Source organism: Streptomyces sp. NPDC004539, from assembly GCF_040610055.1.
Lineage (GTDB): Bacteria > Actinomycetota > Actinomycetes > Streptomycetales > Streptomycetaceae > Streptomyces.
Genome location: NZ_JBEXLS010000001.1, coordinates 697,877 through 754,211 on the forward strand (window position 1 = coordinate 697,877; position 56,335 = coordinate 754,211).

53 protein-coding genes (2 of these 53 cut by a window edge) are annotated in these 56,335 nt (G+C 70.7%); 22 read left to right on the top strand and 31 right to left on the bottom strand.

Features of this window, described 5'->3' with window-relative positions; translation table 11 throughout:
- From ABZX85_RS03055 to ABZX85_RS03065, 3 genes are all read left to right on the top strand, one after another.
- Positions 1-53, top strand: the end of a protein-coding gene (locus ABZX85_RS03055; RefSeq protein ID WP_355862011.1) for a heavy metal transporter. Its footprint begins 904 nt before the window's first position; only the last 53 of its 957 coding nucleotides appear in the window; its start codon lies beyond the left edge, outside the window; its stop codon occupies positions 51-53.
- Between the two features lie 272 nt (positions 54-325).
- On the top strand, positions 326-766 hold the full coding sequence (locus ABZX85_RS03060; protein WP_355862013.1) for an ATP-binding protein: 441 nt from the start codon (positions 326-328) through the stop codon (positions 764-766).
- Between the two features lie 86 nt (positions 767-852).
- Positions 853-1,230, top strand: a complete 378-nt coding sequence (locus ABZX85_RS03065) for a nuclear transport factor 2 family protein (RefSeq protein ID WP_355862015.1) — start codon at positions 853-855, stop codon at positions 1,228-1,230.
- An 18-nt stretch (positions 1,231-1,248) separates the two neighbouring features.
- Here ABZX85_RS03065 and ABZX85_RS03070 read toward each other — a convergent pair whose 3' ends face one another.
- Complete coding sequence (locus ABZX85_RS03070; protein ID WP_355862016.1) at positions 1,249-2,346, bottom strand: bifunctional succinyldiaminopimelate transaminase/glutamate-prephenate aminotransferase; 1,098 nt, start codon at positions 2,344-2,346, stop codon at positions 1,249-1,251.
- An 83-nt stretch (positions 2,347-2,429) separates the two neighbouring features.
- On the bottom strand, positions 2,430-2,747 hold the full coding sequence (fdxA, locus tag ABZX85_RS03075) for a ferredoxin (RefSeq protein ID WP_355862018.1): 318 nt from the start codon (positions 2,745-2,747) through the stop codon (positions 2,430-2,432).
- A gap of 141 nt (positions 2,748-2,888) precedes the next feature.
- Between fdxA and ABZX85_RS03080 the strand changes: the two genes are divergently transcribed.
- Together ABZX85_RS03080 and ABZX85_RS03085 are read left to right on the top strand one after the other, a co-directional pair.
- Positions 2,889-3,884 (top strand): GNAT family N-acetyltransferase, encoded by a 996-nt coding sequence (locus ABZX85_RS03080; protein ID WP_355862329.1) that lies wholly within the window; start codon positions 2,889-2,891, stop codon positions 3,882-3,884.
- Positions 3,881-4,684 carry a transglutaminase-like domain-containing protein gene (locus tag ABZX85_RS03085; protein ID WP_355862019.1) on the top strand — a complete coding sequence of 268 codons (804 nt, stop codon included), beginning with the start codon at positions 3,881-3,883 and terminating at the stop codon, positions 4,682-4,684. Before ABZX85_RS03080 ends, ABZX85_RS03085 begins: the two co-directional genes overlap by 4 nt.
- Before the next feature lie 109 nt (positions 4,685-4,793).
- Here the strand turns inward: ABZX85_RS03085 and ABZX85_RS03090 are convergent, their stop codons facing one another.
- Positions 4,794-5,699 carry a LysR family transcriptional regulator gene (locus tag ABZX85_RS03090; RefSeq protein ID WP_355862330.1) on the bottom strand — a complete coding sequence of 302 codons (906 nt, stop codon included), beginning with the start codon at positions 5,697-5,699 and terminating at the stop codon, positions 4,794-4,796.
- 83 nt (positions 5,700-5,782) lie between these two features.
- Here ABZX85_RS03090 and ABZX85_RS03095 point away from each other — a divergent pair, with 83 nt between their 5' ends.
- Both ABZX85_RS03095 and ABZX85_RS03100 read left to right on the top strand, forming a co-directional pair.
- Positions 5,783-7,009 carry a M20/M25/M40 family metallo-hydrolase gene (locus tag ABZX85_RS03095; RefSeq protein WP_355862021.1) on the top strand — a complete coding sequence of 409 codons (1,227 nt, stop codon included), beginning with the start codon at positions 5,783-5,785 and terminating at the stop codon, positions 7,007-7,009.
- A gap of 81 nt (positions 7,010-7,090) precedes the next feature.
- The gene (locus ABZX85_RS03100) at positions 7,091-7,591 is read left to right on the top strand and encodes a hypothetical protein (RefSeq protein WP_355862023.1); all 501 of its coding nucleotides are present in this window, start codon (positions 7,091-7,093) and stop codon (positions 7,589-7,591) included.
- 30 nt (positions 7,592-7,621) lie between these two features.
- Here the strand turns inward: ABZX85_RS03100 and ABZX85_RS03105 are convergent, their stop codons facing one another.
- The 8 genes from ABZX85_RS03105 to ABZX85_RS03140 all read right to left on the bottom strand — a co-directional run bounded on the left by ABZX85_RS03105 (position 7,622) and on the right by ABZX85_RS03140 (position 14,984).
- The gene (locus tag ABZX85_RS03105; protein WP_355862025.1) at positions 7,622-8,239 is read right to left on the bottom strand and encodes a response regulator transcription factor; all 618 of its coding nucleotides are present in this window, start codon (positions 8,237-8,239) and stop codon (positions 7,622-7,624) included.
- Positions 8,236-9,378, bottom strand: coding sequence for a sensor histidine kinase (locus ABZX85_RS03110; RefSeq protein WP_355862027.1), 1,143 nt, complete (start codon positions 9,376-9,378; stop codon positions 8,236-8,238). The genes ABZX85_RS03105 and ABZX85_RS03110 overlap by 4 nt, the downstream gene beginning before the upstream one ends.
- Complete coding sequence (locus ABZX85_RS03115) at positions 9,375-10,115, bottom strand: ABC transporter permease (RefSeq protein ID WP_355862029.1); 741 nt, start codon at positions 10,113-10,115, stop codon at positions 9,375-9,377. Before ABZX85_RS03115 ends, ABZX85_RS03110 begins: the two co-directional genes overlap by 4 nt.
- Positions 10,112-11,020 carry an ABC transporter ATP-binding protein gene (locus ABZX85_RS03120; protein WP_355862031.1) on the bottom strand — a complete coding sequence of 303 codons (909 nt, stop codon included), beginning with the start codon at positions 11,018-11,020 and terminating at the stop codon, positions 10,112-10,114. The genes ABZX85_RS03115 and ABZX85_RS03120 overlap by 4 nt, the downstream gene beginning before the upstream one ends.
- Positions 11,021-11,111: 91 nt before the next feature.
- Positions 11,112-13,202 carry a hypothetical protein gene (locus tag ABZX85_RS03125; RefSeq protein WP_355862033.1) on the bottom strand — a complete coding sequence of 697 codons (2,091 nt, stop codon included), beginning with the start codon at positions 13,200-13,202 and terminating at the stop codon, positions 11,112-11,114.
- Between the two features lie 155 nt (positions 13,203-13,357).
- Positions 13,358-13,759: a DUF6113 family protein gene (locus ABZX85_RS03130; protein ID WP_355862035.1), complete on the bottom strand. Its 402-nt coding sequence runs from the start codon at positions 13,757-13,759 to the stop codon at positions 13,358-13,360.
- On the bottom strand, positions 13,759-14,673 hold the full coding sequence (gene mshB / locus ABZX85_RS03135; RefSeq protein WP_355862037.1) for an N-acetyl-1-D-myo-inositol-2-amino-2-deoxy-alpha-D-glucopyranoside deacetylase: 915 nt from the start codon (positions 14,671-14,673) through the stop codon (positions 13,759-13,761). The genes ABZX85_RS03130 and mshB overlap by 1 nt, the downstream gene beginning before the upstream one ends.
- 116 nt (positions 14,674-14,789) lie before the next feature.
- Positions 14,790-14,984: a hypothetical protein gene (locus tag ABZX85_RS03140; RefSeq protein ID WP_355862039.1), complete on the bottom strand. Its 195-nt coding sequence runs from the start codon at positions 14,982-14,984 to the stop codon at positions 14,790-14,792.
- A 184-nt stretch (positions 14,985-15,168) separates the two neighbouring features.
- On the opposite strand from ABZX85_RS03140, the gene ABZX85_RS03145 reads away from it, so the two are divergent.
- Positions 15,169-17,307 (top strand): prolyl oligopeptidase family serine peptidase, encoded by a 2,139-nt coding sequence (locus tag ABZX85_RS03145; protein WP_355862041.1) that lies wholly within the window; start codon positions 15,169-15,171, stop codon positions 17,305-17,307.
- 155 nt (positions 17,308-17,462) lie between these two features.
- On the opposite strand, the gene ABZX85_RS03150 is transcribed toward ABZX85_RS03145, so the two are convergent.
- From ABZX85_RS03150 to ABZX85_RS03175, 6 genes are all read right to left on the bottom strand, one after another.
- Positions 17,463-18,527, bottom strand: a complete 1,065-nt coding sequence (locus ABZX85_RS03150; protein WP_355862043.1) for a dipeptide ABC transporter ATP-binding protein — start codon at positions 18,525-18,527, stop codon at positions 17,463-17,465.
- A complete protein-coding gene (locus tag ABZX85_RS03155) occupies positions 18,520-19,494 on the bottom strand; it encodes an ABC transporter ATP-binding protein (protein ID WP_355862045.1) in 975 nt (324 codons plus the stop codon). The genes ABZX85_RS03150 and ABZX85_RS03155 overlap by 8 nt, the downstream gene beginning before the upstream one ends.
- Before the next feature lie 95 nt (positions 19,495-19,589).
- A complete protein-coding gene (locus tag ABZX85_RS03160) occupies positions 19,590-20,573 on the bottom strand; it encodes an ABC transporter permease (protein ID WP_355862047.1) in 984 nt (327 codons plus the stop codon).
- Positions 20,566-21,489 (bottom strand): ABC transporter permease, encoded by a 924-nt coding sequence (locus ABZX85_RS03165; protein ID WP_355862049.1) that lies wholly within the window; start codon positions 21,487-21,489, stop codon positions 20,566-20,568. The genes ABZX85_RS03160 and ABZX85_RS03165 overlap by 8 nt, the downstream gene beginning before the upstream one ends.
- Positions 21,490-21,495: 6 nt before the next feature.
- Complete coding sequence (locus ABZX85_RS03170; protein ID WP_355862051.1) at positions 21,496-23,133, bottom strand: ABC transporter substrate-binding protein; 1,638 nt, start codon at positions 23,131-23,133, stop codon at positions 21,496-21,498.
- Between the two features lie 83 nt (positions 23,134-23,216).
- Positions 23,217-23,567 carry a helix-turn-helix transcriptional regulator gene (locus tag ABZX85_RS03175; RefSeq protein WP_355862053.1) on the bottom strand — a complete coding sequence of 117 codons (351 nt, stop codon included), beginning with the start codon at positions 23,565-23,567 and terminating at the stop codon, positions 23,217-23,219.
- Between the two features lie 395 nt (positions 23,568-23,962).
- Between ABZX85_RS03175 and ABZX85_RS03180 the strand changes: the two genes are divergently transcribed.
- The 6 genes from ABZX85_RS03180 (at position 23,963) to ABZX85_RS03205 (ending at position 30,443) form a co-directional block, all read left to right on the top strand.
- Positions 23,963-24,502, top strand: a complete 540-nt coding sequence (locus ABZX85_RS03180; protein ID WP_355862055.1) for a hypothetical protein — start codon at positions 23,963-23,965, stop codon at positions 24,500-24,502.
- A 231-nt stretch (positions 24,503-24,733) separates the two neighbouring features.
- On the top strand, positions 24,734-26,533 hold the full coding sequence (locus ABZX85_RS03185; RefSeq protein ID WP_355862057.1) for an ABC transporter substrate-binding protein: 1,800 nt from the start codon (positions 24,734-24,736) through the stop codon (positions 26,531-26,533).
- Positions 26,530-27,570, top strand: coding sequence for an ABC transporter permease (locus ABZX85_RS03190; RefSeq protein ID WP_355862059.1), 1,041 nt, complete (start codon positions 26,530-26,532; stop codon positions 27,568-27,570). The genes ABZX85_RS03185 and ABZX85_RS03190 overlap by 4 nt, the downstream gene beginning before the upstream one ends.
- Entirely contained in the window at positions 27,567-28,451 is an 885-nt protein-coding gene (locus tag ABZX85_RS03195; RefSeq protein ID WP_355862061.1) for an ABC transporter permease, read from the top strand. Before ABZX85_RS03190 ends, ABZX85_RS03195 begins: the two co-directional genes overlap by 4 nt.
- Positions 28,448-29,404 carry an ABC transporter ATP-binding protein gene (locus ABZX85_RS03200; protein ID WP_355862063.1) on the top strand — a complete coding sequence of 319 codons (957 nt, stop codon included), beginning with the start codon at positions 28,448-28,450 and terminating at the stop codon, positions 29,402-29,404. The genes ABZX85_RS03195 and ABZX85_RS03200 overlap by 4 nt, the downstream gene beginning before the upstream one ends.
- Positions 29,405-29,459: 55 nt before the next feature.
- Positions 29,460-30,443, top strand: a complete 984-nt coding sequence (locus ABZX85_RS03205; protein ID WP_355862065.1) for an ABC transporter ATP-binding protein — start codon at positions 29,460-29,462, stop codon at positions 30,441-30,443.
- 31 nt (positions 30,444-30,474) lie between these two features.
- On the opposite strand, the gene ABZX85_RS03210 is transcribed toward ABZX85_RS03205, so the two are convergent.
- The 5 genes from ABZX85_RS03210 to ABZX85_RS03230 all read right to left on the bottom strand — a co-directional run bounded on the left by ABZX85_RS03210 (position 30,475) and on the right by ABZX85_RS03230 (position 36,268).
- Positions 30,475-31,584 carry a dipeptide ABC transporter ATP-binding protein gene (locus ABZX85_RS03210; RefSeq protein WP_355862067.1) on the bottom strand — a complete coding sequence of 370 codons (1,110 nt, stop codon included), beginning with the start codon at positions 31,582-31,584 and terminating at the stop codon, positions 30,475-30,477.
- Positions 31,577-32,629 (bottom strand): ABC transporter ATP-binding protein, encoded by a 1,053-nt coding sequence (locus ABZX85_RS03215; RefSeq protein ID WP_355862069.1) that lies wholly within the window; start codon positions 32,627-32,629, stop codon positions 31,577-31,579. The genes ABZX85_RS03210 and ABZX85_RS03215 overlap by 8 nt, the downstream gene beginning before the upstream one ends.
- A 10-nt stretch (positions 32,630-32,639) precedes the next feature.
- Entirely contained in the window at positions 32,640-33,581 is a 942-nt protein-coding gene (locus ABZX85_RS03220) for an ABC transporter permease (RefSeq protein WP_355862071.1), read from the bottom strand.
- Complete coding sequence (locus ABZX85_RS03225) at positions 33,574-34,500, bottom strand: ABC transporter permease (protein ID WP_355862073.1); 927 nt, start codon at positions 34,498-34,500, stop codon at positions 33,574-33,576. Before ABZX85_RS03225 ends, ABZX85_RS03220 begins: the two co-directional genes overlap by 8 nt.
- A 151-nt stretch (positions 34,501-34,651) precedes the next feature.
- The gene (locus ABZX85_RS03230) at positions 34,652-36,268 is read right to left on the bottom strand and encodes an ABC transporter substrate-binding protein (RefSeq protein WP_355862075.1); all 1,617 of its coding nucleotides are present in this window, start codon (positions 36,266-36,268) and stop codon (positions 34,652-34,654) included.
- Between the two features lie 763 nt (positions 36,269-37,031).
- Here ABZX85_RS03230 and typA point away from each other — a divergent pair.
- The gene (gene typA / locus ABZX85_RS03235) at positions 37,032-38,939 is read left to right on the top strand and encodes a translational GTPase TypA (RefSeq protein WP_355862077.1); all 1,908 of its coding nucleotides are present in this window, start codon (positions 37,032-37,034) and stop codon (positions 38,937-38,939) included.
- 67 nt (positions 38,940-39,006) lie between these two features.
- On the opposite strand, the gene ABZX85_RS03240 is transcribed toward typA, so the two are convergent.
- Positions 39,007-41,184, bottom strand: coding sequence for an ABC transporter family substrate-binding protein (locus ABZX85_RS03240; protein ID WP_355862079.1), 2,178 nt, complete (start codon positions 41,182-41,184; stop codon positions 39,007-39,009).
- Between the two features lie 314 nt (positions 41,185-41,498).
- Between ABZX85_RS03240 and ABZX85_RS03245 the strand changes: the two genes are divergently transcribed.
- Genes ABZX85_RS03245 through ABZX85_RS03260 form a run of 4 tightly spaced genes read left to right on the top strand, consistent with a single transcriptional unit; the run spans position 41,499 to position 45,363 of the window.
- Entirely contained in the window at positions 41,499-41,780 is a 282-nt protein-coding gene (locus ABZX85_RS03245) for a hypothetical protein (protein ID WP_355862081.1), read from the top strand.
- 19 nt (positions 41,781-41,799) lie between these two features.
- Complete coding sequence (locus tag ABZX85_RS03250) at positions 41,800-42,645, top strand: hypothetical protein (RefSeq protein ID WP_355862083.1); 846 nt, start codon at positions 41,800-41,802, stop codon at positions 42,643-42,645.
- A 16-nt stretch (positions 42,646-42,661) separates the two neighbouring features.
- Positions 42,662-44,596 carry a fumarate reductase/succinate dehydrogenase flavoprotein subunit gene (locus ABZX85_RS03255; protein ID WP_355862085.1) on the top strand — a complete coding sequence of 645 codons (1,935 nt, stop codon included), beginning with the start codon at positions 42,662-42,664 and terminating at the stop codon, positions 44,594-44,596.
- Positions 44,593-45,363, top strand: a complete 771-nt coding sequence (locus ABZX85_RS03260; protein ID WP_355862087.1) for a succinate dehydrogenase/fumarate reductase iron-sulfur subunit — start codon at positions 44,593-44,595, stop codon at positions 45,361-45,363. The genes ABZX85_RS03255 and ABZX85_RS03260 overlap by 4 nt, the downstream gene beginning before the upstream one ends.
- Here ABZX85_RS03260 and ABZX85_RS03265 read toward each other — a convergent pair.
- The 8 genes from ABZX85_RS03265 to ABZX85_RS03300 all read right to left on the bottom strand — a co-directional run bounded on the left by ABZX85_RS03265 (position 45,360) and on the right by ABZX85_RS03300 (position 53,965).
- Positions 45,360-46,292, bottom strand: a complete 933-nt coding sequence (locus tag ABZX85_RS03265) for a class I SAM-dependent methyltransferase (protein ID WP_355862089.1) — start codon at positions 46,290-46,292, stop codon at positions 45,360-45,362. The two genes, ABZX85_RS03260 and ABZX85_RS03265, sit on opposite strands and share 4 nt — an antisense overlap.
- 128 nt (positions 46,293-46,420) lie before the next feature.
- Positions 46,421-47,392: an aminoglycoside phosphotransferase family protein gene (locus tag ABZX85_RS03270; RefSeq protein WP_355862091.1), complete on the bottom strand. Its 972-nt coding sequence runs from the start codon at positions 47,390-47,392 to the stop codon at positions 46,421-46,423.
- A 76-nt stretch (positions 47,393-47,468) separates the two neighbouring features.
- Positions 47,469-50,234: a SpoIIE family protein phosphatase gene (locus ABZX85_RS03275; protein ID WP_355862093.1), complete on the bottom strand. Its 2,766-nt coding sequence runs from the start codon at positions 50,232-50,234 to the stop codon at positions 47,469-47,471.
- A gap of 258 nt (positions 50,235-50,492) precedes the next feature.
- Positions 50,493-50,900 carry an ATP-binding protein gene (locus tag ABZX85_RS03280; protein ID WP_355862095.1) on the bottom strand — a complete coding sequence of 136 codons (408 nt, stop codon included), beginning with the start codon at positions 50,898-50,900 and terminating at the stop codon, positions 50,493-50,495.
- Between the two features lie 157 nt (positions 50,901-51,057).
- Positions 51,058-51,468: a (deoxy)nucleoside triphosphate pyrophosphohydrolase gene (locus ABZX85_RS03285; protein ID WP_355862097.1), complete on the bottom strand. Its 411-nt coding sequence runs from the start codon at positions 51,466-51,468 to the stop codon at positions 51,058-51,060.
- A 29-nt stretch (positions 51,469-51,497) separates the two neighbouring features.
- Positions 51,498-51,692 (bottom strand): SPOR domain-containing protein, encoded by a 195-nt coding sequence (locus tag ABZX85_RS03290; RefSeq protein ID WP_355862099.1) that lies wholly within the window; start codon positions 51,690-51,692, stop codon positions 51,498-51,500.
- 190 nt (positions 51,693-51,882) lie between these two features.
- Positions 51,883-52,635: a GntR family transcriptional regulator gene (locus ABZX85_RS03295; protein ID WP_355862101.1), complete on the bottom strand. Its 753-nt coding sequence runs from the start codon at positions 52,633-52,635 to the stop codon at positions 51,883-51,885.
- Between the two features lie 154 nt (positions 52,636-52,789).
- Complete coding sequence (locus ABZX85_RS03300) at positions 52,790-53,965, bottom strand: DUF4190 domain-containing protein (RefSeq protein ID WP_355862103.1); 1,176 nt, start codon at positions 53,963-53,965, stop codon at positions 52,790-52,792.
- 103 nt (positions 53,966-54,068) lie between these two features.
- On the opposite strand from ABZX85_RS03300, the gene ABZX85_RS03305 reads away from it, so the two are divergent.
- The 3 genes from ABZX85_RS03305 to ABZX85_RS03315 all read left to right on the top strand — a co-directional run.
- Positions 54,069-55,304 carry a serpin family protein gene (locus tag ABZX85_RS03305; protein ID WP_355862105.1) on the top strand — a complete coding sequence of 412 codons (1,236 nt, stop codon included), beginning with the start codon at positions 54,069-54,071 and terminating at the stop codon, positions 55,302-55,304.
- An 89-nt stretch (positions 55,305-55,393) separates the two neighbouring features.
- Positions 55,394-56,035, top strand: a complete 642-nt coding sequence (locus ABZX85_RS03310) for a TetR/AcrR family transcriptional regulator (protein ID WP_355862107.1) — start codon at positions 55,394-55,396, stop codon at positions 56,033-56,035.
- Positions 56,036-56,171: 136 nt separating this feature from the next.
- Positions 56,172-56,335, top strand: partial view of a CPCC family cysteine-rich protein gene (locus ABZX85_RS03315; RefSeq protein WP_355862109.1) — the start only. 223 nt of this gene lie beyond the right edge of the window; the window shows 164 of its 387 coding nt (coding positions 1-164); it begins with the start codon at positions 56,172-56,174; the stop codon falls past the right edge of the window.

The window sequence follows — 56,335 nt, forward strand, 5'->3', positions numbered from 1 at the left end:
GTACGAGCCGGGCGGACGGCGAGGAGTCCGTGCGGATCACGACCGATCAGTAGTACGAGGGGTCAGCCTTCCGGGGTACGCGCGGTGATGTGGGGCGGCGGGATCTCGCCCCTCAGGGGGCCTCGTCGTCGTACCCCTCGAATTCCTTGGGAACACAGGGGTTCGGTGGGGTCGTGGGGTTTCGCGGACGACGGTCTTTGCCCGTTTTTATCCACAGCCGATAATGCGACGCATTACCAAGTCTTTACGTTCGGGGTTCGCAACCTTCCTGGGGCGTCGGGCTGTTCTCACGGCGTCAGAGTCCGAACCAGCTTGTAGGAGCGACATGTCCTCCCTTCCCCTGACCCGTCGGATCGCCCGTGCCGCGCTGCTCGTCGCCGCGGGGGCTGCCGCCGGGGTCGGGGCTGCCGGCTCCGCCAGTGCGGCGCCGTCTGCTCCCGTGCCGAGTCTCGGCGGGTTGACCTCGCTCGACACGGCCAGTGTCTCCAACACGCTCGACACGACCGCCGAGGGCGCGACCCAGACCGTGGGCCAGAACGGTGGCAAGGTCGCCGAGCAGGCGGTCCCCGGGGTCGGCAAGAGCGGCGGACAGGCCGTGAAGAAGGTGACGCCCCCGGCGTCGAAGACCGCGGGGGCCACCGCCGGGGCCTCCGGCGACCTCGTGGGCGAGACCGCCAAGGGGGCGACGAAGGGCGGCCTGCCGACGGACTCGCTCACCAAGGGCGCCCAGACGCTGCCGCTGAAGGGGCTGCCGCTCGGCGGCTGACGCCCGGTGAGAACCGCGGGGTCCGAGGGGGGGTTCCCCTTCGGACCCCGTTGCCGTTCCGGGACGGTTCACCGTATTACTGGGGCATGCAGGAAGAGACAGCGCGCTCCGCGATCGACACGTTCATCTCCGCGTTCAACGCCTCGGACGACGGCTATGTGACCGCCCTCCTCTCCCAGGCCCTGACCTCGGACGTGGTCTTCTGGGGGCCGTTGGGCCGCAGCGAGGGGATCGAGGCGGTCGAGCGGTTCGTGCTGGACATCCGGCGCCACCCGGCGGGGACCGGCACGATGGTGCGCTGCTCGACGGTGGACATGCCGGACGAGTGGGCCCGCTACCAGTGGGTCTTCACCACACCGGACGGAGGCCCCAGGCTCGCGGGAACGGACGTCGTCCATCTGCGGCGGAGCCTCATCGACCAGGTCATCGTCTTCGCCGGGGAGATCGAGCCGACCGCCGCTTGAGCCTCCGTCGCGGTCCCGCTACGCCAGCCGTTCGACCGCCGCCCGGACGCGTTCGTCCGTCGCGGTCAGCGCGACCCTGACGAACCTCTCCCCCGCCTCCCCGTAGAAGTCGCCGGGCGCCACCAGAATGCCCAGTTCGGCGAGGTGCGCCACGGTGTCCCAGCAGGACTCGTCCCTCGTCGCCCACAGGTAGAGGCTCGCCTCGCTGTGCTCGATGCGGAAGCCGTGGGCCAGCAGGGCTTCGCGCAGGGCCGTTCGGCGGGCCGCGTAGCGTTCGCGCTGCTCGTGTACGTGCTTGTCGTCGCCCAGGGCCGCGACGACCGCCGCTTGGGTGGGGGCCGACGTCATCATGCCGCCGTGCTTGCGGATCTCCAGGAGGGGGCCCAGGACCCGCGGGTCGCCGGCGAGGAAGGCGGCGCGGTAGCCGGCCAGGTTGGAGCGCTTGGAGAGGGAGTGGACGGAGACGATGCCGTCGTAGGAGCCGCCGTTCACGTCGGGGTGCAGGACCGAGACGGGGTCGGCCTCCCAGCCCAGTTCCAGGTAGCACTCGTCCGAGAAGACCAGGACGCCGTGCTCGCGGGCCCAGGCGACCGTCCCCGCCAGCTCTTCCTTCGTGAGGACCCTGCCGGTGGGGTTGGAGGGGGAGTTGAGCCAGAGGAGCTTGAGGTTCGTGGGGTCGAGGGCCGTGGGGTCGTCGTAGACCACGTGGTCCGCGCGGGCCAGGCGGGCACCCACCTCGTAGGTCGGGTAGGCGAGGCGCGGGTAGGCCACCCGGTCGCCGGGGCCGAGGCCGAGGTGGGTGGGGAGCCAGGCGACGAGTTCCTTGGAGCCGACGATCGGCAGGACGTGGTGGTGGGTGACGTCGCGGGCGCCCAGGCGGTGGCCGAGCCAGGCCGTGATGGCGTCGCGCAGCGCGGGAGTGCCCCAGACCGTGGGGTAGCCGGGCGAGTCGGCGGCGGCGATCAGGGCCTGCTGGACCAGGTCCGGGACCGGGTCGACCGGGGTGCCCACCGAGAGGTCGACGATGCCGTCGGGGTGCGCGGCGGCCGTCTGCTTGTACGGGGCCAGCTTGTCCCAGGGGAAGGTGGGCAGCAGACCGGAGAGTGGGGTGGTCACGGGGCGCTCGCTTTCTGGTACGGCAAACGCCTCGGCCCCTGTGGAGGGACCGAGGCGGCGGTGCATGGGCGCAGGCCCTGGGATCAGGTCTGCGGCGGCAGAGCGGCGACGAACGGGTGGTCCCGCTCGATCAGGCCCAGCTTGCTGGCGCCGCCCGGGGAGCCCAGCTCGTCGAAGAACTCGACGTTCGCCTTGTAGTAGTCCTTCCACTCCTCGGGAGTGTCGTCCTCGTAGAAGATCGCCTCGACCGGGCAGACCGGCTCACAGGCACCGCAGTCGACGCATTCGTCCGGGTGGATGTACAAGGACCGCTGGCCCTCGTAGATGCAGTCGACCGGGCATTCCTCGATGCACGCCTTGTCCTTCACGTCGACACAAGGCTGCGCGATGACGTAGGTCACGCTGTCGTTCCTCCTCGATAGGGCGCTGGCGGGCCTGCCTCAGGCTCCGCCGCCTGGCGCGCGGGAGCGCGGCGTCGTCGATGCCCGCCCCTAGTATCTCCGTTCTTGGGCATGATCCGAACAGGAGGGGTGGACGGACTCGTGGAAATCCGGGGCGCAGGACGGCTCGAAGTCCGCATTACCGCCGCTGACGTGGGCAAACGCGTCTCCGTACGACGGTTTTCCGCACCTGGCGTGACGGAGGGGAAATTCACCGACACGGTGGGTGTTCTCACATCATGGGACGACGATGTGGTCGTGATCACTCGGCGGGACGGGGAGGCCGTCCGGATTCCGGTGACGTCCCTCGCGGCCGGCAAGGTCGTCCCGCCCGCCCCCGCCCGCCGCCGCGGGCCCGCCACCTCGTACGAGGAACTCTCCCGGGTCGCTGCGCGCTCCTGGCTGCCGGTCGAGAGCGCCACGCTCGGAGGGTGGGAGCTGCGGGCCGCCGGGGGGTTCACCCGGCGGGCCAACTCGGTGCTGCCGCTGGGGGACCCGGGGATGCCGCTGGACGAGGCGCTGGCGGCCGTGCGCGCCTGGTACGGGGAGCGGGGGCTGCCCGCGTACGTCCAGGTCGGGGACGGGGAGGCGCTGTGCGGGGAGTTGGAGGCGCGGGGGTGGGTGCGGGAGGTGACGGCCCGGGTGATGGTCGGGGCGCCGGCGCGGGTCGCGGACCGGGAGGCGGGGGTGGGGGTGTCGCTGGCCCGGGAGGCGGACGCGGGGTGGCTCGGGCGGTATCAGCGCAAGGGGGTGGGTGAGGTGGCGCTGCGGGTGCTGGGGAGCGGGGCCTCGGTGTGGTTCGCGACGGTGCCCGGGGCCGACGGGAGCGGGGCCGAGGGGAGCGGGCCCGCCGCCATCGGGCGGTGCGTCGTCGACGGGCGGTGGGCCGGGTTCTCGGCCGTGGAGGTGGACCCGGGGCGGCGGCGGGAGGGGCTGGCGACGGAGGTGATGGCCGCGCTCGCCCGGCAGGCGCTGACGGAGGGGGCCTCGGCGGCGTGGCTCCAGGTGGAGGCCGACAACGAGGGCGCTCTCGCGCTGTACGACCGGCTCGGGTTCACCGTCCATCACTCCTACCACCACTACCGGGGGCCGGCGTGAGCGAGGCGTACCCGGCCGGTGAGGTGCGCCGGCTCTTCGCGGAGGAGGCGCGGGCCGAGCGGCCCGACCTCGCGACGCTGTGCTTCCTGATCGGCGCGGAGGCGGACCCGTCCCTCGGACCGGCCGACCTGGACGCCCTCCAGATCGAACTCGACCGGCTCGCCGGGGAGTTGCCCTACCGTCCCGGCGGGGCCCGCGAGTGGGCCGAGGCCGTGCGCGAACTCCTCGGCGTGCGGTACGGGTTCGGGGGCGACGCCGCCGACTACCAGCGCCTCGACTCCTCCCTGCTGCCTCAGGTCCTGGAGCGGCGGCGGGGGTTGCCGATCCTGCTGTCCGTCGTCTGGATCGAGGTCGCCCGGCGGGCGGGGGCTCCGGTGTACGGGATCGCCGCGCCCGGCCATTTCGTCGTGGGGTTCGGGAGCCGGGCCGAGCGGGTCGTCGCCGATCCCTTCGACGGGGGCCGGGTCGTCGAGGGCGGGCCCCGGTCGGCCGCGCAGGAGGTGGGCGCCGCCGATCCGCTGGCCGTCGTGGCACGCGTCCTCAACAACATCCGGGCCTGGGCGGCGGGCCGACTGGACCGCAGCGGGGCCGCGTTGTGGGCGGTGGAGCTGGGGTTGCTGCTGCCTTCGCATCCGGCGCAACTGCGGTACGAGCGGGGGCGGTTGCTGGTCCAGCGGGGGGATTATCTGGGCGGGGCGGCCGAGTTGGAGGGGTACGCGGAGGTCGTGGAGTCGGTGGACGAGGGGGCGGCGGAGAAGGTGCGGGGGGAGGCGTTGGGGGCTCGGGCGTTGTTGAACTGAGGGGGTGGGGTGGGGGGTTGAGGGGTTGTCGAACCGAGAGGACGGGATGTGAGGTTGAGGGGCTGCTGAACTGAGGCGACGGGATGGGGAGTTGTCGCCCAGAGCCCCCTCACGCGCCTCGCGCCGGCCGCCCCAGGTCCGTCTCCCTCAGCAGCTCCCCCAGCTTCAGCGCCGCGGGCAGCGGTGTCGCCGGTAGGGCCACGTGGACCGTCCGGCGCAGGGTGCGGTCCGTGAGGGGGCGCAAGAGGAGTTCGGCGGGGACCGCCCGGGCCGCGAGGGACGGGACCAGGGCGACGCCGAGGCCGGCGGCGACGTAGCCGAACTTGCCGGTCCACTCCGCGATGCGGATCACCTTCCGGGGGCTGAACCCGGCCCGCGCGCAGGCGTCCGCGAGCATCGTGGGGCGGTCGCCGTACGCGCTCTGGACCCATGCCTCGTCGCGGAGTTCACGCAGGTCGACGGTGGGCTCGGGGGCGAGGCGGTGGTCCGGCGGGAGGGCGACGAGGAGTTGGTCGTCGAACAGGGGGGTCGTCGTGACGCCGTCCGCCGAGGGCAGACCGTACGGGTAGTCGCTGACGACGGCGAGGTCGAGCGTGCCGTCCGCGAGGCTCCGCACGAGCGTGCCGGTCGGGCCCTCGACCGCGACGAACTCCACGTCGGGGCGGGCCAGTTGGAGGGCCCGCAGCGCCGACGGGAGCAGGGAGATGTTGGCGGTGGCGAACGCGCCGACGTGCAGCAGGCCGCCCTGTCCCGCGTTCAGCACGGCCAACTCCCGTTCCGCGCGGGCGAGTCGGCCGAGGACCTCGACGGCGTGCCGGTGCAGGGAGCGGCCGGCCGGGGTGAGCCGTACGCCTCTCGGGAGCCGTTCGAAGAGCGGGCCGCCCGCCTGTCGTTCCAGCGTGGCGATCCGCCGGGAGACGGCGGACTGCGTGTAGTCGAGCCGGGCCGCCGCCCCGGTGAACGAGCCGGTCTCGGCGACGGCGACCAGCAGCCTCAGCGCGTCGGTCTCGAACACGGCCGTATCCATTCCTCGGGCTCATCGGTGCCATGCAATGTAGTCGCTGGTGGAATGCCTCGGGCGGTTCTAGCGTCGTCGGTATGCCGCCCAACTCCCTTGGGGGAACCGTGCTGTTGCCTTCGATGCTCGCCGATCTGCGGGACCTCGTGCGCTGCGAGTCCTTCTCCACCGACCATGCCGCCGTGGCCCGCAGCGCGGAGGTGGTCGGCGCGTTGGGGGCACGGCTGCTGGGGTGCGCGCCCGAGGTCGTCGTGGTCGGTGGGGTGAGTCATCTGCGGTGGCGGTTCGGGAAGCCTCGCGTGCTTGTTCTCGGGCATCACGACACGGTGTGGCCGGCCGGGTCGCTGCGGACGCGGCCCTGGTCGGTGGCCGGCGGGGTCGCCCGGGGGCCCGGGGTGCTCGACATGAAGGCCTGGCTGGTCCAGATGTTCCACGCGCTGGCCTCTCTGCCGTCCCTGGACGGGGTGTGCGTGCTGGTCAACGGGGACGAGGAGGTCGGTTCGCCCACCTCCCGGGGGCTGATCGAGGAGGCTGCGCGGGGGGCCATCGCCGCGTTCGTGCTGGAGGCGGCGGGGGACGGGGGTGCGCTGAAGGTCGCCCGGAAGGGGGCGGTGCGGTACGAGATCGTCGTGCGGGGGCGGGCGGCGCATGCGGGGCTTGAGCCGGGGAGGGGGGTGAACGCGGCGGTCGAGGCGGCGCATCAGGTGCTGGCTGTCTCGGAGTTGGGGGGTGGCGAGGTGGGGGTTGAGGGAGCCGCAGGGGATGCCTCGGCGGGCGGTACGACCGTGACGCCGACCCTCCTGTCGTGCGGTACCTCCCGCAACACCGTCCCCGCGCTGGCCCGGATCTCCGTGGACGTCCGGGTGCCGACCGCCGCCGAACAGGACCGTGTCGACAGGCACTTGCGCGGGCTCACCGCCCGCACGCCCGGCGCCCGCCTCGAAGTGCTCGACCAGGGCGGGCGGCCCCCGATGCGAGCCTCCGCCGAACTCTTCGCGCTGGCCGCCCTCGCCGCCGCCGGCCTCGGCCAGGAGCCGCCGCCCGGCATCGCTGTCGGCGGTGTCTCCGACGCCAACTACACGGCCGCCGTGGGCTGTCCGACCCTGGACGGTCTCGGCGCGGTGGGAGGCGGGGCCCATTCTGACGACGAGTACGTCGAGGTGGCCTGGATGGTGCCGCGCGCCCGGCTGCTGGCGGAACTGGTGGCGCGGACACTGCGGGCACCGGGGGTTCGGCCGGCCCCTCGGCATCCGCGGGCTTCGGAATCACGACCGGGCTCACAGCACCGGCGGCCCCCAGAGCCGTAGCCCGGCCTCACCGCACCCGCCCTCGTGACCCACTCCAGGCACCGCGCCTCCCGCGCGCGGGCCGCTCCCCCGGAGGCACACATGCACGTACGACAGGACATCGACCGGCTCGGCCTCGGCAACCGGTGCGGGGACCACCCCGTGGCCGGGGTGACGGGCGCGGTCCTCCAGATGTTCCGGCGGCTCGGGGTGGGGCTCGCCGCGCTGGTCGTCGTCATGCTGTTCGTCAACAGGCCGGAGAACGCGCTGACCAAGGGGGCGATCACGGTGGGTGCGGTGCTCGGCGTGTACGTCCTGCGGCTGGCATGGCGTCGGCTGTCGGCCCGGTTCGGGCTCAGCCGGTGCTACCTGTACACCGGCGGCCTCGTCGTCACCGGTCTGCTCGGCGGCATACGAGGGGCGGTGCCCTGGAGCGACGTGACCTCACTGAACCGTTCGGCCGGGATGGTCGCCGTAGGAACGTTCAACCGCTTCGTGATCTCCCGCACCCGCGCCACTCCCCTGACATTCCTGTCCCTGGGCCTGAACCCGGCACTGGCCACGGAGTTGACGGACCGCGCCGCCCGCAACGGCATCATTTGACCGACAACTCCCACCCCACGACCTCAGCCCCTACAACCACCCCTTCTCCCGAGCGATCCGCACCGCCTCTCCCCGATTCCGCGCCGTCAGCTTCTGGATCGCCGTGGAGAGATAGTTCCGCACGGTCCCCTGCGACAACCCCAACCCCGCCGCCAGTTCCGCGTTGGTCGAGCCGTCGGACGCGGCCCGCAGCACCTCGCGTTCGCGGTCGGTGAGGGGGTTGGCGCCGTCGGCGAGGGCGGCTGCCGCGAGGGTGGGGTCGATGACGCGTTCGCCGGTGAGGACCTTGCGGATGGCCTGGGCGAGCTGCGCGGCGGGCGCGTCCTTGACGAGGAAGGCGTCGGCGCCGGCCTCCATGGCGCTGCGGAGGTAGCCGGGGCGGCCGAAGGTCGTGAGGATGACCAGCTTCAACGCCGGGAACTCCGCGTGGAGTTGGGCCGCCGCCTCGATGCCCGTCGCGCCCGGCATCTCGATGTCGAGGAGGGCGACGTCGAGACCGGGGTGGGCGCGGGCCGCCGTCAGCACCTCGTCGCCCCGCGCCGCCTGCGCGATCACCTCGATGTCGTCCTCCAGACCGAGGAGCGCGGCGAGGGCCTCGCGGACCATCGACTGGTCCTCGGCGAGGAGAACCTTGATCGTTCGGCTCATGAGGCGGAGCCTACGGGAACGCGGGCGACGAGCCGGAAGCCGTGTTTCGTGCCGGTCGCCTCCAGAGTCCCGCCCGCTTTCTCCAGGCGTTCGGCCAGCCCCGTCAGCCCGTTCCCGGGAGCCTCGCCCGCGCCGCCGGACCCGTTGTCCTCGACGCAGAGTTCGAGCACCGGCCCGTCGAGGGTCTGCCGCCGGACCAGCTCGACAACACACCGGCTCGCCCCACTGTGCCGGACGACATTGGTGACCGCCTCGCGCAGCGCCCACGCGAGGGCCGACTCGCTCTCCTCGGGCACCCCGTCGAGCGGGACGTCCTCCGGAAACCGCGCCGTCACCCCCGCCGCCGTCAACGCGACCTGCGTACCCGCGAGTTCGGCGGCCAGCCGGGGTCTGCGGTAGCCGGTGACGGCCTCGCGGACGTCGACGAGGGCCTGCCGGCTGACCCGCTCGATGTCGGCGACCTGCTGGGCCGCCTTCTCGGGCTGCCCGGGCAGCATCCGCCCGGCCAGCTCGCTCTTGAGGGTGATCAGGGAGAGGGAGTGGCCCAGCAGGTCGTGCAGATCGCGGGCGAGCCGCAACCGCTCCTCGTTCGCGGCGAGTTGGGCCACGGTCGCCCGCGCCTGGCGCAGTTCGACGGTCGTCCGGATCAATTGCCGTACGCCGGTCATCGAGAACCCGCCGAGCAGGGCCGGGAAGAGCAGCCCGGCGAGGTAGGCGTGCCCGCCGGGGAGCATGAGGGCGACGCCGGTCAGGAGCGCGGAGGCCGCCGGGATCGTCCAGCGGGCCAGCCGGAAGGGGAGCGCGGCGCCGGAGGAGATCGAGACGTACACGAACAGGACGAGCCACTCCCGGCCCAGCGTGAGCGCGAGGACCGCCGACTGGGCGGCCAGGACCGCCAGCGAGCCGAGGACCAGCGCGTTGGTCTCGCCCCGGCCGGTGCGGAAGATCAGGGCGAAGTACCAGGAGACGAAGGCGAGCAGGCCGATCGCGCCGAGGACCCGGACGCCGGGGCTGTGGCCGCCGTGCAGGAGGTCGCTGATCGGCGCGCTCAGGTAGGCGAGCCAGATGCCCATCCAGAGGAGCTTGACGGCCTTCTGTCGCCTGGTCTGCGGGCGCTGCCCGATGCCGACGCTGCTCACGCCTTCAGCGTGTCCTTCCGGTACAGCCAGGCCGCGCCGCCCGTGAAGAGGGCGAAGAAGACGGCGAGGGTGACGACGTCCGACATGTGCGGTGCCTCGCTCTGCTCGATGGCGCGGCCGAGGGCGGCGTACGCGTGCGTGGGGACCCACTTCGCGATGTCCTGGAGCCAGCCGGGGAACGTCGTCGTCGGCATCCACAGGCCGCCCAGGATGGAGAGGCCGAAGTAGGTGATCATCGTGATCGGGCGGACCGCGTCCCCGGTGGCGAGATAGCCGAGGGCGACGCCGAGCGCGGCGAAGACGAGGCTGCCCGCCCAGATCGCGGCGGTGAGGACGATCCACTGCCAGGCGTCCAGCCGGACGTCCTTCACGAGGGCCGCGACGGCGAAGACGACGACGATCGACGGCAGGCTCACCACCGCCGCGCTGGCGGTCTTCGCGAGGACGTAGCCCCGGCCGGGGAGCGTGGTCAGCCTCAGCTGTCTCGTCCAGCCGCTCTCCCGTTCCTTCGCGATGCGCTCGCTGTTGCCCATGAGGGCGGCGGTGAGGGCGCCGAAGGAGGCCATGGAGACCATCATGTAGGTCGGGAGGGTGAGGCCCGTTCCGTCGACCTTGTCCTTGGTGTTCGCGCTGCCCGCGATCAGGAGGAACAGGGCGGCCGGGTAGATCACCGAGAAGAACAGGAACTTGCGGTTGCGCAGGGCTCGGGAGAGTTCGAGCCGGATGAGGCTGTTCATGCCTGCTTCGCCTCCTCGGCGGTGGTGATCGCCACGAACGCCTGCTCCAGGCCGAGGCCGGTGACTTCGAGGTTCCTGGGGTAGAGGCCGGTGCCGTACAGGGCGTGGACGGTCGCGTCGGCGTCGGTGGACTGGATGCGGACCGTGCGGCCCGAGACGTCCAGCGAGGTGAGGAAGGGCAGGTCGCGCAGGGTGGGCGGGATCTCGCCCTCCAGGTCGAAGGAGATCCGGCGCGCTCCCGCCTTGGCCTTGATCTCGGCGGCGGTGCCGTCGGCGAGGAGGCGGCCCCGGTGCAGGACGAGGACGCGGTCGGCGATCGCGTCCGCCTCCTCCAGGTAGTGGGTGGCGAAGAGGACCGTACGGCCCTGGTCGGCCTGTTCGCGCATGGTCGCCCAGAAGCCCTGGCGGGTCGTGACGTCCATCCCGGTCGTCGGTTCGTCCAGGACGATCAGGTCGCTGTCGCCGGCCGTGGCGAAGGCGAAGCGGACGCGCTGGGCCTGGCCGCCGGAGAGCTTGTTCACCTTGCGGTCGGCGATGGGGGTGATGCCCGCGCGGGCCATCACGTCCGACGGGCGGTAGGGCCTCGGATGCAGGTCGCAGGCGAGGCGGACGAGCTCGGCGACCGTCACCTCGTCCATCAGGCCGCCGCTCTGGAGCATCGCGCCGACCTTGCCAGCGACGATCGCCTCCCGCGGCGTCCCCCCGAACAGGCGCACGCTGCCCGTGTCCGGGGTCTTGAGACCGAGGAGCAGGTCCAGCGTCGTGGACTTCCCGGCGCCGTTCGGCCCGAGCAGCGCCACGGTCTCCCCCGGGCGCAGGGTCAGCGTCAGCGCGTCCACGGCGCGGACCTCGCCGTACGCCTTGCCGACCTGGTCGAACGCGACCACCGCAGCTGTCGTTGTCATACGTCCATGGTCACGTCCAGGCCCTGGTCACGCACAGTGCCGAACGTACGGAATGCCGCATGACTTCTGTCATGCGGCATCCCGTGACAGATCAACTGGGGTTGGTCTCGATCTCCACGGTGCGCTCCGCCGTCGTCTTGCCGACGAGGGCCTTGCGCAGGGCGTTGACCACGTCCTGCGGGAGGATGTCGCGCGTACCGGTGGCGGTCTTGATCTTGACCCCGTCGAAGGTCTGGCCGTACGTCTCCTTGAGGACTTCGAGGTTGTACGTGTCCACGAGCTTGCCGTCGACGGCCTTGAAACTGATGATCTTCGGCAGGGACTTCGCGCCGAACGGGAGGCTCTGTCCGCCGGGCGCCGAGATCGTGACCTTCTCGGACATCGCCGGTTCGGCGAACTCCTTCATCATCCGGTCGACCTCCGCGTTCGAGATCGTCGGCTGCTTGGTCGTCGTCGGCACGGAGACGGCCGCCGCCGCGCCCGTCTCTACCTGCTTGCGGTACGCCTCCTCGACGGCGGGGAGGGCCTTGGCGGTGTCGATGCCCGCGCCGGGCTTGCCGTAGACGGCGACGGCCTTGCCGTCCTCGAACTTGATCGTGCCGTCGGAGGACGAGGCACCGCCGGCGGCGCTCTCCAGGGCCGCCTGGAGCTTCTCCTCGTCGACGGGCATCTCGGGTTCGACGACCCGCTGCTGGCCGAAGAGGGCGCCGACCACGGAGACCGGGTTGTAGTCGCTCTTGGCGACGGAGTCCACGGTGGCCGGGATGTCGAACTGGAGTCCGGCCTGGTCGGGCTGGAGCGTGACCTGCTTGCCGCCGACGGTCAGCTTGAGCTTGGTGTTCAGCGCGCGCGTGCCGAACGCGTCGTCCAGCTTCTTGACGGCCTGGTCGCGCGTGGAGCCGCCGATGTCGATGCCGAGGACGGTGGTGCCCTTGGGGACGTCGGAGTGGTTCATCAGCAGGCCGGCGCCGTAGACGCCCGCGCCCGCGACGACGACGAGGCCGGCGAGGAGGGGCAGCTTGCTGCGGCGCTTCTTCTGCTTCTTGCCCTTCGCGGGAGCCGTCTGCTTCGGCGGAGCGCTCTGGCCGGCCGGCGGGACGGCGGGGATGCCGCTGGTGAGCGTCTGACCGGCGGGGTTCTCGGGGCCCGCGCCCGCCGGGCGGAAACCGCCGGGGCCGGGCTTCGGGGCGAGCTTCTGCGGCGTCAGGATCGCGGTGTCGTCGCTGAGTCCGCCGCCGGGCAGCCGTCCGGTGCCGTTCTGGCTCAGGCCGTTGGTGAGGCCGGGGCCGCCCGGTCCGGGGGCCGTGCCGGGGGCGCCGAGGCCCGCCTTGGGGACGCCGCCGGTCGCGGGGCCCGTGGTGGGGCCGCTCGGACGGCCGGGGACGCCCTGCGCCGGGTCGGGGTAACCGGCGTTCGGCGCGGCGAAGTTGTGCTGGTCGGAGAAGTCGTGCTGGGCCGTCGTACTGCTCTCGGGCTCGGAGAAGTACGGCAGTTCGTCGCGGGTCGGCTCCGGGGCGGCGGGGCGTGTGGTGGCCGCGAGGACCTCGGTCACGTCGAAGGAGCCGGTGCCGCCGCCGTGTCCGGGGGCGACGGGGCCGCCGGTCGCGCCGCCGGGCAGGCCCGCGCCGTTGGTGCCGCCGGGCGGACGCTTGCCCGGGGCGGCCATCGAACCGACCACGCCGCCGGGGCGGGAGCCGCCTATGGCACCCCCCGCCGGTCGTGCGCCGGCCGTACCGGGAGCCGTACCCGGGGCGGACGGCTGTCCGCCGTTCGTACCGGACGAAGCGCCGGGCAGGCCCGCGCCGTTGGTCTTCGGACCGCCCCCTCTGCGGGGCGCGAACCAGTCGTTCTTCTCGGCGGCGGGCTCGGCGGCGGGCACCTCGGGGGCCGGCGCGGGCGCGGCGGACTGCGGCTCGGCGGCCGTGTCGTCGCCCTCGCCCTCGCCGACGGGCTTGCGCACGACGACCGGGGGGATGGGCCGGGACCCGGGGATGTTGATACGAATCCGGGTCGTCACCGTGGTCTCGGTCTTGCGTTCCTCCGGCTGGGCGGCCGAACGGCCCGCGTCCGCACCGCCGTCGGACACCATCGGTGTCCCGTAGGGCGGGGTGCCCGACGGGTACGCGGCTCCCCCGCGCCCGTTGGTGGGCCCGGAGGACGGAGTGTCAGTTTCACGACTCAAGGCAGGCTTCTCCAGGTTGGCTCCGCCGCCCGCCACGACCTCACGGGCAGCTCGGCGGCGCGCACCACCATACTGGCCACTTCTGCCCCCCATCCCACGAGCGCCGGGGAAACCCACACGGGATACGCACGCTCACGCCACGGCGAAGTGGTACGTCACTTCCCAAGTCGGGCGTCGGCGCCGATCGGTTGCCTCCCGACGCCAAGGGTGGCGCAGATCACAGCCGTTGCCATGCCGCCGAGCAGGAACAGGTACGAGCCGCCGCCCGCCGCGAACAGGAAGTCGCCCTCGGGCCGGCCGGCGGTCAACAGCACGACGGCGACCATCCACCCGACGGCGGGTGCGACGGCCCCCGCGCGCGTGCCGACGGCCCGCGAGCCGCCCAGGAAGAGGCCGACGGCACCGGCGAGCGCGAGCAGGAGTCCGCCGGGGAACCAGCCCGCCTGGACGAGCGATCCGGCGACTCCGGTGGCCGCGCCGAGCAGCAGGAGGCCGGCGTAGGCCGCCACACGGGCCGCGGAGGGGGGTTTGAGGGGCTGGGAGAGGTCGAGGGACATCAGTCGGCCTCCAGTCCCGCGAAGAGGTCGTACTCGCGCCCCTGGACGCCGTCACGGCCCTCGCCGTGCCCGCCGGTCCCCCCGCCCGCACCGCTTTCTCCGCTTTCTCCGCGCGCCAGTTGGTAGTACTCCGTCGTGAACAGCGGCTGGGCGAGGTAGTTCGAGAGGATGAAGTAGCGGTTCCCGGGGGCCACTTCGAGCTGTGTCGCGTGCGCGCGCATGGCGGTCGCCTTTGCGTCCGCGTACGGTCCGCCGTCGATCACCGTGGTGATCAGCCCGTCGTCGACGACACCCGGGACGTCGCCGATCTCGCCCGCCTTGTCGAACGGCAGCCCCGGGAGGTCCTGTTCCAGCCGCGCGAAGGCGTCCTCGGCGACCGCGCGCGGGACGCGGTTCCAGTAGACCTTCGGGACGGGTACGCCCTCGGCGTCGGCGAGTTCGGCCGCGCGCATGCTGACGCGGTGGGCCTGGATGTGGTCGGGATGGCCGTAGCCGCCGTTCTCGTCGTACGTGACGAGGACCTGGGGCCGTACCTCGCGGATGACGTCGAGGAGCTGCCGTGCGGCCGTGTCGACGTCCGCCCGCCAGAAGCAGCCCGGGTCGTCGTTGTCGGCGGTGCCCATCATCCCGGAGTCGCCGTAGCGCCCGGCGCCGCCGAGCAGCCGGACGTCGTCCACCCCGAGGGTGCGCATGGCCTCGGCCAGCTCCTCGCGGCGGTGCGCGCCGAGGGCGGGGCCGGACAGGTGCGCGAGCTCCGGGGGGATGACCTCGCCGCGCTCCCCGAGCGTGCAGGTGACCAGGGTCACCCGCACACCGTCGGCCGCGTACCTGGCCATGGTCGCGCCGTTGTTGATCGACTCGTCGTCCGGGTGCGCGTGCACCAGGAGGAGCCGCCGGGAGGGGAGATCCGTCATGGGGCCAGCCTACAAAGCGCTCCCGGCGAACCAGGACTGATCGGCCCCGACGGGGGAAGGCGGACATGGATGAGCGGCCCCGGACATGGCTGGACCGGAGCCTGGGTGGAAGGACGTCAGAACTTGATGCTGCCGATCATGCTCGCCACGCTCGTCGTCAGATCGCTGATCGTCGGGGCGATGGTGGAGGACGCCAGGTAGAAGCCGAGCAGGACACAGACGACGGCATGGCCGCCTTTCAGACCCGACTTCTTGATCAGCAAGAAGACGACGATCGCCAGCAGCACCACCGCCGATATCGAGAGTGCCACGGCGGCTCACCTCCAAGGACCCGGGTACCAGGGGAACAGAGCGGGAGAACGTGTAAATCCATACAACAGCCAGCAGGTTCATACCCACACAGCGGTAGTGATCATAGCTACGGATATGCGCGCATCCTTCGGCGCACGGACGCGCAAGGGGGCGCGCGGCCAACATGCCTCGTAGGGTCGGGACATGACCATCGAGAACGGTTCTCCCGCCGGCTCCTTCCCCCGCCGACACGCCCGCACCCAGCGATTCACCCTCGGCGCGCCGCGTTCGTTCACCGTCGCGCCGGGCGGAGAGCGTGTCGCGTTCCTGCGCTCGCCCTCCGGCACGGACCGGGCGAACGCCCTGTGGGTCCTCGACCCGGCGGACGGCTCCGAGCGTCTCGCGGCCAATCCCGGCGCCCTCCTCGGGGGTGCCGGGGAGGATCTCCCGCCGGAGGAGCGGGCCCGCCGCGAGCGCTCCCGCGAGGGCGGCGCGGGCATCGTCGGATACGCCACCGACGCGGCCGTGGAGCTGGCCTCTTTCGCCTTGTCAGGGCGGCTTTTCACGGCCGAGCTGCGGGTCGGCACGGCACGTGAACTCCCGGTCCGGGGACCGGTGATCGACCCCCGCCCGGCACCCGACGGACGGCATGTCGCGTACGTCGCCGGGGGTGCTCTGCGGGTCGTCGGCGCGGAGGGGGAGGGCGACCGGGCGCTCGCCGAACCCGAATCGGCGTCCATTACTTACGGATTGGCCGAATTCATCGCGGCCGAGGAGATGGACCGGCACCGGGGTTTCTGGTGGTCACCGGAGTCGGACCGGCTGCTCGTCGCCCAGGTGGACGACACGCCGGTGAAGCGGTGGTGGATCTCCGACCCGGCCCGTCCGGAACGTGAGCCACAGCACATTCCGTACGCCCAGGCGGGCACCGAGAACGCGATCGTACGCCTGTTCGCGCTGGGTCTCGACGGGTCCCGCACGGAGGTCGTCTGGGACCGTGCGCGCTTCCCGTACCTGGCGCGTGTGCACTGGTCAGCGGCGGGTGCGCCGCTGCTTCTCGTACAGGCGCGCGACCAGCGCAGCCAGCTGTACCTGGCGGTGGACACCGCCTCCGGGACGACCCGGATGGTGCACGCGGACGAAGATCGGATTTGGCTGGATCTTTTCCCCGGCGTGCCCTGCTGGAGCCCTTCCGGACAGCTCGTACGGATCGCCGACGAGGGCGGCGCGCGGGTTCTCGCGGTCGGGGAACGTCCGCTGACGACGGCCCAGTTGCATGTGCGAGCGGTGCTGGACGTCTCCGGTGACGACGTCCTGGTGTCGGCCTCCGCCGGGGAGGAGGCGGCCGATCCCGAGACCGGCGAGGTGCACGTCTACCGCGTCAACGAGCTGGGCGTGGAGCGGCTCTCCGAGGGGCCCGGCGTCCACTCGGCGGTGCGCTCCGGGGACGTCACCGTCCTCGTGTCGGCGACCCTGGACCGCCCCGGGTCGCTCGCCCGGGTCCTGCGGGAGGGGAAGCGGGTCGCGACCGTCGCCTCGTACGCCGAAGATCCCGGTCTGTCCCCGCGCGTCCAGCTCACCCAGGGGGGCGCACGCCGGATTCCGTGCGCCGTGCTCATGCCCCGGGACTACGACGGTGGCACTCCCCTGCCGGTCCTCCTCGACCCCTACGGCGGGCCGCACGGGCAGCGGGTCGTCTCCGCGCACAACGCCCACCTCACCTCGCAGTGGTTCGCCGACCAGGGGTTCGCGGTGGTCGTCGCCGACGGGCGCGGGACGCCGGGCCGGTCGCCGGCCTGGGAGAAGTCGGTGCGCGACGAACTCGCCGCCGTCGTCCTGGAGGACCAGGTCGACGCGCTCCAGGCGCTCGCCGCCGACTTCCCCCTCGACCTCACGCGGGTCGCGATCCGGGGCTGGTCCTTCGGCGGCTACCTCGCCGCCCTCGCGGTCCTGCGCCGCCCCGACGTCTTCCACGCGGCCGTCGTCGGCGCCCCCGTCACGGACCTGCGCCTGTACGACACCCACTACCAGGAGCGCTACCTCGGCCACCCCGCCGAACAGCCCGACGTCTACCGCCGCAACTCCCTCGTGGACGACGCGGGGCTGGTCGACGCGGCGGACACCCACCGCCCGATGATGATCATCCACGGCCTCGCGGACGACAACGTCGTGGTCGCCCACTCCCTGCGCCTGTCCTCGGCCCTCCTCGCCGCCGGCCGCCCGCACGAGGTGCTGCCGCTGTCGGGCGTGACACACATGACACCGCAGGAGGAGGTCGCGGAGAACCTGCTGCGACTCCAGCTGGACTTCCTGCGACGGTCGCTGGGGTTGTCCCAGGGCTGAGGCGGGTACGGCAACGGGCCGGAGCGACATGGCGCGCTCCGGCCCGTTTACGGCACCCGCACGGCCGTACGCTGTTCAGCTTGGAGCGTCCGTATATCGGAACCGGGTCGGGGAAGTTGCCTGCGTGTTAACGCGGTTACTGTGCGTTTGGGTGGCTATGGACCCGCGTTTCCTTGATCGTCACCTGCCGGGACGACCCGCTTCTCCTCCGCGAAATGGCACGCCGAGTCATGCGCCGCAGGCCCGCTCACGTCCCTGAACTCCGCCGGGACCGCCAGCAGCGGAACCTCCAGTTCGCATCTCTCCCGGGCCTTCCAGCAGCGCGTGCGGAAGCGGCAGCCGGAGGGGACGTTCGTCGGGGAGGGGACGTCGCCGGAGAGGATGATGCGGTCCCGGTGCTCGCGCGCCTCCGGGTCGGGCACCGGGACCGCCGACAGCAGCGCCTGCGTGTACGGGTGCGTCGGGTGGTCGTAGATCTCCGCGTCCTTGCCGATCTCCACGATCCGGCCCAGGTACATGACGCCGACGCGGTCCGAGATGTGCCGGACGATCGACAGGTCGTGCGCGATGAACACGTACGACAGGTCGAACTCGCTCTGGAGGCGCTCCAGCAGGTTGATCACCTGAGCCTGCACCGAGACGTCCAGCGCGGAGACCGGTTCGTCGGCGACGATCACCTCGGGGCGCAGGGCGAGCCCCCGCGCGATACCGATGCGCTGGCGCTGGCCGCCGGAGAACTGGTGGGGGTAGCGGTTGATGTACTCGGGGTTCAGGCCGACGACGTCCAGGAGCTCCTGGACGCGGCGGCGCCGGTCGCCCTTGGGGGCCACCTCGGGGTGGATCTCGTACGGTTCGCCGATGATGTCGCCGACGGTCATACGGGGGTTGAGGGAGGTGTAGGGGTCCTGGAACACCATCTGGATGTTCCGGCGGACCGACTTGAGCGCCTTGCCGGAGAGCTTGGTGATGTCCTCGCCCTTGTACTTGATCGACCCTTCGGTGGGGCGCTCAAGATTGACCAGCATCTTGGCGACCGTTGACTTGCCGCAGCCCGATTCCCCGACGATCCCGAGGGTCTCTCCACTGTTGACGGCGAAATCAACACCATCAACCGCTCTGACCGCGCCGACCTGTTTCCTGAACAGGATGCCTTGAGTGAGCGGGTAGTGCTTGACCAGTCCACTCACTTCCAGGATCGGCTCAACCGTTGAATCAACCATTGAGGCACTCCCTCCAGAAGTGGCAGGCGCTGGTGCGGTGTTCGCCGGCGTCGTTGAGCGGCGGTACATCCGTCCGGCAGACGTCCTGAGCCATCGGGCAGCGAGGGTTGAACGCGCAACCCGTAGGGATGTTCATCAAGTTCGGCGGCAACCCCTTGATCGCGTACAGCTCCTGCCCCTTCTGATCAAGACGGGGGATGGAATCAAGCAGTCCGCGCGTGTAGGGGTGGGCGGGCGCCTTGTAGATGTCGTGCACGGGCGCCTGCTCGACAATCCGGCCCGCGTACATGACGGCGATCCGGTCGGCGACGTCCGCGACGACCCCGAGGTCGTGGGTGATCAGGATCAGCCCCATGTTGTACTCGCGCTGCAACTCCGCGAGCAGGTCCATGACTTGAGCCTGGACGGTGACGTCGAGGGCCGTGGTCGGCTCATCCGCGATGATCAGGGCCGGCTCCAGCGCCAGCGCCATGGCGATCATGATGCGCTGGCGCATACCGCCGGAGAACTGGTGGGGGTACTGCCGGACGCGTTCCTTGGCGGCGGGGATACGGACCCGGTCCATCAGCTCGACGGCCTTGACGCGGGCGTCCTTGCGGGACATCCCCCGGTGCACCTCGAACATCTCCCCCAGCTGGTCCCCCACGCTCAGCACGGGGTTCAGCGAGGACAGCGCGTCCTGGAAGATCATCGCCATCTGCGCCCCCCGGATCTTGCGCCGCTCCTCCTCCTTGAGCTTCAGCAGATCCTGCCCCTGGAAGAGGATCTCGCCCCCGCCGATCCGCCCCGGAGGCGTGTCGAGAATCCCCATGATCGCCTGCGCGGTGACGGACTTCCCCGACCCCGACTCCCCCAGCACGGCCAGCGTCTCCCCGGCCTCCACGCCGTACGACACCCCGTTAACCGCCTTGGCCACCCCGTCCCGCGTACGGAACTCCACATGCAGATCACGCACTTCGAGCAGCATGACGCCGGCTCACCTCACTCCCGGACGGGACGGACACACGGACACGGCACTTCGCCCCACCACACCCAGCACCCCCACCACCCCCGGCACCCCCGTCACCCCCTCAGCTTCGGGTCGAGGGCGTCGCGGACCGCGTCGCCGAGCATGATGAAGGCGAGGACGGTGACGGCGAGGGCGCCGGAGGGCCACAGGAGGGCGTGGGGGGCGTTGCGGATGTAGGGGGAGGCGGCGGAGATGTCGATGCCCCAGGAGACGCTGGGGGGTTTGAGACCGACGCCGAGGTAGGAGAGGGTCGCTTCGAGGGCGATGTACGTGCCGAGGGCGATCGTCGCGACGACGATCACCGGGGCGACCGCGTTCGGGGCGATATGGCGTAGCAGCATGCGGGAGTTGGAGGCGCCGAGGGCGCGGGCCGCCTGGACGTAGTCGTTCTGTTTGGCGGTGATCACGGAGCCCCGGGCGATCCGGGAGATCTGGGGCCAGCCGAGCAGGACCATGAAGCCGATCACCGGCCAGATGGTGTTGCTGGTGACGACCGAGAGCAGGACGAGTCCGCCGAGCACCACCGGGATCGCGAAGAAGATGTCGGTGATGCGGGAGAGGACCGAGTCCCAGACGCCGCCGAAGAACCCGGCGAGTCCGCCGAGGACGCTGCCGAGGACGGCGACGCCGAGGGTCGCGAGGACGCCCACCGCCACCGACGTCCGCGCGCCGTACACCGTACGCGTGTAGACGTCGCACCCCTGCCCGTCGTACCCGAAGGGGTGCCCGGCGGAGGAGCCCTGCTGGGCCTTGGCGAGGTCGCACTTCAGCGGGGAGCCGGAGGCGATCGCCGAGGGCCACAGGGAGATGAAGACCAGGAAGAGGATGACGAGGGCGGAGACGATGAAGACGGGGTTGCGGCGCAGGTCGAGCCAGGCGTCGGACCACAGCGAGCGGGGTTTCCCGGCGGGCCCGCCGGACGGTCCCCCCTCCGGGCCGGCCCCCTCCAGGCTGGCCCCTTCGCTCACCGCGAGGTCCATCGCCCCGCCCATCCCGGTGGCGGCGATCACGCCCTCGGGCTCCTGGGGTTCAGGCATAGCGAATCCTCGGGTCGAGTACGGCGTACAGGAGGTCGACGAGCAGGTTCGCCACCAGGAACACGAGCACCAGCACGGTCACGAAGCCGACGACGGTCTGCGTGTTCTGGCGCAGGATGCCCTGGTAGAGCTGGTATCCGACGCCGTGGATGTTGAAGATCCGCTCGGTGACGATCGCGCCGCCCATGAGCGCGCCGACGTCGGTGCCGATGAACGTGACGACGGGGATGAGGGAGTTGCGCAGGAGGTGCCGGGTGACGACCCGGCGCCGGGGCAGCCCCTTGGCGATCGCCGTACGGACGTAGTCGGCCCGCCGGTTCTCGGCGATGGACGTCCGGGTGAGCCGGGTGACGTAGGCGAGTGACACGGACGCCAGGACGAGCCCGGGGACGAAGAGTTCGCCGAACTCGGCGTCCGTGGAGACGGACGGTTTGATCCAGCCCCACTCGACACCGAGCAGCAGCTGGAGCAGCAGGCCGGTGACGAAGGTGGGGACGGAGATGACGACGAGGGTGACGAGGAGGACGGCGGTGTCGATCGGCTTGCCGCGCCGAAGGCCGGTGACGACGCCCAGGGTGATGCCGACGACGATCTCGATGAGGATCGCGACGATCGTCAGGCGGATCGTGACGGGGAACGCCGTCGACATCAGCTCGGTGACCTTCTGGCCGTTGAACGCCGTACCGAAGTCTCCGGTGAAGACGTTCCCCATGTAGGTCAGGTACTGCTGCCAGACCGGCTTGTCGAGGCCGAACTCCTTCTTGAGCTGGGCCGCGGTCGCGGGGTCGCACTGCCGGTCGCCGCACAGGCCGGCGATGGGGTCGCCCATCACGTTGACCATGAGGAAGATCAGCAGGGTGGCGCCCACGAAGACGGGGATCATCTGGAGCAGGCGCCGGACGACGTAGCGTCCCATGGCGGGTCAGCCGACCTTGATCTCGTTGTAGACCGGGACGGAGAACGGGTTGAGCTTGACGTTCGAGAGGCGCTCCGAGTAGCCGGCGCTGCCGTTCTGGTACCAGAGGGGGATGGCGCCCATGTTGTCGCGCAGGACCTCCTCCGCCTTCTGGAAGTCCTCGACGGCCTTGCCGGTGTCGGTCTCGGCGTTCGCCTGGTCGACGAGCTTGTCGAAGTCCTTGTTGGACCACAGGCCGTCGTTGGAGGAGGCGTTGGTGTAGTACAGCGGCTGGAGGAAGTTCTGGATGAGCGGGTAGTCCATCTGCCAGCCGGCGCGGAAGGGGCCGCTCATCTTGTGCTGGGTGATCTGGCTGCGGAAGTCGGCGAAGGTGCCGACGGGGTTGCCGACGCACGCCTTGTCGTTGCCGAGGGCGTTGTTGATGGAGTTGCAGACGGCGTCGACCCACTGCTTGTGGGAGCCGGTGTCGGCGTTGTAGCTGATCTTGACCTGGCCGCCGGGGATGCCGCCGCCCTCCTGGATCAGCTTCTTCGCCTCGGCGGGGTCGTACTTGCAGGAGTCGCCGCACAGGCCGGCCTTGTAGCCGCCGTCCGCGCCGAGGACCGGGGAGGTCCAGTCGGTGGCGGGGGTGCGGGTCTTCTGGAAGATCGTGTCGGTGATCTGCTCGCGGTTGATGGCCATGGAGAGGCCCTGGCGGACCTTCTCGGAGCCCGCCTTGTTCCAGTTCTTGTCGTAGAACGGGAAGGCGAGGGTCTGGATGATCCCGGCGGGGGTGTTGAGGTAGCGGTCGCCGAGGTCGCTCTTGACGTTCTTGAGCTGCGAGGCGGGGACGTCGTCGACGAGGTCGAGGTTGCCGGCCATCAGGTCGGTGTACGCCGTGTTGTTGTCGGTGTAGACCTTGAGGGTGACGCCGGCGTTCTCGGCCTTGTCGGAGCCGGGGTAGGCGTCCCACTTCTTCAGGCTCATCTGGGAGCCCTTGGTGTACGAGTCGATGGTGTACGGACCGTTGCCGACGGGCTTCTTCAGCCAGCCGGCGTGGTCGGTGTAGAAGGTCTGCGGGAGCGGGACGAACGCGTTGTAGCCGAGGGTGTCGGGGAACGTGGAGAACTTCTGCGACAGCCTGACGGTGAAGGTCAGCGGGCCGGTGACCTTGAGCCCGGAGAGGGTGTCGGCGGTCTGGGCGCTGCCGTCCTCGGGGTGGGTCTTGGTGAAGCCGTCGATGTAGGAGAAGAAGTAGGCGTTCTTCTGGTTGTTCTTCAGGCTCGCCGCGTAGTTCCAGGCGTCCACGAAGGACTTGGCGGTGACCTTCTCGCCGTTGCTGAACGTCCAGCCGTCCTTGACGGTGACGGTGAAGTTCTGCGAGTCGGTGGTGTCGATCTTGTCGGCGAGCATGTCGTTCGCCTTGCCGGTCTCGGGGTCGTACCGCTTGAGCCCGCGGAAGGTCATGTCGAGGACCTTGCCGCCCTGCACCTCGTTGGTGTTGGCGGGCTCCAGCGGGTTCTGCGGGTCGCCCCAGGACGCGGTGAGCACCCCGCTGCCGCCGCCGCTCCCGCCGCTGCCGCTGTCGCCGCCGCCACATCCGGTGGCGACCAGAGCGACCGCTGCCGCCCCTACGACCCACTTGGCGTGCGTGGCTCCACGCATGGATGCCTCCCTCATGTACCGCACCTGTCCGTTATGGGCCACTATCGCCACATATCAGACGTACGGCACATTCGGGCCGCCCGTTAGGAGGACACCCTGCTCACCGGCGCCGCGCGGCGCATCTGGACGCCCGGGACCCGGAAGGCCACCTGGACCGAGCCGGTCGGAGAGAGGGCGATGAGGAGGTTGGCGGTCATGGCCGCGGCGAGCCGCTCCAGAAGGGGCAGCGTCGGCACGGCCTTGCCTCTTTCGAGGCGGGAGAGGGCGCCCTGGCTCATTCCGGCCTGGGCGGCGAGGCGTTCCTGGGTGAGGCCGAGTTCGACGCGGCGGGCGCGGACCGCGGCGCCGAGGGGGGTGCCGAGGCAGTCCCAGCCGTTGTTCGGGCGAGGGGTGTGCGGGATTCGTGGTTCGGTCTGCACGACCATGTTCTTCATCTCCCCGTGGTGACGGCGCGAACGAAAGCGCCGATGCCCAGGGGACACCAGGAATGCGGGTGACGGTTCCCCATTTGGGCAACATTTGAGGTTGCCGACAGGGCCTTATACCGAGGAATGCATACACCTCTCAGATGTGATCCAGGTCACATTATGCGGCTTGAACATAGGGGCATTTCACCCACCCCGCAGCCAATTCCGGCACCCCCGACGGCGCTATGGGCGTTTTGCCGACCACCCCTGACGCCGTGTCAATGCCCGCGTGAACTCCCTTCCCGGGCAACCCGGTTGTCACCCCGGGCACCTCGCGGCCAATCTTCACCTCGCCACGGCACCGGAAATCGCCACCCGGAATACCGCCGACGGTGAACCGCTCATCGAAGGGAATTGAAACCGTGCGGAAAATCGCCAGCTCCGTGATCGCGTCCGCCCTCCTCGCCGGCGGCGCGGTGGCCGTCTCGGCGGCGCCCGCCTCCGCCGCCTGCCCGCCCGACCCGGGCGTCCGCTACACCATCACGAACAAGTCCACCGTCAGCCAGGGCACGAACCTGCACAGCGAGTGGATGTACGACAACCTCGGCGGCAGCCTCACGTACAACAAGACGACGACGGCGGCGGTCAACGCCAGCGGCACCGCGACCCTCGGCACCGAGGCCGGCGTCATCTTCGCCAAGGCGAGCGCCTCCTTCGCGGTCACCGTCGGCAAGACCTGGACCAAGTCCAGCAGCTGGACCTACTCGATCCCGGCGAAGAACAAGGCCGGCAAGACCAAGGTCCGCATGACGATGTTCCACGAGTCGAAGAAGTTCCTCGCGACCAAGTACGCGTTCCACTACGACGCGCGCTGCAAGTACATCGAGAAGAAGGTCTGGTCCAAGTGGATCACCGCCCCGGTGAAGAAGGACGCCAACGTCTGGGGCCTGGAGTGGAAGTAGCCCTGACGGGGCTGTGAGCCGACGGTCCGCCGGTCTTCGACGCCGGCGGGCCGTCAGCGTTTCACCAGCCAGGCTTCACCGGTCTCGACCATTGCCGTACGACGATCCGATCATCGCCGCGTTTGCGCAGGCCACACGGGGTGCACGCATCGTTGACGGCGGCTTCGGCACCCTGGTACACCGTCCGACAACCGGTCCCTGTGCGAATGGTGTGAAGCGAGGTCATGTGCGATGAACCGACCCGGACGCCTTCTGACGGCCGCGGCCCTCACCACCTCCCTCCTGCTCCCCGCCCTCTCCGGAGCGCCCGAGGCGCACGCGAAGGACGGCCCCAAGGTCCTCACCGTCGCCGTCGCCCAGAGCGTCGACTCCCTCAGCCCCTTCCTCGCCTCCCGTCTGGTCAGCACGAGCATCCTGCGGCTGACGTACGAGTACCTGACGGACTACGACCCCGGCGACGCCCGCGCGGTCCCGGGTCTCGCGACGAAGTGGACCCCCTCCCCCGACAAGCTGACCTGGACGTACACGATCCGCTCCGACGCCACCTGGTCGGACGGGAAGAAGGTCACCGCCGAGGACGCGGCCTGGACGTTCACGAAGATGATGACGGACCCGAAGGCGGCCACCGCGAACGGAAGTTACGTCACCAACTTCGCCCGGGTGACGGCCCCGACGCCGACCGAGCTCGTGATCCGGCTCAAGAGCCCGCAGGCGACGATGACGGCGCTGGACATGCCGATCGTGCCGAAGCACGTGTGGGAGAAGGTCGGCGACTTCTCGAAGTTCGCCAACGACAAGACGTTCCCTATCGTCGGCGACGGCCCCTATCTCCTCACCGACTACAAGGCCGACAGCTACGTCCGGCTGAAGGCCAACAAGAAGTTCTGGCGGGGCGCCCCCAAGTTCGACGAGCTGCTCTTCAAGTACTACAAGGACGGTGACGCGGCCGTCGCCGCCCTCCAGAAGGGCGAGGTGTCCTTCGTCCCGAACCTCACCCCCGCCCAGGCGAACGCCCTCGCCGACGACAGGAACATCAAGGTCAACAACGCCCCGGGGCGCCGCTTCTACGCCCTCGCCGTCAACCCGGGCGCCCGCGCCAAGGACGGCACCCGCTTCGGCGACGGCCACCCCTCCCTCCAGGACCAGCGCGTCCGCCAGGCCCTCTTCCGGTCCGTGGACCGCACGGCCCTGATCGACCGGGTCTTCCAGGGCCGTGCCGTCGAGGGCGAGGGGTACATCCCGCCCCGCTTCGCCGACTACTTCTGGAAACCGTCGGCGGACCAGGAACTCGCCTACGACCCGGCGCGCGCCGCCCAGCTCCTCGACCAGGCCGGCTACAGGAAGAACGCGGACGGCCGCCGGCTCGGCAAGGACGGCAGGCCGATCACCTACCGCGTCCTGTGCCACGCGACCGACCCGAACGACAAGGCGGTCGGCCAGTACCTCAAGGAGTGGTGGGACAAGCTCGGGATCGGGCTGCGCCTCGACTGCCTCGACAACGTCACCGACCCCTGGCTCGCGGGCCGTTACGACCTCGCCTTCGACGGCTGGTCGGTCAACCCCGACCCGGACTACGTCCTGTCCATCCACACCTGCGCGGCCCTCCCCGCGACCCCCAAGGACACCGGCGCGACCGACAACTTCATCTGCGACAAGCAGTACGACGCCCTGTACGCACGCCAGTTGGCCGAGTACGACCCGGTGAAGCGCGCCGGCCTCGTCAAGCAGATGCAGTCACGGCTGTACGACCTGGCCTACATGAACGTGATGGCGTACCAGAACTCCGTGGAGGCGTACCGCACGGACCAGATCGCCTCCGTCGAGACGATGCCGAAGGCCGCCGGGAACATCTACGGGCAGGACGGCTACTGGAGCTGGTGGTCGGCGGTGCCGGCGGCGTCGTCCGGCGAGTCCTCGTCGGGGCTGTCGGGCGGGGCGGTCGCCGGGATCGTCGGCGGGGCCGTCCTGCTCGCCGGGGCCGGGGTGTTCCTCGGGCTGCGGCGGCGCGCGGGGGCGGAGGACCGGGAGTGAGCGAGGCGCTCGTCGAGGACGTCGGGAAGGCTCCCGGGGCGTCGGCCTCCGCCGTCCGGGCCGGCTATCTCCGGTACGGCGCGGGCAAGGCGGGCGGGGCGGTCGTCTCGCTGCTGGCGGTGCTCGTCACGGGGTTCTTCCTGTTCCGGCTGATCCCGGGCGACCCGGTGAGGACGATGACCGGGGGCCGGCCGGTGTCGGTGGAGCAACTGGCGCAGTACCGCAAGGAGTTCGGGCTCGATCTGCCGGTGTGGCGGCAGTTCACGGACTACTGCGGGAAGGCGCTGACCGGTGACCTCGGGACGTCGTACCAGTTCCGGACCCCCGTCGTCGACAAGATCACCGAGGCGCTGCCGAACACGCTGCTGCTGACGGGGACGGCGTTCGTGCTGTACACGCTGCTCGGCATCGTCCTCGGGACGCGCTCGGCCTGGCGGCACGGCGGGCTGGGCGACCGCCTCAACACCGGTCTGGCGCTGGCCCTCTACTCCGTGCCGTCGTTCTGGCTGGGGCTGCTGCTGATCATCGTGTTCGGGGTCGGGGCCGGTCCGATCCCGGGACTCTTTCCGACCGGCGGCATGGAGACGGGTGGTGAGGAGGGGCTCGCGTATGTCCTGGACGTGGCGCACCACTTGGTGCTGCCGGTGGTGACGCTCGTCGCCGTCGAGTACGGGCAGACGCTGCTCGTGACCCGCTCGGCGCTGCTCGACGAGATGGGCAGCGACTATCTGACGACCGCGCGGGCCAAAGGGCTTCGGGACGTGGTGGTGCGGCGCCGGCACGCCGTGCCGAACGCGCTGCTGCCGACGGTGACGCTGGTCTTCGTCAACCTGGGCCGGACCGTCGCCGGGGTGATCCTGGTGGAGACGGTGTTCTCCTGGCCGGGCCTCGGCGGCCTCTTCTACCAGGCGCTCAGCGTGCCCGATCTCCCGCTCGTACAGGGCCTGTTCCTGTTCTTCGCGGCGGCGGTGATCGTCATGAACACCCTCGCCGACCTCGTCTATCCGCTGCTCGACCCGAGGGTGGCCGCCCGATGACGACGCTGGCGTGGCAGCGCAGGCGCCTGAGCGCCGTCCGCTTCTGGAACACCTACCGCACGCACCGCGCGGGGCTGCTGGGCCTCGCCGCGCTGACCGTGTTCGCGCTGGTCGCCCTCACCGCCCCGCTGACCGTCGGCGCGGACGTCACCGGGGTGACCGACGCGCCGGGCCGTCCGCTGGAGAGCCCGAGCGGCGAGTTCTGGCTCGGCACCGACCGCTACGGCCGTGACCTGCTGGGCCTCGTGATCTGGGGCTCGCGGGTGTCGCTGCTGGTCGGGCTGCTCGCGGCGGTCCTGTCGGTGGCGATCGGCGCGGTCGTCGGGATCACCGCCGGGCACTTCAAGGGCGTGTACGCGACCGTCGCGATGCGGGTCACGGACTGGTTCCTCGTGATGCCGACGCTGGTCCTCGCGATCGCCCTCGCGACCGTCATGTCCCGCTCGCTCGGGACGGTGGTCCTCGCGATCGGGGTGACCTCCTGGCCGACGACGGCCCGGCTGGTGCGGGCGCAGACGCTGGCCGTCGAGTCCCGGCCGTACATCGAACGCGCGACGGCGCTGGGGGGCGGGCACGGGCATGTCATGGGCCGGCACGTCCTGCCGAACGTGATGCCGCTGGTGCTGGCGCAGACGACGCTGATGGTGTCGTCGTCGATCCTCGCGGAGGCGACGCTCGCGTTCCTGGGGCTCGGTGATCCGACGGTCGTGTCCTGGGGCGGACTTCTCCAGGAGGCCCGGGAGGCGGGTGCGGTGAGTGCGGGTGACTGGTGGTATCTGGTGCCGCCGGGGATCGCGATCGCGGGGGTGGCGCTGGCGTTCACGCTGTGCGGGCGCGCGGTCGAGTCGGTGCTGAACCCCCGGCTGGGGGTGGGGCGTTGAGCGTCCTTGAGGTACGGGATCTGCGGGTGACGTACGCGGGCGGGTTCGCGGCGGTCCGCGGGGTGGACCTGGAGCTGACGGCCGGTCAGAAGCTGGGCGTGGCCGGGGAGTCGGGGTGCGGGAAGTCGACGCTGGCGCTCGCGCTGCTGCGGCTGCTGCCGGCCGGGGCGCGGGTCGAGGGGCGCATTCTGCTGGACGGCGAGGATGTGCTGACGATGCGGTGGGGGCGGCTGCGGGCCGTCCGCTGGGCGGGCGCGTCCCTCGTCTTCCAGGGGGCGATGCACTCCCTCAACCCCGTCCACCGGGTCGCCGACCAGATCGCCGAGCCGATCGTCCTGCACGGCGCGGCGACCCCGGCCGCCGCCCGGCGCAGGGCCGGCGAGCTGCTGGAACAGGTGGGGCTACCGGCGGCGCGGGGCCGCTCCTACCCGCACGAACTCTCCGGCGGGCAGCGCCAGCGCGTGATGATCGCGATGGCCCTCGCCTGCGGCCCCCGCCTGATCGTCGCCGACGAACCGACGACCGCCCTCGACGTCATGGTCCAGGCCCAGATCCTGCGCCTGATCGAGGGGTTGGTGACGGAGGAGGAACTGAGCCTCATCATGATCAGCCACGATCTCGCCGTCCTCGCGGACACCTGCGACCGCCTCGCGGTGATGTACGCGGGCCGCGTCGTGGAGGAGGGCCCGGCCCGCGACCTCTTCGACGACGCCCGCCACCCCTACGCCCGCGCCCTGGCCTCCGCCTTCCCCCGGATCGGCGACCCCGCCGCCCGCTTCGCCCCCCGGGGCCTGCCCGGCGACCCCCCGGACCCCGCCGCCCTCCCACCCGGCTGCGCCTTCCACCCGCGCTGCACGGTGGCGCTGGACACCTGCGCGGTGGACGACCAGACCCTGCGGGCGGCCGGGGCGGGGCGGCAGGCGGCCTGTGTGCATGTGGGGAACGGCCGGTGAGCGCCGCAGGGCACCCGTCGGCGGCCTCCGCCCACCCCCGCACGAGGAGCCTCCGATGACCCTGCTGACCGCCGAGTCCCTCCATGTCACCTTCCCCGGGCGCCGGGGCGGGCCTCCCGTACGGGCCGTGGACGGCGTGGAGTTGGCCGTGGGCACCGGCGAAGTCGTCGCGCTCGTCGGGGAGTCGGGGTGCGGCAAGACGACGCTGGCGCGGGCGCTGCTGGGCCTGGTGCGCCCGAGCGCCGGCCAGGTCACCTTCGCCGGCTCGCCCCTGTCGTACAACTCCCGCGCCCTGAAGGCGTATCGGCGCAAGGCACAGCTGGTGCTCCAGGACCCCAGCGGGTCACTGAACCCCCGGCACACCGTCTATGACGCGGTCGCGGAGGGGCTGCGTATCCACGGGTACGGCGGTGACGAGCGGGCGGCGGTCGCGGGGGCGCTCTCGCGGGCGGGGCTGCGGCCTCCCGAGCGTTTCTTCCTGCGCTACCCGCACGAGCTGTCCGGCGGCCAGCGTCAACGCGTCGTCATCGCGGGGGCGTTGGTGCTGGAGCCGGAGCTGCTGGTGGCGGACGAGCCGGTGGCGTCGCTGGACGCGTCCGTGCGCGGCGAGATCCTCGCGCTCCTGCTGCGGCTGCGCACGGAGCTGGGGCTCGCGGCCCTCGTCGTCACCCACGACCTCGGCCTCGCCTGGAACATCGCGGACCGCGTCGCGGTGATGTACCTCGGCCGGATCGTCGAGACGGGCACGGTCGAGGAGGTCCTGACAACACCCCGCCACCCCTACACCCAGGCCCTCCTGTCCGTCCTCCCCGAGGCCCCCGGCACCCCCGTCGTCCTCACCGGCGAACCTCCCGACCCCTCCCGCATCCCCACCGGCTGCCGCTTCCGGGCCCGCTGCCCGGTACTGGCGAGCGGGGAGGCGGAGCGGGCCGGGGTGGCGGGGAGGTGCCGGACGGAGGACCCGGGGGTGCTGAGCGGGGCCGGCGCGGCGCAGGTGGCCTGTCACCACGCCGCGAAAACGCCGGTTCCCGGCACCTGAACCGCCAGGTGCCGGGAACCGGTCGAGCGAACTACGCCGCGTGGACGATGTTCTTGTCCTCGGCGAAGTGGCACGCCGAGTCGTGCGCGGCCGGGGTGTTCTCCCCCTTGAAGCGCTCGGGGACCGCGAGGAGCGGAACCTCCTCGGCGCACTTGTCCTGGGCCTTCCAGCAGCGGGTGCGGAACCGGCACCCGGACGGCGGGTTGGCCGGGGACGGCACGTCACCGGTGAGGATGATCCGGTCGCGGTTCTCCCGCGCCTCGGGGTCGGGCACCGGGACGGCCGACAGCAGCGCCTGCGTGTACGGGTGCGTCGGGTGCTCGTAGATCTGCTCGTCGGTGCCGATCTCGGCGAGCTTGCCGAGGTACATGACCCCGACGCGGTCCGAGATGTGCCGGACGATCGACAGGTCGTGCGCGATGAAGATGTAGGACAGGTCGAACTCGTCCTGGAGACCCTCCATCAGGTTGATGACCTGGGCCTGCACGGAGACGTCCAGCGCGGAGACCGGCTCGTCGCAGATGATGACCTCGGGGTTGAGGGCGAGTCCGCGGGCGATGCCGATGCGCTGCCGCTGGCCACCGGAGAACTGGTGGGGGTAGCGGTTGATGTACTCCGGGTTCAGGCCGACGACGTCGAGGAGCTCCTTCACCCGCTGGCGCCGGTCCCCCTTCGGAGCCACCTCGGGGTGGATGTCGTAGGGCTCCCCGATGATGTCGCCGACCGTCATGCGCGGGTTCAGCGAGGTGTACGGGTCCTGGAAGATCATCTGGATGTTCCGGCGGACGGCCTTGAGGGCCTTGCCGGACAGCCGGGTGATGTCCTCGCCCTTGTAGAAGACCTCGCCGGACGTCGCCCGCTCCAGGTTCATCAGGAGCTTGGCGACGGTCGACTTCCCGCAGCCGGACTCGCCGACGATGCCGAGCGTCTCGCCCTTGTAGAGGTCGAAGGAGACCCCGTCGACGGCCTTGACGGCGCCGACCTGGCGTTTGATGACGATGCCCTGCGTCAGGGGGAAGTGTTTGACGAGGTTGCGCACCTGGAGGATCGGCTCCCCCCGGTCCGCGGGGGCGGGCTTCGCGTCCTCGGAGACGTCCGGCTTGACGTCCTCGGGCTCGGCGGCCTTGGTCGTCTCAGCCATGGATCGTCTCCTTCCAGAAGTGGCACGCGCTGGCGCGGCCGGGCAGTTCCGTCCCGTCCCGCTCGGTCACCGGGACGAGCGGCGGCAGGTCCGTACGGCAGATGTCCTGCGCCCGCTCGCAGCGCGGGTTGAAGGCGCAGCCCTGCGGGACCTTGAGCAGGTTGGGCGGCAGCCCCTTGATCGCGTACAGCTCCTGGCCCTTCTGGTCCAGGCGCGGGATCGAGTCGAGCAGACCCCGGGTGTACGGGTGGGCGGGGCGCTTGTACAGCTCGTGCACCGGCGCCGTCTCCACGATCCGGCCCGCGTACATCACGGCGATCTTGTCGGCGACGTCCGCGACGACCCCGAGGTCGTGCGTGATGAGGATGAGCCCCATCTGGTACTCGCGCTGGAGCTCCGCGAGGAGGTCCATGACCTGGGCCTGGACGGTCACGTCGAGGGCCGTGGTCGGCTCGTCCGCGATGATCAGGTCCGGTTCCAGGGCGAGCGCCATGGCGATCATGATGCGCTGGCGCATACCGCCGGAGAACTGGTGGGGGTAGTCGTTGACGCGGGCCGCGGCGGCCGGGATCTTCACCCGGTCCATCAGCTCGATGGACTTCGCCTTGGCGTCCTTGCGGGACATCCCCTGGTGGACGCGGAACATCTCACCGAGCTGGAACCCCACGCTGAGCACGGGGTTGAGCGAGGAGAGCGCGTCCTGGAAGATCATCGCGATGCGGGCACCGCGCAGCTTGCGCCGCTCGTCCTCGGGCATGGCGAGCATGTCCCGGCCGTGGAAGAGGATCTCGCCCTTGGGGATGCTGGCCGGCGGCATGTCGAGGATGCCCATGATCGCCTGAGCCGTCACGGACTTGCCCGAGCCGGACTCGCCGAGCACGGCGAGCGTCTCCCCGGAGCGCACCGAGTAGTTGACCCCGTTGACGGCGCGGACGACGCCCTCGCGGGTCTTGAACTCGACGTGCAGGTCGCGCACTTCGAGCAGCGGACCGTCCGTGCCGTCCCGGGGGGCCGGGACGGCGTCTGTCGTATCGATGGTGGTCACGTACGCCTCCCTAGCGCATCTTGGGGTCGAAGGCGTCGCGCACCACGTCGCCGAGCATGATGAACGCCAGCACGGTGACGCTCAGGAAACCGGCCGGGAACAGCAGCGCGTGCGGCGAGGTGAGGAACCGGTCCTGCGCGTCGGAGATCATCAGGCCCCAGGAGATGTTGGGGGCCTGGATGCCGATGCCCAGGTAGGACAGGGCGGCCTCGGCGGAGATGTAGACGCCGAGGTTCATCGTCGTGATGACGATGACGGGGGCCAGCGTGTTGGGCAGGATGTGCCGGAACGCGATCCGCTTGGAGTCGGCGCCGAGGGCCCGGGCCGCCGCGACGTAGTCGTGGTACTTGTTCGCGATGACCTCGCCGCGCATGATCCGGAAGACCTGCGGCCAGCCGAGGATCGCCATGATGAACGAGACGCCCCAGACGTTGCCCGCGTTGAAGATCGACATGATCAGCAGACCGCCGATGATCAGCGGCAGGGACGCGAAGATCTCCGTGATGCGGGAGACGACCGAGTCGACCCAGCCGCCGACGAGACCGGCGAGCATGCCGAGCAGTCCGCCGAGGAGCGTGGTGGCGAGGGTGGTGAGGACGCCGACCACGATCGAGTTGCGGGTGCCCCAGACGGTGCGGGTGTAGATGTCGCAGCCCTGGACGTCGTAGCCGAACCAGTGGCCCGAGGTCGGTCCGCTCATCGAGTTGTCGAGCTGGCAGAAGCCGTCGGACAGCGGGGAGCGCGAGGTGAACAGGCCCGGGGCGATCGCCAGGGCGAGCAGCGCCGCGATGATGATCACCGTGAAGATGAACATGGGCCGCTTGCGCAGGTCCGCCCAGCCGTCCTTGAGGAGGCTGGCCTGCCGGGCGGCGGCCTTCTCCTCCGCCTCCAGCTCCTTGGCCAGCGCGGCCTCGTCGGGGACGGAGGGCTTCTCCATCGTCTTCTCACTCATAGCGAATCCTCGGGTCGAGCACGGCGTACAGCAGGTCTACGAGGAGGTTGGCCACCAGGTAGATCAGGACGAGCAGGGTCACCAGACCGACCACGACGGGCCGCTCGCGCAGGTACACGGACTGGGCGATCTGGCCGCCGAGACCGGGCAGGTTGAAGACGCGCTCGGTGATGATGGCGCCGCCCATCAGGGCGCCGAGGTCCATGCCCAGGAAGGTGACGACTGGGATCAGCGAGTTGCGCAGCGCGTGCACGCCGATGACCCGGCGCCGGGGCAGGCCCTTGGCGACGGCCGTACGGACGTAGTCGGCGCGGACCGACTCGCCCATGCTCGTGCGGGTGAGGCGGGCGATGTACGCCATGGAGGTCGAGGCGAGGACGATGGCGGGCAGGATGTAGCTCTGCGGCCAGCCCTGTTCGATACCGGCGACCGGCGTGATCTTGAGGTTCACACCGAGCTCCAGCTGGAGCACGCTGCCGAGGACGAAGACGGGGATGGAGATCAGCACCAGCGTGGAGATCAGCACCACGTTGTCGATGAACTTGCCCTTCTTCAGCGCCGCGAAGATACCCGCGACGATGCCGATGACGGCCTCGATCGCGAACGACGTGAGGGCGAGGTTCAGCGTGACGGGGAACCGCTCGGAGACGATGTCCGAGATCTCGCGCCCGTTGTACGTCTGACCGAGGTCACCGGTGAAGACGCCGCTGATGTAGTGCCAGTACTGCTGATAGAGCGGTTCGTTGAGGTGGTACTGCGCTCTCAGCATCGCCGCGACGTTGGGGTCGGCGCGCTTCTCGCCGGCCAGAGCCTGGATCGGGTCGCCGGGCAAAGCGAAGACCAGGCAAAAGATGATGAACGTGACGCCTATCAGTACAGGGATTGCCTGTAGCAGGCGTCGCGCCGCATATCGGCCCATGGGTACTCCAGAGGGGGGGTTGCTGTGCCGTCCGAGGCCGGGGGCGCGGCATGTTCGGACGGGAGACGGCAGACGGGGTGAGCAGGGGAAGGACCCGCCTCCCCCTGCTCACCCTCGGTCCGCGCTTGGTCGGAAACCGCTCAGCTGCGTACTAGCTGAGCTTGACCGTGTCCCACAGGACGTTGTGGCCGACGACCTTCACCGACTTGATCTTGTCGCTGAAGCCGCCGTTCATCTTGTAGAAGTACACCGGGATGTACGGCATCTCGTCGAGGATGATGTCGTCCGCAGCCTGGTACTTCTTGATGGCCTCGGCCGGCGTCGCCGCCTGGTCGCCCTCGACGAGGAGCTTGTCGAAGGTCGGGTTCGAGTAGCCGGCGTAGTTGGAGCCGTTGGCGATGGCGTCCGTGGAGAAGATCGGACGGAGGTAGTTCTCCGCGTCCGGGTAGTCCATGTTCCACGCCATGCGGAACGCGCCCTGGTACTTCTTCGCGTCCAGGTCGTTCAGGATGGTCTGGAACTGCTCGAACGGCTTGGGCGTGACCTTGATGCCCAGGTTCTGCTGGATCTGGTTCGCGACCGCGGTGATCCACGCCTTGTGGTCGCCGTCGGCGTTGTATCCGAGCTCCAGCGTGTTGCCCGGCAGGCCGCCGCTGGCCTTGTACAGCTCCTTGGCCTTCGTCGGGTTCAGCGTGCAGGCGTCGCCGCAGGCGCCCTGACGGTAGCCGTCGATGATGGGGCTGATGAAGTCGTCGGCGGGCATACGCGCACCGAGGAAGATCTTGTCGGCGATCGCCTTCCGGTCGATCGACATCGAGATCGCCTTGCGGAGGTCCTTGTTCTGGAACGCCTTGTTGTACTTCAGCGGGAAGCCGATGTAACCGACGCCCGAGTCCGCCTCGTCGATGGTGCGGCCCGGCAGGTCCTTCTTGTACGTCGGCAGACCCGAGTTCGGGATCGTGATGTCGAGGTCGAGGTTGCCGGCGACCAGGTCCTTGTAGGCGGTGTCCTGGTTCGAGTAGATCTTGAAGTTGATGCCCTTGACGGCGTACTTCGACGCGTCCGGGTACTTGTCGTACTTCTTGAGCGTGATCGACTCGTTGTGCTTGACCGCGCCGTCCATCTGGTACGGGCCGTTGCCGATCGGGTTCTCGCCGAACGCCTTCGGGTCCTTGAAGAACGCCTGGGGCAGCGGGGAGAACGCGGAGAACGAGAGCTGCGCGCGGAACGCGGAGAACGGACCGGTCAGGGTGATCTGAAGGGTGTTCTCGTCGACGGCCTTGAGGCCGGACATCTTGTCCGTCGCGGGCTTCTTGCCCTCGCCCGGGTTCAGGTCGGCCCAGCCCTGGATGTGGTTGAACAGCGGGTTGGTCTGCTGCGCGTTGGTCTGGTTGGCGCCGTAGTTCCAGGCGTCGACGTAGGACTGCGCCGTGACCTTCTCACCGTTGTGGAAGGTGTAGCCGGACTTCAGCTTGATCGTCCAGACCTTGCTGTCCTTGGTCTCGATCGACGCCGCCATGTCGTCGACGACCTTGCTGTTCTCGTCCAGCTTGGTCAGACCCGTGAAGAGGGCGTGGATGACCTGGCCGCCCTCGGTCTCGTAGGTGTTGCTCGGAACAAGACCGTTCTGCGGCTCACCGATCTGCATCGCGACGATGCCGTCGTTCTTGCCCGAGCCGCTGCTGTCACCGCCGCCGCCACAGGCCGTCGCGCCGAGTACCACCACCGTGGATATGGCCACCCACTTGGCGCTCTTGGCACCGCGCATGGGTTCCTCCTCATGAGTCCCTAGGTTCACCGCATAGAAGAGCACAAGACAGCACACCGTCACCTATGTCGGTAAGAGTCGAGTGCCCCCCAGCGCTCGCGAGCCGACGCCACCTGAAGACGTGGACCCGTGGTTCCGAGCTCTACGCGCCTAACTATCTGCCATCACACATGGCCGAACCACACCCTCAAGGTCTCGGTTCGATCACACCTGTCGCCTACTTCTTCCAAAATCCGGACAAAGCGTTAGGCGAAAGATCCCTGCGAAACGGACTTGTTACACAACTATCGGCACGGAGTGTCCGGATAGCGGACGCGGGGACAGAAAAACCATTTGCCAACAAGCACGGAGGAACTCCTCTACGCGCCGGGCGGAACAAAACGTGACGTAAGCCGACAGGTGGCCCGTCGTCATCGCCACGATAGCGCCGCGCCACCCCCGATGCGATCGCTCCGAGTGACCCCGCGCAGGTCGTAGGGAAAACCCTGTATGCGCGAAGGCCGGACCCCTCGAAGACATCGGCGTCCGGGCCGGAGAAGAAAGTGACGGCGGGGGCGGAAACCGAGGTGCGGGAAAGGGGAGGGGCAATTCCGAAACCGTGTCAGGGGAATCCCCGGGCCCCGCCCACCCCTCCGGAGGCACCCCCTCCCCGAGCCCCGTACCATGGGGTGAGGCCGTGGCATGTTCCGCCCGGTCGGGCCCGCGTAACACAGATGTGCGCAGCAGGGGCCCTCCCTGACCACATCCAGGAGTACGCCGCACTATGGCCACGCGCCACGACATCCGCAATGTCGCCATCGTCGCCCACGTCGACCACGGCAAGACCACCCTGGTCGACGCCATGCTCAAGCAGGCCGGTGCCTTCGCGGCGCACGCCGCCGAGTCGCTCGACGACCGCATGATGGACTCGAACGACCTGGAGCGTGAGAAGGGCATCACGATCCTGGCCAAGAACACGGCCGTGAAGTACCACCCGAAGGATGGCGGCGACGTCATCACCATCAACATCATCGACACCCCGGGCCACGCCGACTTCGGCGGCGAGGTCGAGCGCGGTCTGTCGATGGTGGACGCGGTGGTCCTGCTGGTGGACGCCTCCGAGGGCCCCCTCCCCCAGACCCGGTTCGTGCTGCGCAAGGCGCTCCAGCAGCGCCTGCCCGTCATCCTGTGCATCAACAAGACGGACCGCCCGGACTCCCGGATCGACGAGGTCGTCAACGAGACCTACGACCTCTTCCTCGACCTCGACGCCGACGAGGACCAGATCGAGTTCCCGATCGTCTACGCCTGCGCGCGTGACGGCGTCGCCTCGCTGACCAAGCCGGAGGACGGCACCGTCCCGGCCGACAGCGACAGCCTGGAGCCGTTCTTCTCCACGATCCTCTCGCACGTCCCGGCCCCGGAGTACGACCCGGAGGCCCCCCTCCAGGCCCACGTCACGAACCTCGACGCGGACAACTTCCTCGGCCGTATCGCGCTGCTGCGCGTCGAGCAGGGCGAGCTGCGCAAGGGCCAGACGGTCACCTGGATCAAGCGCGACGGCACGATGTCGAACGTCCGCATCACCGAGCTGCTGATGACCGAGGCGCTCACCCGCAAGCCCGCCGAGGTGGCCGGCCCCGGTGACATCTGCGCCGTCGCCGGTATCTCGGACATCATGATCGGCGAGACCCTCGCGGACACCGAGAACCCGATCCCGCTCCCGCTGATCACGGTCGACGAGCCGGCGATCTCGATGACGATCGGCACGAACACCTCGCCGCTCGTCGGCCGGGGCGGCACCGGCAAGGGCGCCGACAACAAGGCCGCCGTCAAGGACCGCAAGGTCACCGCCCGCCAGGTCAAGGACCGCCTCGACCGCGAGCTCGTCGGCAACGTCTCGCTGCGCGTCCTCGACACCGAGCGTCCCGACGCCTGGGAGGTCCAGGGCCGCGGTGAGCTGGCGCTCGCCATCCTGGTCGAGCAGATGCGCCGCGAGGGCTTCGAGCTGACCATCGGCAAGCCCCAGGTCGTCACGAAGGAGGTCGACGGCAAGACGTACGAGCCCGTCGAGCGCATGACGATCGACGTCCCCGAGGAGCACATGGGCGCGGTCACGCAGCTCATGGGCGTCCGCAAGGGCCGCATGGACAACATGTCGAACCACGGCTCCGGCTGGGTCCGCATGGAGTTCGTGGTCCCCTCGCGAGGTCTGATCGGCTTCCGGACCGAGTTCCTCACGCAGACCCGCGGCACGGGCATCGGCCACTCCATCCACGAGGGCCACGAGCCCTGGTTCGGCGTGCTGACCACCCGTAACAACGGCTCCCTCGTCGCCGACCGCTCCGGCGCCGTCACCGCCTTCGCGATGACGAACCTCCAGGAGCGCGGCGTCCTGTTCACGGACCCGGGCACCGAGGTGTACGAGGGCATGATCGTCGGCGAGAACTCCCGCTCCGACGACATGGACGTCAACATCACCAAGGAGAAGAAGCTCACGAACATGCGGTCCTCGTCGGCCGACTCGTTCGAGGCGATCGTCCCGCCGCGCAAGCTCTCCCTGGAGCAGTCCCTGGAGTTCTGCCGTGACGACGAGTGCGTGGAGGTCACCCCGGAGGCCGTGCGCATCCGCAAGGTGAACCTGGACGCCCGCGAGCGCGCCCGCGCCGCGAGCCGCGCCAAGCACGGCTGACGTACGCGAAAAGGCCGGTGCCCCCCTTTCACGAGGGGGGCACCGGCCTTTTCGTGTGTCCTGGCGCCTATTCGGCGGACGGCGACGGCGAGACCTTCGCGCCCTTCTTCAGGAAGCCCATGTCCTCGAAGACCGGCGTCTGGAAGCCGAAGGCGCCCGCGTTCACCAAGTTCTTACGCGCGGCCGTCAGTTGGGGGCGCTGGTAGAGGGGGATGGAGCCGGCGGCGGCCCAGATCCGGGAGTCGGCCTTGCGCAGCAGCGAGCGGGACTCGTCCGCGTCGAGCGTGGCGAGCGCCTGGTCGAAGAGCTGGTCGACCTGGTCGGTGCCGACCCGCGTGTAGTTCTGCTCGACGCTGAGGGAGCCGTCGGCCGCGGGGACCGGCTTGGAGTAGATCGGGCGGGCGTCGGTCGCGGGGAACGCGGACGCCGGCCACGAGTAGAGCGCCAGGTCGTACTGGCCCGAGGCGATGTGGTCCTTGAAGTAGCTCTCGTCGGGGACCTTGGTGACCTCGGTGCGGACGCCGACCTTGGTGAGCATCCGCGAGATGCGGTCGGCGACGACCCGCAGGGACTCCGAGCCGGGGCCGGACGGGACGACGAAGCGCAGGGAGAGCGCCTTGCCGTCCTTGGCGAGCGGACCCGCCGCGCCGCCGGGGGCGGGGGTGCCCTTCGGGGCGTACGCGCCGGGCGCACCGCCCTGCTTGGCGTACTGCTTGCCGTCCTGCGCGCGGGCCGACGCGTCCGAGGAGGGCGCCTTGCCATGGGAGGGGGCCTTGTCGTCGCCCACGATGTACGTGCCGTCGTCGCCGCCCTCCGACTCGGACTCCCGCTGCGGTCCCGCCCCCTTCTCACCGGGCTTCTTCTCGGCGACCGGCCCCCCGGCCACCCAGCCCGCGTCCGTGAGGAGGGCCTGTGCCTCGGCGGTGTCCTGGTCGCCGAGCGCGCCGCTGCCGTCGGCGTAGGCGTCCTGCCCGGAGAGCGCGAGGTGGGAGCCGACGGGGGCGGCGGGCAGACCGAGCGGCTTGAGTACGGCGTCGGCGAGCTCGACGCGGTCGAGGGCGCGGGCGACCGCGCGCCGGACGCGTTCGTCGGCGAGGGGGCCGTTCTCGCCGTTCATCGCGAGCTGCGTGTAGGCGGGCTCCAGGGACTTGCGGACCTCGAAGCCCTGGAGGGTCGTCTGCTGCTTCTCCCAGGCGGCGATGGCCTTGCGGAGCTTCTTGCCGGCCCGCGCCTTGCGTTCGGCGCCCTCTTCCTCGTACTCGTCGCTCTCGGCCTTCGCGGCGGCGGACGCCTCGGCCATCGCGGTCCTGAGGGCCTTCGGGGCGGTACGGCCGCTGCCGGTGCCGGAGAGGGGGCCGCCGGTGCCCTTGGCGGCCTCGGCGATACGGCCGGCGTCGGCGGGGTCGATGTCGGCGAGGTCGACGGAGCCCGCGGCGAGGGCGGCGGCGCGCTTCGCGCGGGGTACGGCGGTGAGGTCGATCTCGGACAACTTCGCGGGCCGCCCCCACCAGCGGGCGTTGCGGGTGAGGCGGATCACGTGCTTCTTGCGGTCGACCTCGGTGAGCGCGAACACCCCCGCCGTGGTCTTGAGCTTGCGGCGCGCCCCGTCGTTGAAGGCGTCCGGGGTGCCCATGACGTCCTTCGGGTACAGCGGCGAGAACAGGGACCGCCAGTCGGCGTAGGGGCGGCTGAAGGTGACCCGGACCTCAAGGTCGTTGGCGCCGCGCTCGACCTTCTCGATGCGGTCGTACCCGGCGTTGCGGGCGGTCCAGTAGGCGCTGTCCTTGCCGGACAGGGCCCGCCACTGGGCGGCGAAGTCGGCGGCGCCGATCTCGCGGCCGTCGCTCCAGACGGCCTGCTGGTTCAGCCGGTACAGGACGACCTGCTTGGGCTCGGTCTCGACGACCTTCGCGGACTCCAGGTAGTCCGCGTCGCGCTGCGGGCGGCCCTCGGCGTCGAGGCGGTACATGGCGGGCAGGACGGCCTGGGCGACGCGGGTGGTGGTGGCGGTCGCGTCGGACTGGAAGGCGTTGAAGGTGTCGGGGACCTCGTCGACGGCCCAGCGCAGGGTGCCGCCGTCGGCGACGAGGGCCCGGCCGGCCGCCGCGATCTGCTGTCCGGCGAGGGGCTTTCCGGCCTCGTCCGCACCGCCGCAGCCGGTGAGCAGGGGGACCGCGAGCACGCCCGCGGTGAGGAAGGCGACCGAGCGCGTGACCGCGCGGGTGCTGACGCCGTCGTGGGACATCGCTGTTACCTCCGGCTCCGCGGGACCGCTCACGCGGATCGACATAAAGTCCGATCAACTCCTGATCGGATGTACTGGCGGACGTACGCCGCCACTGAAGAGGAACGGGTCCCGGGAAGGCTCCCGACACGACGGGGGCCGGTGCCAAGGCCACCCGCACGGCGCAATGCGCTCTGTGCGCCCCGGCGCAAATCCGACCCCGTGCGCCCCATCGGTCACCCAATCCGTGCAGACCGCTTCACACCGGCGGGTGTGACGCGCAACACTCGCAGGCGCATGAACGTCATGTCCGCCCACGGAAGTGAGGTCGCGTCATGTCCGTGCACGACGAACTGACGTCGGTCCAGCGCTGCCTCGACGATCTGCTGCGCGCCGTCGGCCGGCTGGAGAAGCAGACCGACCCCGGCTCGCTGGAGCTGCGCCGGGTCCGCTCCGACGCGAACCACCTGCGCGAGAGCCTGGCGCTCCTGCGCGAGACGACACCTGATCCGCAGGCCCGCCGCCCCGACCTGGTCGCCATCCCCGACACCCCGTACGACAGCTCGCTGTGGACGGACTCGGACGACGAGGGAGTGGGCAACCGCCACCGACCCTGAACACCGACGGGAGTCATCCTTGGCAACCGACACGGAACCCGGTACGGAACCCGATTCGGCCCCCGGTGCCCGCCGGGGCGGCGTCCGCGCCCCGACCCGCGCGGCGATCCCGGCAGCGCATCTGCGCACGGACCGCTGGTGGCTGGCGCCCGCCGCCACGGCCGCCGGACTCCTCGCGTTCGTCGTGTACTCGACGTGGCGGGCGTTCGCGAACGCCGACTACTACGCGGCGCCGTACGTCTCGCCGTTCTACTCGCCGTGCCTCGCGGAGAACTGCCACCCGATGCGCTCGGGCCCCAACGCCGAGCTGTTCGGGGGCTGGTGGGGCCTGTCCCCGGCGATCCTGATCCTGGTCTTCCCGCTGGGCTTCCGGCTGACCTGCTACTACTACCGCAAGGCGTACTACCGGGGCTTCTGGGCCTCGCCGCCCGCCTGCGCGGTCGCCGAACCGCACGCGAAGTACTCGGGCGAGACGCGGTTCCCCCTCATCCTCCAGAACCTGCACCGGTACTTCTTCTACGCGGCGCTGGTGGTCGCGGGCATCCTCACCTACGACACGGTCCTGTCGTTCCGCGACGAGCACTACAACTGGGGCCACATGGGCCTGGGTTCGCTGGTGTTCCTCGTCAACATCGGCCTCATCTGGGCCTACACGCTCTCCTGCCACTCCTGCCGGCACATCGTCGGCGGCAAGCTCAAGCACTTCTCCAGACACCCCGTGCGGTACAAGGCGTGGCAGTTCGTGGGCAAGCTGAACGACCGTCACATGCTGCTGGCGTGGGCGTCGTTGGTGAGCGTCGGTGTCGCCGACTTCTACGTGTACCTCGTCTCTTCCGGCGCTTTCGACGATCCGAGGTTTTTCTGATGAGTGGGGCCTTCTGATGTCCGTGGTCGACCGCCAGGAGTGGGACGTCGTCGTGATCGGGGCCGGCGGTGCCGGGCTGCGGGCCGCGATCGAGGCGCGCGAGCGGGGCGCCCGTACGGCCGTGATCTGCAAGTCGCTGTTCGGCAAGGCGCACACGGTGATGGCCGAGGGCGGTATCGCGGCGGCGATGGGGAACGTCAACTCGGGGGACGACTGGCAGGTCCACTTCCGGGACACGATGCGCGGCGGCAAGTTCCTCAACCAGTGGCGGATGGCGGAGCTGCACGCGCGCGAAGCCCCGGACCGGGTCTGGGAGTTGGAGACCTGGGGCGCCCTCTTCGACCGGACGAAGGACGGCCGGATCTCGCAGCGCAACTTCGGCGGCCACGAGTACCCGCGCCTCGCCCACGTCGGCGACCGCACCGGCCTGGAGCTGATCCGCACCCTGCAACAGCGGGTCGTCGGCCTCCAGCAGCAGGACCACAAGGAGTCCGGCGACTACGAGTCGGGCCTGAAGGTCTTTCAGGAACACACGGTCACACGGCTGTTGAAGGCTCCGGACGGCAGGATCTCGGGCGTCTTCGCGTACGACCGTGAGTCGGGCCGGTTCCTCGTCCTGGAGGCGCCCGCCGTCGTGATCGCGACCGGGGGCATCGGCAAGTCGTTCAAGGTGACGTCCAACTCGTGGGAGTACACCGGCGACGGGCACGCCCTCGCGCTGCTCGCCGGGGCGCCGCTGCTGAACATGGAGTTCGTGCAGTTCCATCCGACCGGCATGGTCTGGCCGCCGTCCGTGAAGGGCATCCTCGTCACCGAGTCGGTGCGCGGGGACGGCGGGGTGCTGCGCAACTCCGAGGGCAAGCGGTTCATGTTCGACTACATCCCGGACGTCTTCAAGGAGAAGTACGCCGAGTCCGAGGCGGAGGGCGACCGTTGGTACGAGGACCCCGACAACAACCGCCGCCCGCCTGAGCTGTTGCCCCGCGACGAGGTGGCCCGCGCGATCAACTCCGAGGTCAAGGCGGGCCGGGGCTCCCCCCATGGCGGGGTCTTCCTGGACGTGTCGACGCGGATGCCCGCCGAGGTGATCCGGCGCCGGCTGCCGTCCATGTACCACCAGTTCAAGGAGCTGGCGGACGTCGACATCACCGCCGAGGCGATGGAGGTCGGGCCGACCTGCCACTACGTCATGGGCGGTATCGCGGTCGACTCCGACACGGCCGCCGCGCGCGGGGTGCCGGGGCTGTTCGCGGCCGGGGAGGTCGCGGGCGGCATGCACGGCTCCAACCGGCTCGGCGGCAACTCCCTCTCGGACCTCCTGGTGTTCGGCCGCCGGGCGGGGTGGCACGCGGCGAACTACGTGGACGACCTGTCCGAACGGCCGGTGACCGGGCAGGCGGCGATCGACGGGGCGGCGGCGGAGGCGCTCAGGCCGTTCTCGGCGGAGGAGGTGACGCAGACGCCGGAAGCCTCACGGTCCGCCCCCGAGAACCCCTACACCCTCCACCAGGAGCTCCAGCAGACCATGAACGACCTCGTCGGCATCATCCGCCGCGAGGGCGAGATGGCCCAGGCCCTGGAGAAACTGGCCGAGTTGAGGGTCCGCGCCCGCCGGGCCGGCGTCGAGGGGCACCGGCAGTTCAACCCCGGCTGGCACCTCGCCCTGGACCTGCGGAACATGCTCCTGGTCAGCGAGTGCGTGGCGCGGGCGGCGCTGGAGCGGACGGAGTCGCGGGGCGGCCACACCCGCGAGGACCACCCGACGATGGAGCGCCCCTGGCGCAACGTCAACCTTCTCTGCGAACTCACCGACCCCGGCGGCGAGTTGACCGAGCGCGACCAGATCTCCCTGACCCGTGAGACGACCCCACCGATCCGCCCGGACCTGCTCGCCCTCTTCGACAAGGAGGAGCTGGTCAAGTACCTCGCCGAAGAGGAGCTGTACGAGTGAGTGGATATGACGCCCGCTTCAAGGTGTGGCGCGGGGATGTCGGAGGCGGCGGTCTGGAGGACTTCACCGTCGAGGTGAACGAGGGCGAGGTCGTCCTCGACATCATCCACCGCCTCCAGGCGACCCAGGCCCCCGATCTGGCCGTGCGCTGGAACTGCAAGGCGGGCAAGTGCGGTTCGTGCTCGGCGGAGATCAACGGCCGCCCCCGCCTGATGTGCATGACCCGGATGTCGGTGTTCGAGCGGACCGAGACCATCACGGTCACCCCGCTGCGCGCCTTCCCCGTGGTCCGCGATCTGGTGACGGACGTCGGCTTCAACTACCAGAAGGCCAGGGAGGTTCCGGCGTTCGTGCCGCCGCCGAAGCTGGGGCCCGGCGAGTACCGGATGATGCAGGAGGACGTGGACCGTCCGCAGGAGTTCCGCAAGTGCATCGAGTGCTTCCTGTGCCAGGACACCTGCCATGTCGTCCGGGACCACGAGGAGAACAAGCCGGCGTTCGCGGGCCCCCGTTTCCTGATGCGGGTCGCGGAGCTGGACATGCACCCGCTGGACGCGGCGGAGGAGACCGGCCTGGACCGCAAGCGCACGGCCCAGGACGAACACGGCCTCGGCTACTGCAACATCACCAAGTGCTGCACGGAGGTCTGCCCCGAGGGCATCCACATCACCGACAACGCGCTGATCCCGCTGAAGGAGCGCGCCGTGGACCGCAAGTACGACCCGCTGGTGTGGCTCGGGAACAAGATCCGGCGGCGTACCCCTTAGTCCTTCTTCGCCCGCAGGTACCCCGAGTGCGCCACGGCACCGAGGAACTCGAACCTGGTCTCCCCGGCCATGTGCTTGTCGAACGCCTCTTTGATGCCGGGCCACTTGGGGTGCCCGAAGTCGTCGAGGACGACGATCCCGCCGGGCGCGATGATCTCCTCGGCCCACTCCAGGTCCTGCGCGACCCCGTTCGCGGAGTGGTCACCGTCGACGATGATCACGCCGTACTTGCGGTCGGAGACGAGCGCGCGGACCTCGGGGTCCTCGGAGAAGCCCTGCTGGACCCGGGCGGCGACGCCCGCCTCGCCGGCGAGCGCGAGGTTGGTGCGGACGGCCGCGCCGCGCACCGGGGTGCCCGTCGCGTCGTCGCCCATCGTGGTGCCCGGCTGGAGCTGCGTGCCGGCCAGCGGGTCGACGATCGTGAGCTTCGGGTCGCGGCCCGCGCGCTCCAGCATGCGGATGAGGGCGGCGCTGAACATGCCGTAGAGCGTGCCGATCTCCAGGACCTCGTCGTTCGGCGGGTCGAGGAGGGGGACGGCGGAGAGCTTGCCGACGATGTTCATGGTGCCGCCGGCGATCCGGCCGACGCCGAGCGCCTCCACGGCGATCAGCAGGCGGAACGCCTGGGCGAGGGCGCGCTCGGAGCCCTCGCGGTCGCCGGTGACGACGGTCAGCTGGTCGATCGCCTTGTCGAGGTGCTCCGCGCCGGGCATCCGGGAGACGCCGCGCCCGGTGCCGTCGAAGAACAGCTCCATGGGCCGCTGGCGATCGCGCAGCTGCTTCAGCTCCCGCTGGATGTCGGCCGCCGCGGGGGCCGGGCCGGCGCTCTTCACTGCCTTGCGGACCTGACGCTCGATGCGCTGGTCGATGAGTTCCGCCGCCGGGCGCAGCGCGCGGCGGACGGCCTTGCTGGTGAGTAGCGATCGCATCAGGGGAGCATCCTCACAGAGTTAGGAGATGTGGACGCTAGGGCGCGTACAGGAGCCGCACAACAAACGGGCGAATCCCGAGCGGTGAAGGCGACATGAAATTCCGGTGAAGGATGCGGCCGGCGGTTTCAGGGGGCGCCGTTCAGGAGACGGAGCACCTCTCCCAGGTTGTGCTCGGCGATCTCCCGCATGAAGCGGCGGTCCGGGAAATCGCCCTGGATCAGGGTCAACGGGCCGCTCACGAGCGAGAGATGCATGCACAGCCGGTAGAATCGGAGCCGGTCGCGGTCCATCTCGGGCCGCCACAGCCGGTCGTACCACTGGCCGAACCGCAGCCGCAGGAAGACGTGTTCGTGTTCCACGTCGAAGTACATCACCCCCTCGATGTCGATCAGCACCGGCTCCCCGTCCGGCGTCAACAGCACGTGGTCCGCGCCGAGTTCGCCGTGGACGAGCGCGTACCGGCGCCGGGGTCCGACCGCCGCGTACAGTTCCTCGATCCGCTCGGCCAGCGGTTCGCGGACGGCGGCCAGCCTCGGTTCGAGCGCCGCCCCCTTGGCCAGCTCCCGCAACGCCCCGTCCCTGACGACCTGTTCGCAGGAGGTGCCGGTCGAGGTGCCGCCCGCGTCGACGAGCGCGGCCTTCCCGTAGCGGGGCCCCTCGTGGCCGTGCATGGCCCGCAGCGCCTCCGAGAGCCGGTCGAGTGCCGGATGGGCCGGGTCGGCGCGCAGCGCGTCCTCCAGGGTGCCTCCGGTGACGTCCTCGGCGACGACCGCGTCCGTCCCGACGTACAGCAGGCGCGGGCTGCGCACCCCGGCGGCGGCGAGCCGGTCGTGGGCGGCGACGAGGAGGTCGAGTCCGGTGGCGGGGGAGAACGGGTGGCGGTGGTCCGGGGGCCGGGTCTGGTCCCAGTAGTTCTCGTCGGGGGACCAGACGTAGGCGACGGCGGTGGAGTCGTCGTCCAGGTGCAGCCGGTAGACGCCCTTCTTGCTGCCGCCGCGCACGCGTTCGGAGCCGACGAGGCGGCGGTGCGCGCCGAAGGCTTCACGGGCGAGGGGGGCGAGGTCGGAGGTGCCGAGGTGGTGGCGGGGAGAGTTCACCGCCGGAGTCTTCCGGAGAAGCCCCGACGGTCCCAAACCATTTCTTGAAACGGGCGCGGCTCGAAACAGGAGCGGCCTAGAACAGGCTCAGCAGCGCCTCCGCCGGGTCGACGGGGGTGGAGTCCCCGTCCGGCAGCGGCAGTTCGAACCAGACCGTCTTCCCCCGGGGCGTCCGCCGGGACCCCCAGGCCGCCGAGAGCAGCCCGACGAGCTGGAGCCCCCGCCCGCCCTCGTCGGTGTCGCGGGCCCGCCGCCGCCGGGGCTGGACCAGCCCGGAGTCCCACACCTCGCAGACGAGCGTCCGGTCGAGGAGGAGCCGGAGCCGGATCTCCCCCTCGCCGTAGCGCAGCGCGTTGGTGACCAGCTCGCTGACCAGCAACTCGGTGGTGTCGACGAGGGGTTCGAGGTCCCAGTTCACGAGCTGGGCGCGGGCGTACTCCCGGGCCCGCCCGACGCTCCGGGGCTCGCGGGGCAGCGCCCAGTCCCCGACGGACTCGGCGGGCAGCCCCTGGACACGTGCCATCAGCAGCGCGATGTCGTCCTCGCCGTGGTGGGAGTCGAGGGTGTTGAGGACGTGGTCGCAGACGTCCTCCAGGGGCTGCGAGGGATCGGTCAGCGTCCCGACGAACGCCTGGAGCCCCTCGTCCAGCGGATGGTCCCGGGACTCGACGAGGCCGTCCGTGTAGAGCGCGAGCAGCGCCCCCTCGGGCAGTTCGACCTCGACCTCCTCGAACGGCTCCCCGCCGACCCCGAGAGGCATCCCGGGCGGCACGTCCAGCATGAGCGCGGGCTCGCCGGGTTCGACCAGCACCGGGGGCAGGTGGCCGGCGTTGGCGAACGTGCAGCGGCGCGTGACGGAGTCGTACACGGCGTACACGCATGTCGCGAGGTACACCTCGGAGAGGTCCGCCTCCCGGGGGCGGCGGGCCGCGCGGGTCGCCTGCTGGACCCCGCCCGGCGTGCCGAGGCCGCGGGCGATCTCGTCCAACGCGGAGAGGACTTCCGCCGGTTCGAGGTCGAGGAGCGCCAGGGTCCGTACGGCGGTGCGGAGTTCGCCCATCGCGACGGCGGCCCGCAGTCCGCGCCCCATGACGTCCCCGACGACCAACGCCGTCCGGTGCCCGGGGAGTTCGATGACGTCGAACCAGTCGCCGCCGACCTCGCTCGGCCGCCCGGTGGCCGCGTTGCCCGGCAGGTAGCGGCAGGCGATGTCGAGTCCGGAGGCGACCGGGTCGCCGGGCGGCAGCAGGGACCGTTGCAGTATCAGCGCCCGTTCCCGCTCGCGCCGGTACAGCCGCGCGTTGTCGATGGAGACGGCGGCCCGCGCGGCCAGTTCGACCGCGAGATCCCGGTCCCGGTCCCCGAACGGCTCGCTCCCCTTCGTCCGGGAGAACTGCGCGAGCCCGACGACGGTGTCGTGCGCGACCATCGGCACGGCCAGCGTGGACTGCACGAGCCCGCCCTCGGGGCCGGGGAGGTTCTGCGGGCGGGCGGTGCGCAGGGCGTCGGCGCGGGAGGAGGTGAACGGGAAGTGGTGGACGGCGCCGACCGGGACGGGTGTCCCGCCGGTCGCGGAGACCGGGACGTCGGAGACGGCCGACGCGAAGGCGACGCGGCGGAGTTCGGCGCTGCCGTCGGCGAGGCCGGGCGGGGTCTCGTCGCCGGCGAGGAGGCCCTGGTAGAGGTCGACGGTCGCGAGGTCGCAGAAGCCGGGGACGACGACGTCGAGGAGTTCGCGGGCCGTCGTCTCCAGGTCGAGGGAGTTGCCGATGCGGGCGCCGGCCTCGTTCAGCAGGGCGAGGTTGCGGCGGGCCGCCGCCGCCTCGCGGGCCGCGGCCCGGCGGGCGGTGATGTCGGTGCCGAGCCAGGCGATGCCGATCGGGCGTCCGCTGCCGCTGTGGACGCGGTACAGGTTGATGGACCAGTGCCGGCGCTCCTCGGAGCCCGGGACGAATCCGGTGACGTGCATGTCGGTGATCGCGTCGCCGGTCTGGAGGACCCGCTTGAGTATGGCGGTGACCCGCTCGGCCTCGGAGCGCTGGAGGTAGTCGGCGACGCTCTTGCCGCGGTGGTCGTCCGGGACTCCCCCGAACAGCGACGCGAACCGCGCGTTGGCCCGCCGCACTCTCAGCTCCGGGTCGATCAGCAGGAACCCGAACGGGGTTTGGCCGAAAATCGACTGCGACGCGGCGAGGTCGGTCTCGATGCTGCGCAGGGTGCGGACGTCCACGACGATGCAGACGGCGGCCCGGTCGCCGTCCGGTGTGGTCGTCGGCATGACGTACACCTCGGCAAGGCCCCGCTCGCCCTCGGGCGACTTGAACGGGACGACGCCGGTCCACTCCCGGCCGTCGAGGATCTCCGCCATCTTGCGCTGCCCGCGTTCGCGCAGGTCAGGGTCTATGAACGCCTGGATGGGGTCGAGTCCTACGGCGCGCTGCGCGGTGATGCCGAAGATCTGCTCGGCGCGCAGGCTCCACTGGTCGACCAGTCCGTCGGGGCCGATGGAGAAGGAGGCGACGCGGATGTAGTCGTAGATGGAGCCGGGCGGGCTGCTCTGCCAGACGGCGTCGACGGACGGGATGTCGGAGAGGGCGGAGGGGGTGACGAGGCCGGGGGTGCGGGGGGCGGCGTCGGGGGTGCGGGGGGTCTCGTCGCCGAGGGCGGGGGCGTCGGGTTTCCGGTCCGCGGCGCCGCCGGCGGCACGGGAAACGCCAGGCCGGAGCCCGTCGGCACCCGGACGACCGGCGCCGGTGGCAGCGCCGAAGCCGCCTGCGGCGTCCGTCCTCGCGGCGTCCGACGGGTCATGCGACTCCGTGGCCTTCGCTGGTATCTCGCTCACGCGAACCGTCCCCTCCAGCTCACCGCGCCCGGTACGGGTCACCAGGGGCGGCTGCCCGCAGTATCCAGCACTACGGGGCCGCACGGCACGGTGTTCACGATCACAGCACGGTCCAGGCGTTTTTTGGACCGTTCCGTTCCGACACTTCCACTCTTCTAACCAGCGAACACACCCTCGAACCACCCGGAGCGGCACGAGTCGGTGGCCGAAAATCGACACCGGGCGCCGCCGGGGTCGTCACGGCGGCGTTTCCGCAGGTCATTCGGGTACCGCCAGTTCGAACCAGACGGTTTTCCCGGCGGCGCCCGGACGTGTGCCCCAGCGGCTCGACGCGGACGCGAGGAGCTGGAGGCCCCGGCCGCTCTCGTCCTCCGGGCGGGCCGCGCGTTCGCGGGGCGGGTCGGGGAGCGGGTCCGAGACCTCGACGACCAGGACGTCGCCGAGTCCGGCGGGGCGGACGAGCCTCAGGCCGATGGGGCCCGTGGCATGCCGCAGGGAATTGGTCACCAACTCACTGACGAGCAGCACCGCGACGTCGCTCAGGCTCTCCAGCCGCCAGCCCCGCAACTGCCCCCGGACGACCGCACGCGCCGCGCGCACCGCCCCCGGGTCCGCGGGGAACGTCCACTCGGCACAGTCGCCTTCGGTGTCGATCACGCCGATCACTTCCCAGCCCAGCGAGGTGCACCATGTCCGATTTCATGGGTTTGGTAGCCACATACCCGATATCACACTCCCAATACCGCCCCACCTGGCGCACAGTGGCACAAACGGCGCACATCGCCCCCTCGCACTCCGGCACGCACCGCCGCACGAGCCCCCGTCACTCCACCCCCGCGGCCATCCGCTCCACCACTTCCCGCACCGCCGGCACGTCCTGTTCCAGCCACTCCACGTCCCACACCTCGCCCGGCGTCAGCCAGCGCAGCTCGTCGTGGTCCTCCAGCGGGGCGGGCCGCGCCGAGCCGGGCCGCAGCCGCGCGAGGTGGACGCGCAGGGTGTACGGCGCCCTCAGCGCCCACTCCCCTGGCACCCGCTCGCCCGCCTCCGCCTCGACCCCCAGCTCCTCGCGCAGCTCCCGCACGAGCGCGTCCTCGGGCTTCTCCCCCGGCTCCACCTTGCCCCCGGGCAGCTCCCACCGCCCGGCCAGCTCGGGGGGCGCGCTCCGGCGTGCGGCGAGCAGCCGCCCGCCGTCCAGCAGGGCCGCCCCGACCACCACGATCCGCTCCGTCATGCGCGGGAGCCTACGGGAGCGGGGGGCCGTCAGTTGCGGGTCGGGTCTCCGTGCTGGCCCGCCCGCTCCACCCAGTACAGCTGCCGGTGGCCGGTGTCGTCGAGGCTGTCGATGATCTCCTGGGCCTCGGCGCGGGTCGCGTAGCGGCCCACGCGGTAGCGGTTGCCGTTGTCGTCCTGACGTATGACGAGCCAGGGCAGGGACATGATGCTGCCGTCGGTCATCGCGCCCCTCCGCCTCTCGCGCACGCCCCACCCGCTGAGGAAACCGCAATACGCATATGCCCGAGCCTACGCCCAACCTTCACGCACCGAACACGGCTTTTCACGAACAGGCGCGCAACAGGCCGGCATCGACCGGAAATAGAGGGAAACGATCGCCCGGATCAGCCGGGCGCTCCAGGCTTTCCGGGGCTCACCTCACCGGGAGGTGGTACGCCACGCGGTAGCGGTCGGCCGGAATCACCACGTCCGCCGTCTCCACCGCGCGCCCCGACGCGTAGTACGTCCGCTGCACGACGATCACCACATGGCCCGGCACCCCGCCGAGCGTCAGCAGTTCGTCGGCGAGACCGGGGCGGGCGCCGACCTCCTCCGCGACGTTGTCGACGATGACGTCGATCGCGCGCATCCGCTCGACGACGCCCATCCCGCCGAGGGGGCCCTCCTCGGGGAGCATCACGGGCGTGCGCCCCGTGAGCGCCAGGGGCTCCCAGGACGTGGACAGCATCATCGTCCGCCCCGACTCGCGGAAGACGTATCTCGTGCGCATCACACGCTCGCCCGCCTGGATGCCGAGGCGCCCGGCGACCGCGGCGTCCGCCTCGGACTGCTCGCTGCTGGACTCCCAGGTCCCCCGGACGTCCCCCTCGGCCTGCTCCTGCCGGAAGGGCGTCGCCCCGCCGACGGGGCGGAAGCCGGAGCGGGCGATCCGGCGCGGGACGGGCCGCTCCCGGACGTACGTCCCCGAACCGGAGCGGCCCTCGACCAGGCCCTCGGCCATCAGGACCTTGCGCGCCTCCAGCGCGACCGTGTCCGAGACGCCGTACTCCTCGCGGATGCGCGCCTGGGACGGAAGGCGTGTGTGCGGCGGGAGCGAACCGTCGGCGATCTTCTTGCGCAGATCACCCGCGACCCTCAGATACGCCGGCTGCTCACCGAAAGTCACTGGCCGCTCCCATCAGGTTTTACAGACAGCTACAGCCTGGCAACCGTGGGTTCCTCCGTGCAAGCAAAGGCCAGGGAATCACTCGATGTGATGACAAAACCGGGGGTGGCCCTTTACGCAGGCACTTTCTCCCCGGTATAGCCGAGTTCACACCTCAGACGTCCAACTCGCTGTCACCACCGCCCTCCTCCGTGTACGCCGGGGGCGTCACCGCGAGGCCGAGCGCGCTCCGGACGGCGATCGTCGAGTCGCCGTCGACGAACTCGTACCCGGCGTCGTAGGACTCGTAGTACGCGTCGGTGTCGTCGGCGACGGCGGCTTTGCGCCAGGACTCGCGCGCCTCGCGCATGTCCTTGACCAGAAGGTCCACCGGGGACTGCGCGGCGGCCGGCCAGTCGTACGTCTCCAGGGCCTTCACCTGCTGTCCGAGGACGTCCCGGACCTCGCCGGCCCACGCCTTGTTGGCGGGCAGATCCTCCTCCGGGTAGTCCTCGGGCTCGGCGTAGAGCACGTCGTCGACGGCGGACATGGCCTGGAGGAAGGCGAGTTGGGCGGCGTCGAGGTTGGTCTCGTCGCGGCGCAGCGAGCCGACGAGGGTGTGGCCGAGGTCGCGGTGGGCGAAGACGCAGGCGATCGTGCGGTCGCCGGTCTCCCAGGTGTCGCGCTGGGGCAGCAGGGTGTACCAGTCGGCCTCGGCCGGCACGGCCCAGGGGTCCATCGTGTAGGCGGCCTTCATCGCCGAGCACTTCTCGTTGCCGACGTCCCGCAGCTTCGCGCGCCCCGGGAAGTCGTCCCCGTCCGCCGTGACGACCCCGAAGATCTCGGCGTCGTGCGGGCGGGCGCAGTCGGTCTCGTCGACGTCGAACACGTCGCTGCCGATGGTGTCGCCCGGCGGCAGGTCGAAGCAGTCGCCGGCGTCGAGGGCGGAGACGGGGGTGATGTCGGTGGCGTCCTCGATGGCCTGCCAGGTGTCGGAGGCCACGTTCGTCGTCAGGGCGACGAGCCAGAGGGCGAGACCGAGGGACGACAGGACGGTCCCGGCGATCGCCATCGCCTTGCCGCGCTCGCCGCGCCGCTTGATCTGGACGAGCGCGATGATCCCGAGAATCAGCCCGACGGCGGGCAGGAAGCACAGCACGCCGAGTACGAGCGCGGCGATCGCCACCCCGTTGACCTGCGCGGACGGCCGGTATGGGCCCGGCCCGTACCCCTGCCCCCAGACCTGCGGCGCAGGTGCCCGCACCACGGGCGGCGGGACCTGTCCCGGCTCCGGGGCACGGAACGGGTTGTCCTGGGGCCCCTGGGGCTCGGGCGGCGGAGGTGTCGACACGGGTAGCGTGCTCCTGTTTCGGATGGTCCGTTTTTCACACGTGCTTTTCACACACCTGTGCGGGCGCATCGTATTCGGGCGGCGGACAGGGGCGGAACCGAGTATGCGTACGGCTGTACGAGCGGTGAACGGGCTCACCTCGCGGTGGGCGGGCGCGGCCGGCGCCGAGGGCGGTACGGCCTTCTCGGCGGCCGGGGTGTGGCCGCTGCTGGCGTTCCTCGCGGACGGCGCGGACGGCCCGGCCCGCGCGGAGCTGGCGGCGGCGCTGGGCGTACCGGCCGGCGAAGCGGCGGGCCTGGCCCGGGAGTTGTCCGACGGGCTCGCGGGCGTCGCCGGTCTGGACAGCGCGCTCGGCCTGTGGACGGCGCGGACGCTGAGGCTGCGCGAGGAGTGGGCTTCCCGGCTGCCCTCGGGGACGCGGGGCGTGCTCGGCGGGGACCCGGTCGCCGACCGGGCCGCGCTGGACGCGTGGGCCCGCGAGCACACCGGCGGGCGGATCGAGGAGATGCCGGTCTCGCTCGACGAGTCGACCCTGCTGGTCCTCGCGAGCGCGCTCGCGCTGCGGACGCGGTGGGCGGAGCCGTTCCACGAGACGATCCTCGAATCGGCGGTCTGGGGCGACCGCGAGTATCTGGGGCTGCGCCGCGACACGGCGGACCTCGACCGACTCTCCGTCTCCCGGACGCCGTTCGGGTCCGTCACCGAGGTGCGGGTACTCGGGGAGGACGGCCTCGACGTCCATCTCCTGCTGGGCGAGACGGAGATGACTCCGACTCAGATCCTGCGCGCCGGGGTCGAGTTGCTCTCCGGAGGCCATCTCTCGGTCCCCGGTTCCCGGTTGCCACTCGGGGAGGCGGGGCCCGGGGTGCGGGTGGTCGAGGTGCCTTGCACACGGCCGTCGGCGCCCGAACTCTCGTTGGCGACAGCGGCGTTCGAGCTGACGGCTCGCCATGATCTGCTGAAGCAGGCCGAGTTGTTCGGGCTGGGGGCGGCTCGGGACACGTCGTACGGGCATTTTCCGGGGGTCAGCGACAGTCCCCTGGCGGTGAGTTCGGCCGAGCAGTCGGTCGTGGCCCGGTTCCATGCGCGGGGGTTCGAGGCGGAGGTGGTGACGCTGGTCGCGGCTGCCGCAGGGGGGTTGCCCGAGTACCGCTGGACCACCAAGGTCGTCGAGGCGCGCTTCGACCGGCCCTTCGGGTTCCTCGCGGTGCACCGGGAGACGGGGCTCGTGCTGGTGTCGGGGTGGGTGGGGCGGCCGGTGGAGTGGCGGGAGCAGTCGGTGGCCGCGCCGTCGAACATTGATCTCCCCTCTGCTTCGGGAGCAACTCCCCATATCTGACACCCCGTTGGAACATCACCTAAAGTAGTGGGGATGTTGTTACACCGGCCGTTCGCCCTCGTGCCGGCGTGCGTTCAGAAAGGGGCGGCATGCGGCAGAAAAGGGCCGCGCGGACCTGGCGGACCCTGGTGGACGCGGCAGCCGAGGTCTTCGACCGGGACGGCTACGAGGGCACGTCGCTCACCCGGATCGCCCAGGCCGCCGACACCTCGCTCGGCGCGCTGACGTTCCACTTCGACTCCAAGGAGCACCTGGCCCGGACGGTCGGCGAGGAGGGCTGCGCGGCGACGCGGTCCGCGCTCGCGGAGATACCCGCGCGGCAGGACTCCCCCGTGGAGTGGCTGGTCTCCTTCACCCTCGCCCTCACCGGCCTCCTCGACCGCGACCCTGCCGTACGGGCCGCCGCCCGCCTCACCCGCGAGCTGCTGTGGACCCCGCCGAACTGGTACTCCACCTGGCAGCCCACCCTCCGCGCCCGCCTAGCCGAGTCCCACCCCTCCCAACTCCCCCCGAGCGCCGACCCCGCCACCCTCACGGCCCTCACCTCCCACCTCGTCGCCGGCTCCGAATCCTGCGCCCGCCATCGCACGTACCACCCCGAGGCCGCCGCCCAGGACTGCTCCGCCTCCACCTCCTCGTCCTCCTCGGACGACGTCTCCCGAATCCTCCGCCTGGTCCTGGACACGACGCCCTCCACCCAGACCTCCCACCCGACCGGCCTCCACCCCTGAACCCGGTCTCCCCGGCCCGAGGCCGCCATCGGGGGCAGGAGCCGTACAGGGGCGCCTCGACCCACAGCCAGGTGGCGTCCGGTTCAGTCCGAGAAATCCATGGCACATCGGCCGGCCCTATGGCGAGACTGCGCAGATGAGCGCCAGCCACCCCTGTCCCTGCTGCGGACACCGCGTGTTCGACGACATGCCCGGCTCGTACGAGATCTGCCCCGTCTGCTTCTGGGAGGACGACGGGGTCCAGTTCCGCTGGCCCACCATGAGCGGCGGCGCGAACAAGGTCTCCCTGATCGAGGCCCA

What these genes read in the sequence shown, in the direction of transcription:
- ABZX85_RS03060 (WP_355862013.1), top strand. Translation starts at nt 326, where the DNA reads ATGTCCTCCCTTCCCCTGACCCGTCGGATCGCCCGTGCCGCGCTGCTC.
- ABZX85_RS03065 (WP_355862015.1), top strand. Translation starts at nt 853, where the DNA reads ATGCAGGAAGAGACAGCGCGCTCCGCGATCGACACGTTCATCTCCGCG.
- ABZX85_RS03095 (WP_355862021.1), top strand. Translation starts at nt 5,783, where the DNA reads ATGCCGCCCAACTCCCTTGGGGGAACCGTGCTGTTGCCTTCGATGCTC.
- ABZX85_RS03100 (WP_355862023.1), top strand. Translation starts at nt 7,091, where the DNA reads ATGCACGTACGACAGGACATCGACCGGCTCGGCCTCGGCAACCGGTGC.
- ABZX85_RS03105 (WP_355862025.1), bottom strand. Translation starts at nt 8,239, where the DNA reads ATGAGCCGAACGATCAAGGTTCTCCTCGCCGAGGACCAGTCGATGGTC.
- ABZX85_RS03115 (WP_355862029.1), bottom strand. Translation starts at nt 10,115, where the DNA reads ATGAACAGCCTCATCCGGCTCGAACTCTCCCGAGCCCTGCGCAACCGC.
- ABZX85_RS03120 (WP_355862031.1), bottom strand. Translation starts at nt 11,020, where the DNA reads ATGACAACGACAGCTGCGGTGGTCGCGTTCGACCAGGTCGGCAAGGCG.
- ABZX85_RS03130 (WP_355862035.1), bottom strand. Translation starts at nt 13,759, where the DNA reads ATGTCCCTCGACCTCTCCCAGCCCCTCAAACCCCCCTCCGCGGCCCGT.
- mshB (WP_355862037.1), bottom strand. Translation starts at nt 14,673, where the DNA reads ATGACGGATCTCCCCTCCCGGCGGCTCCTCCTGGTGCACGCGCACCCG.
- ABZX85_RS03145 (WP_355862041.1), top strand. Translation starts at nt 15,169, where the DNA reads ATGACCATCGAGAACGGTTCTCCCGCCGGCTCCTTCCCCCGCCGACAC.
- ABZX85_RS03150 (WP_355862043.1), bottom strand. Translation starts at nt 18,527, where the DNA reads ATGGTTGATTCAACGGTTGAGCCGATCCTGGAAGTGAGTGGACTGGTC.
- ABZX85_RS03155 (WP_355862045.1), bottom strand. Translation starts at nt 19,494, where the DNA reads ATGCTGCTCGAAGTGCGTGATCTGCATGTGGAGTTCCGTACGCGGGAC.
- ABZX85_RS03160 (WP_355862047.1), bottom strand. Translation starts at nt 20,573, where the DNA reads ATGCCTGAACCCCAGGAGCCCGAGGGCGTGATCGCCGCCACCGGGATG.
- ABZX85_RS03165 (WP_355862049.1), bottom strand. Translation starts at nt 21,489, where the DNA reads ATGGGACGCTACGTCGTCCGGCGCCTGCTCCAGATGATCCCCGTCTTC.
- ABZX85_RS03170 (WP_355862051.1), bottom strand. Translation starts at nt 23,133, where the DNA reads ATGCGTGGAGCCACGCACGCCAAGTGGGTCGTAGGGGCGGCAGCGGTC.
- ABZX85_RS03175 (WP_355862053.1), bottom strand. Translation starts at nt 23,567, where the DNA reads ATGAAGAACATGGTCGTGCAGACCGAACCACGAATCCCGCACACCCCT.
- ABZX85_RS03185 (WP_355862057.1), top strand. Translation starts at nt 24,734, where the DNA reads ATGAACCGACCCGGACGCCTTCTGACGGCCGCGGCCCTCACCACCTCC.
- ABZX85_RS03195 (WP_355862061.1), top strand. Translation starts at nt 27,567, where the DNA reads ATGACGACGCTGGCGTGGCAGCGCAGGCGCCTGAGCGCCGTCCGCTTC.
- ABZX85_RS03205 (WP_355862065.1), top strand. Translation starts at nt 29,460, where the DNA reads ATGACCCTGCTGACCGCCGAGTCCCTCCATGTCACCTTCCCCGGGCGC.
- ABZX85_RS03210 (WP_355862067.1), bottom strand. Translation starts at nt 31,584, where the DNA reads ATGGCTGAGACGACCAAGGCCGCCGAGCCCGAGGACGTCAAGCCGGAC.
- ABZX85_RS03220 (WP_355862071.1), bottom strand. Translation starts at nt 33,581, where the DNA reads ATGAGTGAGAAGACGATGGAGAAGCCCTCCGTCCCCGACGAGGCCGCG.
- ABZX85_RS03225 (WP_355862073.1), bottom strand. Translation starts at nt 34,500, where the DNA reads ATGGGCCGATATGCGGCGCGACGCCTGCTACAGGCAATCCCTGTACTG.
- ABZX85_RS03230 (WP_355862075.1), bottom strand. Translation starts at nt 36,268, where the DNA reads ATGCGCGGTGCCAAGAGCGCCAAGTGGGTGGCCATATCCACGGTGGTG.
- typA (WP_355862077.1), top strand. Translation starts at nt 37,032, where the DNA reads ATGGCCACGCGCCACGACATCCGCAATGTCGCCATCGTCGCCCACGTC.
- ABZX85_RS03240 (WP_355862079.1), bottom strand. Translation starts at nt 41,184, where the DNA reads ATGTCCCACGACGGCGTCAGCACCCGCGCGGTCACGCGCTCGGTCGCC.
- ABZX85_RS03245 (WP_355862081.1), top strand. Translation starts at nt 41,499, where the DNA reads ATGTCCGTGCACGACGAACTGACGTCGGTCCAGCGCTGCCTCGACGAT.
- ABZX85_RS03255 (WP_355862085.1), top strand. Translation starts at nt 42,662, where the DNA reads ATGTCCGTGGTCGACCGCCAGGAGTGGGACGTCGTCGTGATCGGGGCC.
- ABZX85_RS03265 (WP_355862089.1), bottom strand. Translation starts at nt 46,292, where the DNA reads ATGCGATCGCTACTCACCAGCAAGGCCGTCCGCCGCGCGCTGCGCCCG.
- ABZX85_RS03285 (WP_355862097.1), bottom strand. Translation starts at nt 51,468, where the DNA reads ATGACGGAGCGGATCGTGGTGGTCGGGGCGGCCCTGCTGGACGGCGGG.
- ABZX85_RS03290 (WP_355862099.1), bottom strand. Translation starts at nt 51,692, where the DNA reads ATGACCGACGGCAGCATCATGTCCCTGCCCTGGCTCGTCATACGTCAG.
- ABZX85_RS03305 (WP_355862105.1), top strand. Translation starts at nt 54,069, where the DNA reads ATGCGTACGGCTGTACGAGCGGTGAACGGGCTCACCTCGCGGTGGGCG.
- ABZX85_RS03310 (WP_355862107.1), top strand. Translation starts at nt 55,394, where the DNA reads ATGCGGCAGAAAAGGGCCGCGCGGACCTGGCGGACCCTGGTGGACGCG.